Origin of the sequence: Paenibacillus sp. FSL H3-0469, assembly GCF_038051945.1 — a bacterium.
Lineage (GTDB): Bacteria > Bacillota > Bacilli > Paenibacillales > Paenibacillaceae > Paenibacillus_AQ.
In genome coordinates, this window is record NZ_CP150302.1 from 57,672 (window position 1) to 115,342 (window position 57,671).

The window sequence follows — 57,671 nt, forward strand, 5'->3', positions numbered from 1 at the left end:
CAGCCTGAACGCCTGCGCCGCCCTGAATCAGTGGCTGAGCTGGCTGCCTATGAGCCGGATCTGATTGTTACCGCCGCATATGGACAGATTCTTCCCAAGAGCGTTCTTGAGCTGCCGGCGAACGGGTGTGTGAATGTTCATGGCTCACTTCTGCCCAAATACCGGGGCGGTGCTCCGATACAGCGCTGTATCATGAACGGCGAGAAGGTGACTGGTGTGACGCTGATGTATATGGCGGAAGGACTGGACACTGGAGATATGATCTCACGGGTGGAGGTTGCGATAGAGGATGACGATACCTCAGGCACGCTGTTTGAGAAGCTAAGCGTTGCCGGACGGGAGCTCCTCAAGGCAGAGATGCCGCGGCTGGCAGCCGGCCGTGTAGAAGCTGCCGCGCAGGATGACAGTGAAGCAACCTATGCGCCGAATCTAAGCCGGGAAGATGAACGGATCGACTGGAGCCGGGGCTCGCTTGAGCTGTACAACCAGATCCGCGGTCTGGTGCCGTTCTCGGGTGCGTTCACCCTATGGAACGGAGAGACCTTCAAGGCATGGGCTGCGGTGAAGCCGCAGGATGAGGAGCAGCCGGGCGGCAGCGCGGCTCCGGGCACCGTGCTGTCCGTGAGCGAACGCGGCGTTGAGGTGAAGACCGGCGACGGGACGCTCCTTCTTACAACCGTTCAGCCTGCCGGCAAAAAAGCCATGAGCGCAGCCGACTTCAGCCGTGGTGCAACCCTTGCGCCCGGCACGGTGCTCGGTTGAGCGCGGGCGGCAAGGGAGATGGCGGACAGCGTCCGCGTACTTCCGGCAATCAGCCAGCGGCCTCCGGCAGGAAGCCTGCCGCAGGCAGAACCGGCGGAGCAGGCCGGAACCGGCAGGGCGGCAAGCCCGCTGCGCCGGCTTCTGCGCGTGAGGTTGCTCTTGATATTCTGGTACGCGTAGAGCAGCAGGGCGCGTACAGCAACCTGCTGCTGGGAAGCAGCCTCCAGAAAACGGACCTCAGCCGGGAGGATACGGGACTTGCTACAGAGCTCGTGTACGGAACTCTCTCAAGGATGATTACCCTTGATTATGTCCTCAGCAGCTTCGTCAGCAAAGGGATAGCCAAGCTGGAGCCTTGGGTACGGAGTCTGCTGCGGCTAAGCCTGTACCAGATCATGTATCTGGACCGGGTGCCTTCGCATGCAGCCGTTAACGAGGCTGTGAATATCTCCAAGAGACGCGGCCATCAGGGCATCTCAGGTATGGTCAATGGCGTGCTGCGCAGTGTGCTGCGGGCTGGAGATCTGCCGGTATTGCCTGAGGGGCTGAGCCGGGAAGAGCGGATCTCCATTCTGCATTCCCATCCCCTGTGGATGGTGAAGCGCTGGTCGGCGGAATACGGTCCGGACACGGCAGAAGCTATGTGTGCGGCGAATAATGAGCCGCCCGCAGTCAGTGTACGTGTTAATACAACGATGATTAGCCGGGAGGACATGCTGGCAGAACTGCTTGAAGCCGGTCTGGATGCCGCAGAATCGAAGGTGAGCCCTGCGGGGCTGGTCATCAGAGGCGGCGGCAATCTGGCGCTGACCTCCTGGTACCGGGACGGCTATCTGTCCGTTCAGGATGAGAGCTCGATGCTGGTCGCCGAGGTTGTCGCTCCCGAAGCCGGGATGAAGGTGCTGGACTGCTGCGCTGCTCCCGGCGGCAAAAGCGCCCATATGGGTGAACTGATGAAGGACGAAGGCTCCATACTGGCCAATGACCTGCATGAGCATAAGGCTAAGCTGATTGCCGAGCAGGCAGCACGCCTTGGCCTGGAGTGCATAACCACTGCAAGCGGGGATGCGCTGGAGCTGGGCGTAGCCCTCCAGCCGGAATCCTATGACCGGATTCTGCTGGACGCTCCTTGCTCGGGGCTTGGGGTTATCCGCCGCAAGCCTGATTTGAAATGGCGCAAGCAGCCGGAGGATATTGCAAGCGTAGCTGCGCTGCAGCTTGAACTGCTGCAATCGGTCTCCGGCCTGCTGAAGCCGGGAGGCGTGCTGGTCTACAGCACGTGTACTACCGAGCAGGCGGAGAATAGCCGGGTTGTTGCCGCTTTTCTGGAGCGCAATCCCGGCTTCGCCCCGGTCAGCTTCAAGTCAGCCGTCTGGGAACGGCTGGGAGGAACCGCGCTTGCTGCCGGTGACGGCATGCAGCTGCTCCCGCACCATTATGGCAGCGATGGCTTCTATATTGCCCGGCTGGAGCGACTCTTGTAATATAGCGATTGTGCTTCCGTACTACAGCTTCCCGCCCGCAGATTCCTCCGCGCGGCGGGCTTTTCTTTTACCGGTTCTGAGTTTTGTGTTAAAATAGGAAGAATGAGAAACAATACGCATATAATTTATGAAAGCACAGGTGCAAAAATACAATGAAACCTTTAATATATGATTTTTCTTTAGAAGAGTTACAGCAATGGGCTAAGGACAACGGAGAGCCGGCTTTTCGCGGCGGGCAGATCTTTGACTGGCTGTATGTAAAGCGGGTTAATGACTTCGAATCCATGAGCAACCTCTCCAAGGCACTCAGAGCCAAACTGGTTGACCAGTTCAGTATTTCGGCACTCACCGAGATTACGAAGCTGGAGTCCAAGGACGGCACAGTGAAATTCCTGTTCGGTCTACATGATGATCATGCGATTGAGACAGTTATTATGAAGCATAATTATGGAAACAGCGTGTGTGTGACCACCCAGGTAGGCTGCCGGATCGGATGTACCTTCTGTGCATCTACCCTTGGCGGTCTCAAGCGGGATCTGACTGCAGGGGAGATCGTTGCCCAGGTTGTCCGCTCCCAGCAGATTCTTGATGCGCGCGGCGAACGTGTCAGCAGCATTGTCATTATGGGGACAGGCGAGCCCTTCGAGAATTATGATGCAACCATGAGATTCCTCCGTCTGATGATCCATGAGAAGGGCCTGAATATTGGCCAGCGGCATATCACCGTATCCACCAGCGGAATTGTGCCGAACATCTACAAATTCGCCGATGAAGATACTCAGATTAATCTGGCGATCTCGATTCACGCTCCTAATGATACGCTCCGTTCCAAGCTGATGCCGGTGAACCGCCGTTATCCGTTCGACGATGTAATCGAGTCCCTGCGCTATTATCAGGCTAAGACAGGCCGCCGGATCAGCTTCGAGTACGCTTTGATCGGCGGCGTGAATGATCAGAAGGAGCATGCAGAGGAACTGGCCGGTGTGCTGAAGACCATGCTCTGCCATGTGAATCTGATCCCGGTCAATCATGTGCCTGAGCGCAAGTATGTCCGGACTTCCCGCAATGATATCTTTGAATTTCAGCGTATACTGGCCGATCATGGCGTGAATGTTACCATCCGCCGTGAGCAGGGCCATGATATTGCGGCCGCTTGCGGACAGCTGCGCGCCAAACATATGGAGTTGGGGTGAGGATATTTGATCAGAACAGTTCAAGCCAGCGACATTGGCCGGGTACGTACCGTCAATGAGGATTCAGTCTGGATCGGCGCCACGCGCCACGGTTATACCCTCGGCATTATTGCCGACGGAATGGGGGGACATCTGGCTGGCGATACCGCGAGCAGGCTTGCACTTGAGACCGTCAGGGGGATTCTGGACCAGCTGGAGCCTGATCTTCCGGAGGCAGAGCTGAAGGAAGCGCTGACTGCCGCCATCATGGAAGCCAATAACACAGTTCACAGAGAAGCTCAGAGCGATGAGAAGCTCCATAATATGGGGACCACCATCGTTGCTGCACTGCTGAAAGGGTCGGCAGGCTATATCGGCCATATCGGAGACAGCAGGGCTTATCTGATCCGGGACGGTGAAGCCAGGCAGCTAACCGAGGACCATACGCTGGTGAATGAGCTGTTCAGGAACGGCCAGATCAGTCTGGAGGAGCTGGATAACCATCCCCGCCGCAATGTGCTTACCAGGGCACTGGGGACGGATACAGTGGTATCCGCGGATCTGGCATATGTTACGCTTGCGATTGGTGAGCTGCTGCTGCTGTGCAGCGATGGGCTCAGCAATTATGTCAGTCTGGAGCATCTGGGCAAGGTAGCCGGAATAAATGAAATATCTCTGGAAGAAAGAGCAGAGCGATTACTTCAACTGGCATTGCTTGCGGGCGGCAGCGATAATATAAGCGTTGCTATGCTGGAACACCAAGGAGAGGCCGCAGTGCCCGAGACAAAGGAGTGGGAAAGATGATCGGTCACGAATTGGGCGGCCGTTACCAAGTCATCGAACGGATCGGCGGAGGAGGCATGGCGCTCGTCTATAGAGCCCATGATATTCTGCTTAACCGGAATGTTGCTATCAAAGTACTGCGCAATCAATTTGTGCATGATGAGGAATTCATCCGCCGGTTCCGGCGGGAGGCGCAATCAGCTGCTTCGTTATCTCATCCCAACGTAGTCAGCATATACGATGTCGGCCAGGAAGATGAAATTCATTATATTGTTATGGAGTATATTGAAGGCAAGAACCTGAATGAAATTATTAAAGAGCGGGCACCGATGCAGGTGGATGAATCCGTGCGGATTACCTCGCAGATTTGTGATGCGCTGGATCATGCGCATATGAACCAGATTATACACCGCGATATTAAACCACATAATATTCTGATTGGTCGTAACGGGCGGGTTAAGGTAACCGACTTCGGGATTGCCCGGGCGGTTACGTCCACTACGATTACTCAGACAGGGTCTGTGGTCGGTTCTGTGCATTATTTCTCGCCGGAGCATGCCAAGGGTGTAGCTACGGGTGAGAAGTCGGACCTCTACTCCCTGGGTATCGTACTATATCAGATGCTTACAGGTGTATTGCCTTTCTTAGGAGAGAGTCCGATTAGCGTGGCGCTGAAGCATCTGCAGGAGGAATTCGAGGAGCCGCGTCTGCTGAATCCGCTGATTCCGCAAAGCGTGGAGAATGTAATTCTCAAGTCGATGCGCAAGAACCCGGAGGAGCGCTACCAGTCTGCCAAGCAAATGCTGCAGGATCTGGAGACCTGTCTGCTGCCTGAACGGCGCAGCGAAGCCAAAATGCTGTTCCAGGATGATGATGATGAGGACAGAACACGTATCATTCCGGCGATCAAGCCGCTCCAGCGCGGGCTAAGCAGCCGTGGCGGCGGAGAGGAGCGAATCCGCAGTATGGAGGAAGCTCCGCCGCCTGCTGCTGTGAAGCGTAAGGGCCGCGCAGCACTGTGGATCAGCCTTACGCTGGTCGTTTTAATCGCCATGACCGGAATTGTGTGGTATGTCAATTCCAAGCTGTCGGTCGATGAAGTCTCGGTGCCTGCAGTGACAGGGAAGACCTTCCAGGAGGCCAAGGCTGAGCTTGAGGCTGTGGGACTGTTTGCCGAGGAGCCCGCACTGGTTGAGTATAATCCTAATTTCGAAGAGAATATTGTCTGGAAGCAGAACAAGACCAATACGATGGTCAAAGAAGGAACTCATATTATTCTGACGGTAAGTGCCGCCAAGGTTCTTCCTAAGCTTAAGGATGTCTCTAACCTGAGTTATGACGATGCCGTCAAGGAGTTAATTGCGCTTGGCATAGCCCAGAGCAGAATCACTCCTGATGAACGCTTCAGTGAGGAATTTGCCAAGGGGAAGGTCATTAGCTCTGAGCCTGCCGCAAACTCAGAATATGATCCTGAGACGGTGAGTATCAAGCTAATCGTGAGCAAAGGCAAAGAAAACACCCAGATGCCGGATCTCCTAGGGAAGACCGAGAAGGAAGCCAAGGCTGCGCTGGAAAGTGTAGGTCTGGTGCTGGATGCGGTCAAACAAGAGCCGAGCTTCACTTACGAGAAGGGTAAGGTTACGAAGCAGTGGGCCTATGAGGCAGGGGATCTGGTCCCTCCAGGCGAGAAGATTACGATCTACATCAGCACAGGTTACCCTCCGGAAGCTTTGGAATTTACGTTTAATGTTCCGGTAGCACCGGCTGCTGAAGGCAAGAAGAGTAAGATTCGTATCGTGTTTGCCGATGCGCGCAACGGCGGCGAGAACCAGGAGTGGGGCACACGCACGATTGGCAAAAGCCAGACCTTATCCGTGAACATGCTGCTTGCCCCTAATAAAGACGGCATGGTATCAGTATACCGGGACGGGGAGTTCCTGGAGACTTATCCGATCACTTATGTCGATGTCAAAAATAACACTGTGCAGCAGCCTGAACCGCCTCCGGTGGAGACACAGACGCCTGCACCGACGGTTGCTCCTACCGAGCCTGCTCAGCCTACTGAGACTCCAGTTCCCGACCCGACAGCAGAGCCGGCAATTATTCCGCCGGACACCGGAGAAGGAGAGGTGCCGGGCGAGACGGACCAGACGGGTTATGTTCCGGGTAACGGACAGAATAACACTGAACTGGCTTCCGCCCTCAGCAATGGCAACAGTAATGGTAAGGGGAAAAGTAACGGTAAGGGCCCTGACAACAAGCCGGGCAAAGATAAAGTCCATAAATAATAGAACAGATAAGCTTCAGCCGGGCTGCCGGGAATACGGGCAGGGTTGAAGCAGCGAAATGACCCGGGGGACTATACACTTGGGTCATTTGCGCAATATACAGGAGAGGAAGGCTCAGCATGTATGCCAGAAGGAATCATAATTAAAGCGTTAAGCGGATATTACTATGTTAAGCCGCTCAAGGATGAACAGATTGTAACTGAAGAAGAAGCGGTACAGTGCCGGGGGCGCGGCATCCTGAAGAAGAAAGGAATTGCGCCGTTGGTCGGTGACCGGGTAATCTATGTGCTGACTGAGAACGGAGAGGGCATGGTTGATGAACTGCTTCCCCGTGAATCGGAGCTGATCCGCCCTCAGGTGGCTAACGTGAAGCTGGCAGTGCTGCTGTTCTCCGTGCGGGAGCCGGATATGAATCTTAATCTGCTGGACAAGTTCCTGGTTCATATCGAGCATTCAGGCCTGGAGACGCTGATTGTGCTGACGAAGCAGGATCTGGCCGATGATGAAGGCCAGGCTACGGAAGCCGTCAAAGCTCTATATGAGCAGATTGGTTACGAGGTCATGGTCACAAGCTCACTGAACGGATCAGGTGCGGATGAGCTGCATCAGCGACTGGCCGGAATCATCAGCGTCTTCTCAGGACAGTCGGGCGTAGGGAAGTCGACATTGCTTAACCGGCTTGTACCCGGTCTGGCACTGGAGACAGGGGAGATTAGCCTCCGACTCGGACGCGGGCGTCATACTACACGCCATGTAGAGCTGATGGATATAGGTAATGGCGGGTTTGTGGCCGACACTCCGGGCTTCAGCCAGCTGGATTTTCTGGAGCTGGGCGTAGAAGAGCTGTCGGAGTGCTTCCGTGAGTTCGCTTCCTATGCGGAGAATTGCAAATTCCGCGGCTGCAGCCATCTCCACGAACCGGGCTGCAAGGTGATAGAGGCCTGGGAGTCCGGGGATATTGCAGATAGCCGTTACGAGCATTACAAGCTGTTTTATAATGAAATGAAAGATAAAAAGCGGAGGTACTAAACTCATGGTAAAAATTGCTCCTTCCATATTGTCAGCAGATTTCGCAGCGCTTGGCGCAGAGGTGGCCGAAGCGGAAGCCAGCGGTGCGGACTGGATTCATGTAGATGTGATGGACGGACATTTTGTGCCGAATATTACGCTGGGTCCCGCGATTGTGTCAGCGGTGAGAGCCCATACTTCTTTACCTCTGGATGTACATTTAATGATTGAGAACCCGGAACGCTATATTGCTGATTTTGCGGCTGCGGGTGCTTCTGTGATTACAGTTCACGCCGAAGCCTGCGTGCATCTGCACCGAGTAATCCATCAGATCAAGGAGCTCGGCCTGATGGCCGGGGTGGCCATTAATCCGGCTACCCCGGCTGCGGCGGTGCGTGAGGTTCTGGAGGATGTAGATATGGTGCTTGTGATGACAGTCAATCCGGGCTTCGGCGGGCAGGCCTTCATTCCGCGCACACTGCATAAGATTACACAGCTCCGGGAGTGGGCTGAGGAGATCCATCACAAGGGTCTGCATATCGAGGTAGACGGCGGAGTAGCCGAAGCTACGGCGCCGCTTGTAGCTGAAGCAGGGGCCGATGTGCTTGTGGCTGGTAATGCGGTGTTTGGCCGCACCGACCGCGCAGGCGCGATCAAGGCCATTCGTGAGGCGGCGGACAGCGCAGCCCGGATATAGGCGAGGATACCCATTTACTATTGAACGAATTGACCCTCAATCTGCTGCATTCGCATACGGAAGGTATAGGCCAAGTTGTGGTCGCATAAATATGGTTACATGAGCAGAAATCTCATGTAGCCTTTTTTGCGGAGGTCTGCAATCGATGGAATATTCTTCATCTAGACAGGATCGTCTCCTACTGCACGGCATGAATTGATGGGAGGGTTAATCATGAAATTTTACACGTTCAAGCTGCCAAGATTTTTGGGAGGTTTTGTTAAAGCGATTTTGAACACGTTTCAGAAGAGTTAGGTTAAAGAAGACAAGTAAATATGAAAAAAAGCACCTTACGAATGTAAAGGGTGCTTTTTGCTACAAATATAATATCTCTTCTATTCTCGCTGAAACGGATACCGTCTATGAAAGAACGGCATGTCCGTTTCTACTTGGTATGAGATATCGCCAGGCCCGGGAATGATCGGAAACTAGACGCGTTCAACTTTACCGGATTTCAAAGCACGGGTGCTGACGTACACGCGTTTCGGTTTGCCGTTCACCAAGATACGAACCTTCTGAACGTTAACTCCCCAAGAGCGACGGTTGCGGTTGTTAGCGTGAGACACGTGGTTACCGCTGCCCGGTTTCTTGCCTGTTACTGTACATGTGCGGGACATAGATTACACCTCCTTGTTACTTACACCTGCGTAAAACAATACTTGAATATCATATCACAGCAAAAATTGCTTCGTCAACCGATTCAAAAACATTTATTTCTGTAGACTCTTATAGTACAATATAAATTAGTGCATTATGTCCAGTTGATCATTGAATTGATTAGGCATGAAGTTAGGAAGGGGAATTCTCATTGAGTAAGCGTTCTATAAACGGGACAGATTTTACCGCAATGGTACTAGCCGGTGCGGAAATGCTGCAGCAGCATGCCGAGCATGTCAATTCATTGAATGTGTTTCCGGTGCCGGATGGCGATACGGGCACGAACATGAATCTGACTATGACCGCAGGCGCGAACGAATTGAAGAGAAACAACACGGCCTCTGTCGGTCAATGTGCAGGAGTGCTGTCGAAGGGACTATTGATGGGCGCGCGCGGGAACTCCGGCGTTATTTTGTCACAGCTGTTCAGAGGACTTGGACGTTACGCGGCCCAATATGATGAGCTTAACACACAGCAGTTCGCTGCAGCACTGCAGACCGGGGTGGATACCGCCTATAAGGCAGTGGTGAAGCCGGTTGAAGGCACCATTCTTACGGTCGCCAAGGAAGCTGCCAGACATGCAGTGTATTATGCACGCCGCACAACTGATATTATCGAGCTGATGACTGAAGTCCTGGCCAAAGCTAAGGAAGCCTTGGCACATACGCCTGAGCAGCTGCCTGTGCTGAAGCAGGTGGGCGTGGTGGATTCGGGGGGCCAGGGTCTGGTCTACATCTATGAAGGCTTCCATCAGCATCTGACCAGCGGAGCGGTCTCAGCACCTGTGCAGACTCCTGTGCAAGGACAAGCCGCAGCTCCGGTATCTGTACCGGCACCAGTGTTGGCCAAACCTGAGCATGCCATGTCCTCCGTACAGTCTTCCGCGCAATCACAGCTCCATACGGAAGACATTGAATTTTTATATGATATGGAATTTTTCATTAACCGTCAGCTTGGCGCATCCGTGAAAGCGGATTTTGATGAGGAAGCTTTTCGGAAAGCGTTATCAGTTAACGGGGATTCGATCATCGTCATCTCGGATGATGAGACAATCAAGGTGCATGTGCATTCCAAGACTCCCGGAGAGGTGCTTAATCTGGCGCTTGTCCACGGGGAGATTACCCAGATTCACATCCTTAACATGCGTGAGCAGCACCGCGATCTGTTGACTGCCGGTATGGACATCGCTCCGATGCCGGATGTCTTCGCCGATATTCCGGAAGAGAAGGCCAGTGTGCAGGCGCCTGCGGTTCCTCCTGCGGATGATCTGGCGCCATACGGCTTCATTGCGGTCTCCTCAGGAGATGGAATTTCGGATATTTTCCGCAGCCTGGGTGTCGATGCGATCCTGGCCGGCGGCCAGACGATGAATCCGAGTACAGAGGATTTCGTGAATGCGATCTCTTCCATTTCCGCAAAGCATATCTTCATTCTGCCGAATAACTCCAATATCGTCCTGGCTGCTCAGCAGGCCAAGGAGCTGCTGGAGGGCGAACGTGAGATTACAGTGATTCCGAGCAAGAGTATTCCCCAGGGAATCTCGGCAGCCTTTGCCTTCCAGGAGGAGGATGCGGTAGATACCAACACCAGCAACATGCTGGAGGCGATTGCCCAGGTCAAATCCGGGCAGATTACCAATGCTGTACGGGATACCGTGATGGAGAATCTGGAGATCAAATCCGGTCAGTATATCGGCATCGAGAGCTCCAAGATTGTTGCTGCTGCCGATGATTTGCTCACGGTCAGCAAGGAGCTGTTGTCCAGCATGCTGGTCAATGGTGATGAGATCGTTACTGTACTCACTGGTGCAGATACCGAGGCTGACATTACGGATGCCCTCGGCAGCTGGCTGGAAGAGACGTATCCGCAGGTTGAGGTTGAGATTCATGAAGGCGGCCAGCCGCTGTACTATTATCTTTTTTCAGTCGAGCCGTAGAATCTCTACGTGAGTGGCGCAGCCAAATCATAGTATGGGGAGGAACATTATGAATCGTACCGTAATCGTTACCGACAGCACCTCCGATATCCCGCCTGCTCTGGCGGAGCAGTACGGCATTGAAGTCGTTCCGCTGACGCTGATGTTCGGCGAAGAGGCATTTCGGGATAATGTAGATATGACTCCGGAACAATTCTACGAGCGTCTTCCCCGCTCGCCGCAATTGCCGACCACTTCACAGCCGTCTCCTGTAGAATACATGAATGTATACCGCAATATACAGGAGAAGCATCCAGGCAGTTCCATTTTGTCCTTCCATATCTCCTCCGGCTTAAGCGGTACTTATCAGTCTGCTGTCATGGCCAAATCCATGCTGGAAGAGGACGGAGAAGCTATCACCGTGGTGGATAGCCTCTCCGCCTCCTACGGCTTCGGGTTCATGGTTGTGGAAGCCGCCCGGCTGGCAGAACAGGGGCATGCTCCTGCGGAGATTCTGGCGAAGGTGGAGAGTCTGCGTCAATCCCGCAAGCTGTATTTCCTCGTGGATACACTGGAATATCTGCAAAAGGGCGGTAGAATCGGCAAGGCATCGGCCATCCTGGGCACACTGCTCAATATCAAGCCGATCCTGTCCATTGATGCGGAAGGCATTATTTATGCGGTAGAGAAGGTCAGAGGGCGCAAGAAGGCAGTCGCCCGCATGATCGAGCTGTTCAAGGCAGATCTGCCGGGTGTGAATACAATACATGTGGCCGTGGGTCATACGGCTGAACCGGCTTCCGGCGAAGAGTTCCTGCGGGAGTTAGCCGGACATTTCACCTTGAAAGAGAAGGTTCTGACCAATGTCGGCCCTGTCGTGGGCAGCCATGTCGGGAACGGAACCTTAGCCGTATTCATCTGGCCCGCTTAAGGTTAGGGGATGAACATGGTGCTTACTTTGGATTCAATTGAAGTGAAACAAATAACTGGCGTGAGCGCTCAAAAGCAAAGCGAGCTTCACGCCTTTGGCGTCTTTACGGTGAAGGATCTGCTGGAGTATTACCCCTTCCGGTATGAGGACTTCCGTCCGAAATCTCTTAGTGAGGTCAAGCACGGCGATAAGGCAACCGTGGTAGCCAAGGTCATCGGCATTCCGGTGCTCCAGCGCTTCGGGGGCAAATCCCGCATGAGCTGCAAGATGGTGGCGGAGCCGTGGATGTTCACCGCTACGTGGTTCAACCAGCATTATGCGCGTGAACAATTGACGGTCGGCCGTGAAGTGGTGCTGACGGGGAAGTGGGACCAGAAGCGCAATCAGATTACGGTGACCAACTATGAATTCCCGGACCGAGGCGAAGGGAAGACAGGAACGTTACAGCCGGTATACTCCGTCGGGGGCAAGATTACGCAGTCCTGGATTCGCCGGATTATTGGCCAGGCGTTGCAGCAGTACGGGGACCTGATCCCTGAGATTCTGCCGCACAGCATTATGCGCAAATATGACTTCATGTCACGCAAGCGGGCCATAGCCACGATCCATCAGCCGGAGGACACGCGCGAGGGCCAGCAGGGAAGACGCCGGATGGTATATGAGGAACTGTTCCTGTTCCAGCTGAAGGTACAAGCCTTCCGCGTGCTGAACCGTGGCCGGATGGATGGCGTGGTTCATACGGTGGACAATGCAACAGTGAGGCAATTCGTGCGCAGCCTGCCGTTTGAGCTGACCGATGCCCAGAAGCATGTGGAGCTGGAGATTCTGCAGGATATGCGTTCAGGGTATTGCATGAACAGGCTGCTTCAAGGCGATGTGGGCTCCGGCAAAACTGTACTCGCGGCCATAGCGCTCTACGCAACTGTAAGATCCGGATTTCAGGGTGCGCTGATGGTGCCGACTGAAATCCTGGCAGAGCAGCATATGCGCTCGCTCACGAAGATGTTCGAGCCCTTCGGTATTACCGTGGGCCTGCTGACCGGCAGCGTAACCGGCCGCAAACGGAAGGATCTGCTGGCCTCTCTACAGATGGGCATGCTGGATGTGGTCGTCGGGACCCATGCGCTGATCCAGGAGGATGTCTTCTTCCGCAGCCTGGGGCTTGTGGTTACGGATGAGCAGCACCGCTTCGGGGTGAACCAGCGCAGTGTCCTGCGGCGCAAGGGGTACAACCCGGATGTGCTGACGATGACTGCCACTCCGATCCCGCGGACGCTGGCGATCACCGTCTTTGGGGATATGGATGTGTCTACGTTATCCGAACGGCCGAAGGGGCGTGTGCCGATTACCACCTACTGGGTGAAGCCGGATCTGATGGAGCGGGTGATGAACCTGATTAGCCGCGAGATTGAACAGGGGCGGCAAGCCTACCTGATCTGTCCGCTGATTGAGGAGTCGGAGAAGCTGGATGTGCAGAATGCGATTGATCTGCATGTGCAGATGTCTCAGGCTTTTCCGGATTACAGGGTGGGCTTGCTTCACGGGAGAATGACGCCGTCCGAGAAGGACGAGGTAATGCGGAACTTCTACAGTAACGAATTGCAGCTTCTGGTGTCTACAACGGTCGTAGAGGTTGGTGTCGATGTCCCGAATGCCACGCTGATGATTATCATGGATGCTGACCGCTTTGGGCTGTCTCAGCTGCATCAGCTGCGCGGCCGGGTCGGCAGAGGGGAGCATGCTTCCTACTGTGTGCTGATGGCTGATCCGAAGTCGGAGATCGGGCGCGAGCGGATGACTGCAATGACAGATACGGATGACGGGTTCGAGGTATCACGGCGGGACCTGGAGCTGCGCGGACCGGGGGATTTCTTCGGGACGAAGCAGAGCGGCCTGCCTGAATTCCGGCTGGCGGATATGACCGCTGACTTCGAGACGCTGGAGCTGGCGCGCGATGATGCTGCGGAGCTGCTGCGGGAGGCTTCCTTCTGGACCTCGGCGGATGTTGCGCCGCTGCGCGGGTATTTGCAGCAGGAACAAATTTTCCAGGGGGATTTAATTGACTGAACAGGCACATCCGGGCACCTGCCTTCATATACTGTGAATGATTGGATATGACAGGAGGTGCTGTACTTGGGTTATCAGCAATATGGAATCAGTCCCCAGCTGGTGGATCGTATCAAGCTGAAGATGAAGAATCCGGCGGTCAAGGAACGCGTCAAGAATATGATTACCGGCATCTCCAAACAGGAGCTGCAGGATACAGCAGTCGTGCGCAAGCTGGTGCGTAATGCCTCGACGGTGATGCATGAGAAGCTGACGTCTGCGCAGGAAGAACAAATTGTGAAATTCGTCATTGCCCAAAAGATTGATCCGAACAATACGTTTCACCTGATCCGCTTATGGGGGATGTTCCGCTGACAAATAGCAGGATTCAGTAGGCTCCGATAGGCGTGTAATCCAAAAAGCGTTCCCGTATGTTACTTACGGGAACGCTTTTTACTTGCTTTGTGCCGCTATGGAAGGCCATAGGGCTTAGCCCGGCGGCTTATTACGGAAAAGCGCTGAGATCCGGTTGTTCCGCGCGGCATTAATCACAATCTTGCTGTCCTGATCACAGTCATGCACGATAGAGGCAAGCTGCTCTTCCTCCAGCCTGCTGGCCAGACAGAATACTGTCCCTGGCTCTCCCTGCGGTCCTGTGGATTTTACGAGCTTCACCTCGCGGTCCAGCGACTGCTGGAGCTTGCGCCGAATCTCCTCGCATTTGCTGCTGGTAATGAACACCGCCTGCGTAAGTGAAAGATCTCTTAAGGAGAACCTCAGCGCTTCAAAGGCGAGCAGGTACGCGATGATACTATACATCGCCTGATCCCAGCCGAATAATGATCCGCCGTAGAGCAGGATGAGCATGTTGAACAGCATAATCGGCATCTCAGCCGATTTGGGCGGTCCTCCGTTCAGCAGCCGTACGCTCTGCTTCTCGCTTCCTGCGGTCAGCCCGCCGAAGCGTACAGAGATGCCCAGGCCGAACCCGAGGCATAGACCCCCGGCAATGGCCGCAGGCAGCGGCTCGCTGATTGCCGCCGGGAAATGGTGCAGTGCCAGAGACCCTGCTGTCAGACAGATCAGGCCAAGCATCGTATACAAGGCAAAGCGGAGATTTATCTGCCTGCGCGACATCAGAATAAATGGAAGGTTGAACAGGAACAGGAATAATCCAAGCCGCATTTCAGTCACATGGGACAGCAGGGCGGATAGTCCGGCAATGCCGCCCGGAAGCAGCTTATGCGGCATCAGGAACAGCTCCAGACCAACGGCAGCAAGTAATCCTCCGCCTACAATGGACAGCAGACGCAAGGTCTTAGAATAACGTAAGGGTGCAGCGTTTCTATATCTGACTTTCATAAGATTTCCTCCTTTCAGCAGGAAACCGGTATTTGTGTTGCGGGTTACGGCGGTTGCTGCTCATTCAGCGTACAGCCGCACTCCTACGAAATGTGAATTATATTTGAGCGGAATCAGCAGCCGCCGCTTCAGCAGAATGTAAATGAAGGGGAGCAGGGATACACAGAGCAGCAGCCCGAAAGGTCCGGACTCCAGCGTCAGAGGGTTCTCACGGGGAGCAAGCCTGACGGCCTGCGCATCATAAATCTGCGTATGATGCACGCGCGCTGGCTGAGCCAGCTTATGCTCATAGCGGTCCGGCCTTACAGAATGCATCTCAGACTCTTGTTCGTGCAGCATCTGGAGGGCCATGATCAGGAAGGTCAGCAGCAGCAGTGGAAGGAACACGGCCTTCAGCACATCCAGCAGTGACAGATGCGTCCAATCTCTCCTCATGAGAACCCCCCTCTTTTGTATATTGTAGTTAAAGCATATCATAGGATCTTAGCAGGGCCAAATATAATAGGCTGTTTTTTCAATGCCTGCGACTGCGGAATAACGAAACCGGAGCTGCTACGCTGCGTATTCTTTAGTAAATTGAACTTTTTGTGAAAAAATTATCGGAAGGAGCGGTTAATTTGCATCATGCAGGCTTATTTAACGGTTTGTACCCGGCAGCGTCCAGCAGCCAGAGCGGATTTTTCACGGAGGGGCCATTCTTGTTAAAGCTCATTCTGCTGCTGATCGCAGGCTTTGTTGCATATACGATTTGGAGAGGGCTCAAGACTTGGATGACCAACCAGACCAGCCCTCTGCAATCAAAGGTAGTCACGGCAGTAGCCAAACGGACAGAGGTCTGGGGCGGAAGAGGCCATATGGGAACCCACACGAGTTATTATGTGACCTTTGAATTCTATAATGGCAGCCGCAGAGAGTTTGAAGTGAAGCCTAAGGCGTATGCCATGATTGTGGAGGGGGACCGGGGGGAGCTGTCATATCAGGGCAGCCGGTTCAAAGGATTCGTGCGTTCGGATTCAGCAATAAATGCAAGGAAGTGAACCGGTCGCTCAGTAAGTGAGCCGAGGCAGTCTTCCTTGCATTTATTGTGTCCGGGTCTAGAGCACGCGCTGCATGTGCAGAATTACATTGCTCCAGTATCCGCTGTCCAGCTCACTGATCTGTACGCCGGGGTCACCCCAGGTGTGAATGAAATTCCCTCCGCCGATGTAGATACCGACGTGACCGGGAACCGCGTCGCTCTCGAAACGTCCGGGTACGGTGAAGAAGATCAGATCGCCGGGCTCCAGCGAGCTGCGCGACACCCGTCTGCCGATGTTGTCCTGATCTTTGGCCAGACGAGGCAGATCCACCCCGAATTTCTGAAAGACATGGCGTGTAAAGGACGAGCAGTCGAAGCGCTTGGTCTCTTCATAGGGGCCAGCGCCGAAATCGTAAGGTACACCGAGAAACTTTTTGGCATAGGAGACCAGCTCTCCCGTGTCCACGCTCGATACACTCTGAATCCGCAGCGGCTTCGCAGCCTCCACCTTGCCGGAGCCCTCTGTACTCTCCCTGTCGGAAGGAGTCGCGATATTGATCTCGCCAGTAACAGGATTCCAGCCGACCTCGGTCTGCAGCAGCTTGGACAAGGCGGTGGGGGTGATATAGATTTGACCTTCACGGCGGACGGGGACATCGGGAAGGGTGATTTTCTGGCCCAATGAGAACACCTGGCTGGAATCCGGCCGCAGCATATACATGACATCACTATAGCCGAGCTTGGTATAGCCGCCGCTTGCCGTGTCATCCTTCATCCGGAAGCCGATGGAGGCGACAGCCGGTTTGAGCGGAATCCAGTACTTGCCTTCCTTGTCGGTAAAAGAATTCTTCTCATAATAGCTGCCCGCAAATGTTCCGGTTGGGGTCAGCGAGTTAACCTTGGGAGTGCTGTCCTTGCTGGTGTAGCTGCAGGCGGTTGTTCCCGTAATGGCGGTAACTAGGATAGCGGAGGACAATAAAATTTTGCTTGTACGCAGATTGATTATTGGCATAGGGCACGCTCCATCTTCAAACTTTAAGGTAAGTTTGTGCAGGACCGCTTTTTTTATGTGCTGCAGGCTTTAGCAAACAATGTCAAGATAAACCGCAGATTGTTGAAGCGAGGAGATACTCATTGTGCGTATTTTGTAAAATATGGACCCCACTTAAATGATTGACGGGAAATCAACCTACATATAATATATGTTTAATAGATTCGGGGAGCGGATGGGGACAGGGTGCGGGCGTTCGCTTTAATGCTTTTAAAGATGAAAGCGATAATGCTGGACCGCTAGCCCAGGTTCTCGCGCTGAACCCGTACAAGAAGAGGGGTTATCTGATGAAAACAAAGAAGATTTGGATGGGGCTAAGTATGGCCTTGATGCTCGTAGCTGCCGGTTGCGGAAACAATAATGCAGCAGTGAAGAATGACGCGGGCACCGGGAATGCCCCGGCCGCAGCGACGGAAGCTCCAGCCTCGAATGCAGGCTCAGGCGATGCCAAGTCCTATAAGATTGCCATCTCGCAATATGTGGAGCATCCGTCACTGGATGCCACCCGCGAAGGATTCCTTGCTGCGCTGAAGGATGCAGGGATTGTTGAAGGGGAGAATTTGAAGGTGGATCTTCAGAACGCTCAGGCCGATCAGGCCAACAACCTGTCCATTGCCCAGAAAATTGCCGGCGACAAGAATGATCTGGTGCTGGGAATTGCAACACCTTCAGCTCAGGCAGTGGTTCAAAAAGTCAAGGACACTCCGATTCTGTTCGCTGCGGTAACCGACCCTCTGGATGCCAAGATTGTCAGTGATCTGGAGCATCCCGGAGGTAATGTATCGGGCGCATCGGATACCAATCCGGAGTCGATTACCCGCCTGATGAACTTCATTGCGACGCAGTTCCCCAAGGTGAAGAAGCTGGGCCTGGTCATTAATGAAGGAGAGCCGAATGCTGTAGTTATGGCGGATATCGCCAAAGGTGAGCTGGACAAGCACGGGATCGAGCTGGTGAAGGCGGCGATTACCAATACTTCGGAAGTGAAGCAGGCTGCGGATTCCCTTGTAGGGCGCGTAGATGCGCTGTACATTACGCTCGATAACTCCGTTGTCAGCGGCGTAGATACGATTATCCAGACGGCTAACGACAATAAGCTTCCGTTCTTCTCGGCTGACCGTGATACGGTAGAGAAGGGGGCTTTTGCTACGGTAGGCTTCAAATACTATGATCATGGCTATCAGGTCGGCCAAATGGCGGTAGAAGTGCTTAAGAACGGAAAAAGTCCCGGTGATATGAAGGTGACGATGCAGGAGAAGCTGGACTTGGTCCTTAATCTCAAGGCGGCGGCAGCACAGGGAATTGAAGTAACGGATGCTATGAAGGCTGAAGTGGCTGATCCGGGCAATAATATTATTCAATAACCTATAGATTTCATAAACAGGGTGCGTCCGAGGGTGGGCGCCCTTTGCCGCTTGAGGGAGGAAGTCAGCAATGTATAATTCATTAATCGGGGCTCTGGAAATGGGCCTGCTCTACGCATTCATGGCGCTTGGGGTGTATATTACCTTCCGTATTCTGGATTTCCCCGATCTGACGGTGGACGGAAGCTTCACAACCGGCGGCGCGATTGCCGCAGTGATGATCAATAGTGGTTATTCTCCGTTATTGGCTACCCTGTGTGCGTTGCTCGGCGGAATGGCGGCAGGAATGTGTACCGGTCTGCTTCATACCAAAGGTAAAATCAACGGGCTGCTGTCCGGGATTCTGATGATGATTGCCTTGTATTCGATCAATCTGCGGATTCTGGATAAGCCGAATGTCTCCCTCATGGGGGAGGATACGTTATTCAGCTCCATGAATCCTCTGCTGGTCATGCCTTTTATCGTTGTGCTGGTCAAAATCCTGATGGATCTGTTCCTGCGCACCGATCTGGGACTGGCCCTGCGGGCCACCGGCGACAACTCGCGGATGATCCGCAGCTTCGGGGTCAACACGGATTCAACAACCATTCTAGGGATCAGCCTGTCGAACGGGCTGGTGGCGCTCTCGGGCGCACTGATCGCCCAGTATTCTTCCTTCGCCGATGCCTCAATGGGGATCGGGATGATTGTGATCGGACTCGCGTCGGTAATTATCGGTGAGGCAATCTTTGGTGCGAAGAACGTTTTCCGGGCGACACTGGCTGTGCTGCTCGGCTCAATCGTGTACCGGATCGTTGTCGCTCTGGCCCTCCGGGTATCTTGGCTCAAGGCTTCCGACCTCAAGCTGATCACTGCAATTATCGTCATTATTGCCCTAGTCTTCCCGTCGGTTCAGCGGTATGTGAAGCAGAAGAGCACGGCCCGCAGACGGACTGCAGAGCTTGCTGAGCTGGCTCAACGCAGCAAGCAGAGAGGAGGGGCCGCTAATGTTGAAGCTTGATAATGTGTGTAAGCTGTTCAATCCCGGTTCGCCGGATGAGAAGGTTGCACTGCTGGGAATCGATCTTGAACTGAAAGCCGGGGATTTCGTCACGATTATCGGCAGTAACGGTGCCGGCAAATCTACACTGATGAACATTATCTCAGGCGTGATGAAGCCCGATCTGGGGGAAGCGCGCATTGAGGGCAGCTCAATCAGCCATCTGGCGGAATACCAGCGCGCACGCTGGATCGGCCGGGTCTTCCAGGACCCGATGGCCGGGACTGCGCCGCATATGACGATTGAGGAGAACCTGGCTATGGCCTACAAGCGGGGCAAGTCCCGCGGGCTGTCCTTGGGTGTCAATGCGCACAAACGAACGCTATTCCGTGAACAGCTTAGCCGCCTGGGCATCGGCCTGGAGGACCGGCTGCCGGCCAAGGTGGGGCTGCTCTCAGGAGGCGAGCGGCAGGCGCTGAGCCTGCTGATGGCGACCTTCACCCAGCCGCAGATTCTGCTGCTGGATGAGCATACAGCTGCGCTTGACCCATCGCGCGCGGAGCTAATCACCACCCTTACGGAATCCATTGTCCGTGAGATGAAGCTGACTACGCTGATGGTTACCCATAATATGGATCAGGCGATCCGGCTGGGCAACCGGCTCATCATGATGGATAAAGGCTCGATCATCCTTGATTTCGATGAGATGCGCAAAAAGGATCTGACGGTAGAGCGTCTGCTTGGCGAATTCGAAGCGATCAGCGGCCATAAGCTGGCTGACGACCGGATGATGCTGGGCTGATTCGGGATCATCATTCTTTAGCATTACGGCTTGATCTGCTGCCGGTTTAACCGTCGCGGATCAAGCTTTTTTGCTATTTCAGGCGCTATGTTCCGATTCACTTCCAGGTATGAGAGGTAAAGTTAAGGGAAAGAACATAACTTGAACATCAAACACCAATGGAGGCGACTGCACATATGACTGCGAAGAAACTGGAAGGCAAGGTTGCGATTGTTACAGGAGGCGGCTCGGGTATCGGCCGGGCATCTGTGCTGGAGTTCGCCAGAAGCGGGGCCAAGGTGGCACTTCTGGACCGGACGGTGGAGAATGCGGAGAAGGTGGCCGCTAGAATCAAGCAGGAGGGCGGAGAAGCCGAAGTGTTTGAATGTGATATTGCTGATCCGCAGCAGGTGGAGCATGCCGTGAACCAGGTAGTGGAGAAGTGGGGACAGCTGGATGTGGTCTTCGCCAATGCCGGGATCAACGGCGCCATGACACCGATTGAGACGATGGACATCGAGTCCTGGGATCAGACGATTCAGATTAATCTGCGTGGCACCTTCGCCACCGTCAAATATGCGATTCCTCATCTCAAGGAGAAGGGCGGCAGCATTCTGATCAACAGCTCGATCAACGGCAACCGGGTATTCTCCAATGTCGGGTTCTCTGCTTATAGTACGACCAAGGCAGGTCAGGTAGCTTTTATGAAGATGGCTGCGCTTGAGCTGGCCCAGTACAAGATTCGTGTAAACGCTATCTGTCCGGGAGCTATTACCACGAATATAGATGATAATACCTATCCTTCGGACGATCTCAAGGAAGTGCAGATTGAAGTGGAGTTCCCCGATGGCGGACAGCCGCTGGAGAAAGGGCCTGGACGTCCGGATCAGGTGGCCAAGCTTGCGCTGTTCCTGGCTTCTGAGGATTCGGATCATATCACCGGTACGGAAATCTACTGTGACGGAGCAGAATCGCTTCTGCACGGCTAATCCTTCTATAAGTCACTCATCGCTCATATGATGGGATAAGTGAGGTCTTCTCTGAAGCGGACGATGTTCCTTGCCGGAGCCTCAGGCAGTATTGCCTGAAGCTCCCGGTTAGCGGGGATACGCGTCCGTTTCTTTTTTTGAACAGGGAGCAGAAAATTTCAGTAAAGATTGCAGCGCATTTCAGGTATACTGATTCTATGTGCCATGACGGGCGGGAAAGGAGGGAAATGAAATATGAATATGGACCTGCTGCATACGGAATCAATCATTAAGCTGCTGGTGGCCATGCTGTTCGGGCTGTTCATCGGCATTGACCGCCAATTGAAACAGAAACCGCTGGGAATCCGGACCAGTATGGTCATCAGTATCGCCAGCTGTCTGGTTACCCTGGTATCTATTCATGCGTATGACAAATTCGGCGGACCGGAGCATCCGAGCATGGACCCTATGCGTCTGGCGGCGCAGATCGTCAGCGGTATCGGTTTTTTGGGAGCGGGTGTTATTCTGCGCAGAGGCGGAGATGCCATCTCCGGGCTGACCTCGGCAGCGCTGATCTGGACGGCATCCGGTATCGGGATTGCGGTCGGCGCGGGCTTTTTTGTAGAGGCGGGTTATGCGGTTATACTGCTTATGTTCGCGGTTAACGCTGTGCCTCTGCTTATCAAAGCCATCGGACCTGAAGTGCTGAACAAGCACGAGATCTCCATCAAAATCATTATGGAACCGAACTATATCCTGACGGATGTGATCCAGAAGATTGAGCAGCGTAATGTTATTACCGACCAGCGCAAAACACGCAAAACCGGCCGGACCATCCGGCGGATGAAGATCAAGGATCTTGAGGATGGCAGGCAGATGATCGACATGGTCGTTTCTGCGCCAGACAAGGATTATGCTACAGAAATCTATTATGATGTCAAAAAAATCGAGCATGTCATGAGTGTCGAAGTAGAACAGCTGTAAAAATGGCATGTTGCCATTCCGGCAGATGTGGTACTCTATCTATGAGAGAGTCATTTTGAACATATGGAAGGGGATTAATGTAATGACATCGATTTCAGCATTTGAAGGACACTATGAGGGCGAAGCTGCTGTCTGGCTGAAGGCTGGCCGTTATGAAGCGGCTATACTGCCAGGCATCGGCGGGAATCTGATCTGCTTCCGTGATACTGAGAGCGGTTACCGTTTCTTGCATGAGCCTGGCGCGGAGGAGATGGAAGCATTCAAGGCGAACCCGGGCATTCACGGCATTCCTGTGCTATTTCCGCCGAACCGCTATGAGGATGGAGAGTTCCCTTGGAACGGACAGACCTACCATCTGCCAGTCAATGAAGCTAAGACCGGCAATCATCTGCACGGCTTCCTACATACAGATGCATGGGAGGTAGAGGAATTCGGCACCGGCACAAGCGAAAGCTTCGTCACTGTAGCTATTAAGGTGGATGAGAAGCATCCGTCCTATCAGTATCTGCCATTTAAATACACGGTGAAGCTACGCTACACGCTCGGTGAAGGCGGCCTGTCCCAGCAGCTGCTGGTTCACAATGACGGCGATGTGCTGATGCCTTGCCTGCTGGCGTTCCATACCGCTATCAATGCTCCGTTCGCACCAGGCAGCAGCGCGCAGGATTACCGTGTTAAGCTGACGATTGGCGAACGTTGGGAGCTTAATGAGCGGATGCTGCCAACCGGCAAATTCCAGGAGCTGACCGCCGATGAAGTGGCTCTGCGCGGCGAAGGATTGTATCCGTTCTACGCTTCGATGGACAACCACTACACCGCAGCTGCCCAGAATGGCCGCAACCGGATGGAGCTTACCGACCGCAAAGCCGGAGTTACGCTGGTGTATGATGTGGGAACCTCGTATAAGCAATGGATGATCTGGAACAATGGCGCGACTGAGGGCTTCTTCTGCCCTGAACCGCAGATCAACCTGGTCAATGCCCCGAAGGTGGATCTGCCTGCTGATGACATCGGCTTGTTCGGGCTTGCGCCTGGGGAGTATTGGGAGGAGAGCAGCCGGATATACGTGAAGTAGGGGGAGACAAACTGAACTTCAGTTCGTAACCTTAGGCAAAGGCGTCATTCCGGAGAATATTTGGAGTTCCGTCCGCTGTTGTCCCCAGATTTCTTAATTTATACCGCCTAGCGCGGTAGAATTCCGGTGACAAAGGCGGACGCTACCGCTCCTACAGTTCCAAAATTCCCCTCCAATCCTTGGCCTAATTATTAATTATCCTTTCAGTCTATCCTCTGGGATGAGAATAGAAAAGATAAGAGAGCAGCGTCTGAAATTTGGATGCTGCTCTCTTTTTGCTGGGAGTAACTGGCTGTAGGCTCATTGCCTTATTGAGTGCTTTCAGAAGCGGAGACAGTTGGAAAAATCCACTTGCTGATGGGCGGAAGAAGGCTGGTCGAGAAGCAGTTGGAAAAATAGCATTTGTTGAACCAGATTTCCTTCAAAAGAGCCCTAATCCGCTTGTATAGATGTAGTTATTCCAATTGCTTCAGCAAAATCGGTAGAATCCGGAGTATTAAACTACGTTTTTCAACTTGTTATCCTTCAGCTACTTCGCCGATAGCTTTTTTTTGAAGAGGGGGGTATCCAGCAAGCGCACGTTTCCTCCCAAAATCCTAGTGGAACAGGAGAAAAATAGAGGGTGTACCCAATTGGATGCTGAATTTTAAGGCGGTTTTAAGCTAAAAGGCGTATACTACTCCTTTAACAGTTAGGAGTGAATGAACTTGTCACGGTTATTGCCATCGAAGCGTTTATTGTATTTGTTGATTATTTTACTGGCTGTAGGGTTTGGGCTGAATTTATTTTTGCAGGCCGCTTCTTTTCGGATGGATGTGCTTCATGCGCTTAAGTGGGTTGGAGCTTATCCTTGGCTGTATTGTACAGGAAGTCTGTTAATTTTCTTCATCCTGCTCTTAAGCTCAGTGATTGTGCCTAACGCATATGCGGGACCGGCGGTGGTCTCGGCGCTGTTCGTGCTGCTCGGGATTGCCAGTGATCAAAAGCTGGCTACGAGAGGCGAACCGTTATTTCCATGGGATCTGATGCTGCTGAAGAACGCCGGAGAGATGAGTAAAATCACCAGCGGTATGATCTCTCCGCTTGCTATAGGGGCCGCTTTTCTGCTGGTTGCCGGTCTCGTCCTTGTGATTATTAAGCTGCCGAAGAACCGGATCAGATTGTCCCTGCGCGTGACGCTGGCGGGGATCTCTGTAGGGCTCAGCGCATGGTTTCTTGTGCTGGTCACCAGCCAATCTCCCGTGATTGCAGCAATGAGCTATCAGAACATCTTCTGGAATCAGAAGGTGAATTATACGCAGAACGGGTTCGTGTATGCCTTCGCCGGAAATCTGCGGCAGAGCCTGATGGACAAGCCGGAAGGCTACAGCCGTGAAGCCGTTGAAGCGGTGGCTGCCAAGTATTCGGCATTGCCGGATGTGCAGGTGCAGGCCGCGCCGGAGGAACAGCCGAATATTATGTTTATGATGAATGAGGCGTTCTTCGACCCTACGCGCCTGCCTGGGTATACATTAAGCGAAGATCCGCTGAAGTTCATCCATGGGGTGGCGGGCCAGACGCCGTCCGGTTATTTGCTGTCCCCGGAATTCGGCGGCAATACGGCTAATGTGGAGTTCGAGGCCCTGACCGGGCTGTCGATGTATTTTCTGGGGGATGGAACCATTCCTTATCAACAGCGCCTCGTCAAAATGTCCTCTCTGCCGTCGATTGTCAGTATTCTGAAGGACAGAGGGTATGAGGCTCTTGCGCTGCATCCGTTCGATGAGACCTTCTATAACCGGAACCGTGTCTATCCGGTGCTGGGGTTCGACAGCTTCACGAGTGAGAAGGATCTGCCGGATGCTGACCGCCTGACTCCCGAGGGGTATGTCTCGGATAAGGCGGCCGTTCAGGAGGCGGTCCGGCAGCTTCAAGCGGCTTCGGGCCCGGCATTCCTGCATCTGGTGACGATGCAGAATCATTTTCCCTTCACCAAAGGCCTGAACGGACCGAACACGATCACCGTAGAGGGCGGCCTCCCGGATCAGAAGGATGAGCTGGAGACTTATGTACAGGACACCAAGCTGACAGACGAGGCCATGGCTTATCTCCAGCAGGAGCTGCTGAAGATCAAGCGGCCCACTATTGCGGTGTTCTGGGGAGATCATCTGCCTGCGCTCAGCGCCGGGATCTATACCGCAGCCGGCTGGGATCAGGAGCCAAGGTTGAAGCATGAGACGAAGCTGTTGGTACTCGCAAACTTTGAGATCGGGAAGGAGCCGCTCGGGACGCTCAGCCCGGCTTTTCTCGGCCCTGCGGTCTTCCGGTTATCCGGACAGACTTTGCCGGCTTTTTACAAGCTGCTTGAGCGGGTACGGGCGGAAATTCCCGGACTCAGCAAGAAGGTGCTAATCGGTCCGGGCGATACGGGAATCCTGAAGGAGCTAACCCCGGAGCAACAGGCGCTGCTGGCTGACTACCGTCTAGTTGAATACGACCTGCTGGAAGGGGAGAAATACGCGGAGTCTCTGATGTTCTGAGCACTCCGCCAGGGGTTAACGCAGCCCCACATCATGGAAGCGGTTCTCGATCGGCTCCCGCAGCAGCAGACGGATGGACTGGATCGCTGCGGTCTCGATCCGCTGAGCTTCCCGAAGGAGCGGGAGCAGGCCTTCAGCATCAATGGAGCAAGGAGTCTCAGGAGCTTGTACAGGCTTTTGGATTAGAGTGCCGGTAATTTCGTTATATACAGCAGCCAGAGCTGCATAATGTTCTGCAACACCTTCAACTTCAGGCCAGTACAGGCTCGCTTCCCTGGCGTAGGCTGCCGTATCCTGTTTCATTCTTGCATAGAAAATCAACGTCTCATAGGCTCCGGCAGCATCATAGGTCTTGCCCGCCAAGGCTTCCAGCATGGCATCATAGGCCTTAAGGCCGCAGGCATATTGCGATTCCGGCAGCATCGGATCATGAACCTCTGCCTTGTACACCGCTTGGATGAAGGACTCTCTGATTACCTGAAGAGTATCTTTTTGGACCTGACCTTCATAGATCTGGCCGTACCAATATGGCGACTCATTTCTTCCAAGTTGATCATAAGGCAGCTCCAGCTCTGCGGCAGCATCGCTTTCCTTGTAATAGAAGAGCTGCCGCTCATCATCACAGCGGGTAATCACTACGAAACGGTCTTTCCAGCAGACCACGCCGGTGCCCTGCTCAAGGGATTGGCGGATTGCCGCAATAGCCTGCTTCTGATAGAGAGGGAAGGTGGGACTGAAGTTAAAGCCTGCACCCTGACTGGCGATAATGCCGATCAGATCAGCCGCTACGAAATGTTCAGCTGCCCAGTTATAAGCCGTAGCAGAATCCGGGTGAAGCTGCCTGTGCACGGACAGGCGGAAACATAAGGCCGTCATTCCGGCCAGCATGGGCTTCGAACGCGTGAACCAGCCTTTAGCCGACAGGACCTGATGCATGGCATCCGCAAAAGAAGATGCGAGCGGCACACGCGGCTGATCCGCAGTGGCTGAAACTTGCTTGTTATGATGGTCATTCATCGTGCGGTATGCGCCCCCCATCTTGGCAGAGTGGACCGCTTACGGTCCGGGTACTGTCCAGAGATTATTTTGACCCGCCCCATGGCCTGCTCCTCAAGCTCCAATGCCCTCTCCAAAGCAGCACAGAGGGACGGAAGCTGCTCCTCATTCAGCACCTTGCCGCTGTTATTCTCTGAGATTGCAGCCGCGAGCGGCCCCCTCAGCTCTTCCGCCAAGTCAGCATACAAGTGCTGAACCTCCTCCAGCCCGGGCAATGCGGACTGAACCTCCCGCAGATAAGCGGAGATTTCAATCCGTGATGTCTGGAAGGATTCCAGGATGTAGACAGCACCGTTACTGTCGAACCCGCCCTCCTGTAGCACCCGGATCAGGAAGCTGTAGGCCAGGCGGCCTGAAGCTATACTCAAGTCGGGTAGTGTTTTGTAAGGCGTATCCCAATCCTCCAGCGCAAGCCGCAGCGACTCCAGCACAGCATCTTTCAGCGGAATCTTCACTCCATCCCCCACATAGTGGCAAAACCAGAAGGGCGTGAAGTTAAGGCCGAAGTTGTCATACAGCACAACCTGTGTCTCGCCGGACCAGCCATCCTGCACATAGAACACCCGGTCATCCTCATCATAACCATGGATCACGCCGAATTCCGGTATCCAGTAGATGCAGGCCCGGCCACGGTCCAGACTCTGCTTGACACTGTCAATAGCGATCCGTTGATACTCCCCGAACGAAGCATGTCTGGTTCTCCCGCCGTCATATTGGAAGAAGATGCCGAGGTTATCGGCGGCCGCACTATGCTCTATGCCCCACTGCCCATAAGCCGTAACGGACAAGGGGAGGAGCTTCTTGTGCACGGTGAATTTGAAGGCCATGCCGCTTAGCCCGGAGAGCATGAATTTTGGACCCTCGAATAAACCGGCGGCAGTCGTTACAGCATAGAGCGCATCGGTAAAAGATTTCGATTCACGCTTCATCTGAACGTCAAGAATTACGCCTGATCGTTTGCTCACTGTTCATTCTCCTGTTCATCCAGCCGTCTCACTGCTGCTTCGCAGATGCTGCGGAGCTTGTCCTTCAGCCATTTGGGGGACAAGAGGGCATTCCACTCGGCCTGGAGCAACTGAGCAATAAACGCGCTGGTATCATAAAAATCAACCTCATAGACCTCATCAGCGGCGGCGCGGAGCTGATAACCACCCCATGAGCTATCCTGAGGCACTCCGTTCATACGGATTCTTGCCGTGAATGGTTTCAAGGGTCTGGTCTGCTCTGCCGTTGCCGCCGGACCGTCTTCTCCGGCTGCAAAAACCCTGCCAGTCAACGTTAGCTGGCGGATGCCGGACAGGCTGAAATACTCACTCCGTCCGTCGCCCTCCACAGCTGCCACCAGATAATCTTCCTCTACCCGCCGGCTTAGCTGCTGGGGGCAGAGATACAACTCCTGCGGAGTGTCCTGCCCGTTCCGGTAGAGAACATGGACCACCCTGCGGGCCCGGATCGCCTGCTCCAGCATCTCTATCATCTGTATATGGTGGGCATTCACTTCAAAGACGGGCAGCTTAAGCTCCCTATCCGTAAGAGGCTGTTCGGTGAACCGCTCCAGCAGACTCCCGACCTTGCGGATACTCTGGGCATTCTCATAATCATAATGGCTATACCGGTAAGCCAGATATTTAAGCACCCGCTGCTCCTCGTCCGTAATGTACAGATGAGGCAGCACGAAGCTGTTGTCCTCATATATATATCCGCGCTGCTTCGCCACATACCGGAGCGGAGCCCGGAGGGATTCTGTCAGGTATTCAATATCCCGCTGCGCCTGGCGCCCTGAAATTTCGAACTGCTCCGCCAGCTTCCTGCTGTTCGGATAAGCAAGCTGGCGAATCTGCTGGTCAAACCACTGGATCCGGTGGATATGGCTCATACTGCGGCTCCGCTCCTTTCTGTAAGCCTCCAGTATAGCTGGTGGTGACGCATTAGACCAGAGGTGAGCATTCCCCGTCAAGAAACAAGGATGCTGCCCGGCATCCATGCGCGAAGCATGAAGCAGGGGGCATCCTTGCGTCAGTTTACCGGTTTGCTGCGTCCACTCTAACCTGCGTGGCTTTGTCACAGCGCTTGCAGACCTTCAGGGCGGTGCCGTCGGATTTTATTTTGGTGTAGAGCAGCTTGATTCGGGTGGACCCGCAGACAGGACAGGTGCCGCGTCCACGGGATGGAAGGGTCCAGAGTACCCGTCCGCGTTTGGTTTTTGACATTCTTGTAATCCTCGTTTCATTGAATTGATGGTACCTGTCCAGTATAAATCAGCTGGTACGACATAAAATGTCGCAGCAGATAATGATCTTTTAACTATAGGCCCTGTAACGTAATTGACGGAACGGCTGCCAAGCCAGTAGACTAGATTGGACTTAGATGGAAGAACCTGGGGTTTGCGGACCTTCGGCATTCATGAAAGGGGTTACATATGTGAAAAAGCTTGGGCTCGTCTACGTGCTGTTAATCGGCATCTTCGTGCTCTACGTGCTGAATTACAAGCAGCAGGGGAATGCGGCAGATCCGTGGGAGACTACCGGACTGCGCGGTAATATTGAAGACAAATACGTGATGGTTACGTTCCAGATCGGCATTGATTACTGGAAAAGCGTACTGAAGGGCTTCGAGGATGCAGCAGAGGAGCTTAATGTATCCGTCGAGTATCACGGCTCCACCCAGCACAACGCGAGTGAACAGATGACGGTGCTGGAACAGACCATCGCCAAGAAGCCGGCGGGAATTGCCATCTCGGCCGTGAATTCCAAGCTGCTTACAGCGACGATCAACAAGGCTGTGGAGAGCGGTATTCCGGTAGTGCTGTTTGATTCGGGCGCTGAGGGCAGCAAGGCGTATTCCTTCCTGGGAACAGACAATTACAATGCCGGAACGAAGGCGGCGGATAAGATGGCCGAACTGACCGGGGGCAAGGGCGAGGTCGCCATTATCACCACACCGGAGCAGCATAATCATCAGCAGCGGACGGACGGCTTCACGAATACAATCCGCAGCAAATACCCGCAGATGAAGCTGGTGGCGGTCAAGGATGGGCGGGGAGATCAGGTGGCGTCCAGGGAGGCTGCCGAGCAGCTGCTGGTGCGGTATCCGCAGCTGGCCGGGATTTTTGCCACAGAAAGTAATGGCGGTATCGGGGTTGCGGAAGCCGTGGAAGCCGCCCCAGGCAGCGGACCGGTCCCGCAGATTATCAGCTTCGATACGGATAAGGGCACGCTCGATCTGGTGAAGGAGGGCAAGATTGCTGCAACCATGGCCCAAGGCACCTGGAATATGGGGTATTGGTCACTGACCGAGCTGTTCCATCTGCACCGTGATTTGGAGGCTGATCCTGAAGCCTATGCCAATAACAAGCCCCTGCCTGTCCCCGATTCTGTAGATACCGGAATTGATGTGGTCACGCGGCAGAATGTGGATAATTATTATGCCAAATAGGCTACAGAGGGGGAGCCAGAGATGCGCAAGACCGGCGTGACAATGGAGAAGCTGAAGCTGAATAATATGCCGATCCGCTATAAGCTGATTATTCACTTCCTGCTGATTAGCATCCTGCCTTCCATTGGACTTGGGCTGTTGATTGGCTGGACGGTGGACCGGATCGTGGAGGAGCAGAGCACCGAGAACACGATGCAGCTTATCCGCAAGGTGAATACGGCCATTGAGAGCGACGTAGAGAATCTGCAAAAAATTACATACCTGATCTCGTTCGATCCGGGCGTCCAGAAGTTCCTGAAGGGAGAGCCGCCGGTTCCGGACCAGCCGATCCCTGCAGCAGGTAATGGGGAATCAGCGGAATACAATATCCGCAAATTCCTGCAGGGCTTCACCACGCTGAGCTCGGAGATTGCCGGCATTATGCTGGTAAACCGTGAAGGCGATTTCATCAGCAATGAGATGTATACCCGTTCCGGCACCAGGCTGACGGAGGAGACCTGGTACAAGCAGGCGGCAGAGAATAAGGGGATCTTCCTGATCGTGGGGCATCCGTATGGCCGTGCAGTCAGGTCCCATGTGGACTATAAGGAGAGCGAGGTGGTCTCGGCCGTTCGGGCCATTGTGAATCCTGAGACACAGGTGGTCCAGGGCGTGGTGCTGGTGGATCTGAAGCTGCGGGTAATTGCGGAGACGGCCAGAGATGTCACGCTCGGCAAAACCGGATATCTGACGGTGGTGGATAATCGCGGAGAGATGATTTACGCGCCGCAGCACCCTTTGATGCGTACCATCCCGGCAGGTCTGTTCACCGAGTCCTCGGGCATTACCTCAGAGACCGTAGACGGCCGTGAGCTTCAGCTGATCTACCGGACCTCGCCGTTTACCGGCTGGACCACGATGGGCGTGTTCCCGATGGATGAGTCGGCTTATGGTATCCGCGAGATTACGTTCAATGTTGTTACCTTTGTATTTGTAGTCTGTATGCTGGGCATGACCGCATCGTTCTATCTGGCCTATTCGATCTCCCGTCCCATCGGCCAGCTGGCCTCCTTCATGAGCAAGGCGCAGTCCGGCGATCTGACGATCCGCTACTGGGGCAGCCGTTCCGATGAGATCGGGCTGCTCGGCCGCAGCTTCAATACGATGCTGGCCCAGATTGGCCGGCTGCTATCCCTGACCGAGCTTCAGGCGCGGCAAAAGCGTGAGGCGGAGCTGCGCAGTCTTCAGGCGCATATCAAGCCGCATTTTCTGTACAATACGCTGGATACGATTCACTGGATGGCCCGCAGCAAGGGGGCGGAGGATATCGCCGAGGTGGTGCAGTCCCTCTCCAGGCTGTTCCGGCTGGGCCTCAGCAAAGGGAGCGATATCATACCGCTCTCCGATGAGCTGGAGCATATCGTCAGTTATCTGAAAATTCAGCATGTCCGTTACAGCACCAAGCTGACTTATTCCATTGAAGTGGAGCCGCACTTACAGGAGCTCTATGTGCTTAAGCTGCTGCTGCAGCCGATGGTAGAAAACGCGATCTATCACGGCATCAAGGAGCGGCGCGGCCCCGGACACCTCTATATTGCAGTCGTGGAACGGGACAACGACCTGTATCTTACTGTGCGCGATGATGGTGCAGGGATGTCTGCAGATAAGCTGAAGGAGCTCAGGCGGCGGCTCGAAGCGGTAGGTACAGAAGAATTGGAGCGTACGGACACTGAAATGGCGGGAACAGGCAGCGCAGGCAGCGGCTACGGCATATTGAATGTGCAGGCGCGGATCAGGCTGACCTACGGAGTGCCGTACGGCATCCAGATTGAGAGCGGGCAAGGGCAGGGGACACTTGTAACCGTAAGTCACCCGGTTGTTCGTGAGAATTACCCGGAGAAGCATTAGGATAGAGGAGGATGATCTGTACATGATGGACAAATGGAAAGTAATCATTGCCGATGATGAGCGCATTATCCGGGAGGGCATCCGGCAATGCGTGGACTGGAATAGCCTCGGTATGGAGGTAGCCGCAGAGGCAGAAGACGGGGAGGAGGCGCTGGAGCTGGCCGTTGAGCTTGCCATTCATATCGCCCTGGTCGATCTGAACATGCCGATTATGCATGGCATGGAGCTGATGAAGCGGCTGCGGGAAGCGCTTCCGGGCTGCAAGATTATTGTAATCACCGGCCACGATGAATTCGCTTATGCGCAGGAGTCGATCCGGCTGCAGGTGAATGATTATATTCTCAAGCCAGCAGAGCCCAAGCAGTTGATGCAGGTACTGCGGGGCGTTCGCGATGAGCTGGAGTCCGAGCGGCAGCAGAACCTGCATCTGGAGCAGGCCTCCCGGCAGCTGATGAAGAACTTCCCGCTGCTGCGTGAGCGCTTCTGCCAGGAATGGCTGGACGGTAATCTGAGCCAGGCAGAGATCAGGGAGCAGCTGCAATTCCTTAAGCTTCCTTCGCAGCGGCCGGAGCTGATCGGCATCATCCGCTGGAGGTGGGAGGGCCAGCATCCGGCGATGAAGGAGAAGGAGCGCCAGCTCTTCCTGTTCGCCATCGAGAATATCGCCGCAGAGCTGCTGGACCCGTATCCCAAGGTGATGTTCCGGGACGCCGCCGGACTGATCGTTATCCTGCTGTGGGATGCTGCCGCTGAGCGCATCCTGGCCGGAGTGGAGGCGGCTGTACGCAGCCATCTCAAAATCGCCGTTGAAGTCGGCACCCGGCTGATCCAGGGAGAGATTACAGAGCTGGCTGCCGCTTACCGGAGCTGCCGGATGGCGCTGGTCAAGGAGCAGCCGCTGTCGCCGCTCGTCCGGCGGGCCAAGCAGCATATCCAGGAGCACTACAGCGAATACGGGCTTACCCTGGAGGCGACAGCAGGGCTGCTTCAAGCCTCGCCGGTCTATCTGAGCCGCTTGTTCAAGCAGGAGCTGGGCGAATCCTTCGGCACGTATCTGACCCAGACTCGTATCCGCCGGGCTGCGCAGCTTCTGCATTCTACCGACCTTAGCATTAACGAGGTTGCGGAGCAGTCGGGCTATGAGACCCAGCATTATTTCAGCACCGCCTTCAAGAAGCAGACCGGTGTGGCTCCGCTGCAGTTCCGTAAAGGGGTGCAGGCTGAGGTACGCAAGTAATAGAAGATCAGATTAATAGTGGGGAATGCTTCCGCAGCTATCTATAAGCGAGGGGCATTCCTTTTTGCATATATAAAGTTATATTTTCACAAAAACAGTAGACTCAGTGTAAATACGGCACCTGCTCCCGGTTGCTATACTCGATTTGTCACACGGGATCACCTGTGGAAGACATCAGAATAGTTCAGGGGGTAGTGCAGGAATGAAAAGATATTCAATGATCACGCTTCTGCTAACAATGGTACTCATCTTATCTGCATGCGGCAACAGCGGTAATTCATCCAGCAGTGCCGGCAGCTCTTCCGGCGGTGGGGATACATCCAAGGGCAAGGTGGGCATTGCGATGCCGACCAAATCCTCGGAGCGCTGGGTGAATGACGGCAACAACATGGTCAAGGAGTTCGAGAAGCTGGGCTACGGCACGGATCTGCAATATGCGGAGGATGTTGTCGAGAATCAGGTGTCGCAGATTGAGAACATGATCACCAAAGGCGTGAACGCCATTGTAATCGCTTCAATTGACGGCGAGGCGCTGACGGATGTGCTGCAGAAGGCGCATGACGCCAACGTTAAGGTCATCGCTTATGACCGTCTGATCAAAAAAAGTGAATTCGTAGACTATTACGCAACCTTCGATAATTTCAAGGTGGGCGTGCTGCAAGGCTCCTACATTGAGGAGAAGCTTGGCCTGAAGGACGGCAAGGGCCCGTTCAACATCGAGCTGTTCGGCGGATCGCCGGATGACAACAATGCCTACTTCTTCTTCGATGGCGCCATGTCGATTCTGAAGCCGTACATCGATTCCGGCAAGCTGGTGGTCCGCAGCAAGCAGCTTACGATGGATAAGGTAGCTACGCTGCGCTGGGACGGCGCCGCCGCCCAGTCACGGATGGATAACCTGCTGAGCGCGAACTATGCGAGCGATAATCTGGACGCCGTCTTGTCTCCTTACGATGGCATCAGCATCGGTATCCTGTCTTCACTCAAGGGTGTAGGCTACGGCTCCGGTGACAAGAAGCTGCCGGTGGTCACCGGACAGGACGCCGAGCTGGCTTCGGTGAAGTCGATTCTGGCCGGAGAGCAGACCCAGACGGTATTCAAGGATACCCGCGAGCTGGCTAAGAAGGCGGTGGAGATGACCGAGAGTGTGCTGAAGGGGACCGAAGCCGAAGTCAACGATACCACTACCTACGACAATGGTGTCAAAATCGTCCCGTCCTACCTGCTGGAGCCGGTCTCTGTGGATGCGGACAACGTGGATAAAGTGCTGGTAGACGGCGGGTACTATACCAAGGAACAGCTGGGACAATAGCCGTCATAGCGCAGGTCTAGCGGGCACCGGCGGCAGCCGAGAAGCAAGGAGCGCCGCTGGTGAACCGCTGCACAGTCACAAGGAAAGCTGGGTGAGAGGCACTTGAGTGAGATTATTTTGGAGATGAAAGGCATTACCAAGACATTCCCCGGCGTCAAAGCGCTCTCGGGCGTCAATCTGCAGGTGAAGGCAGGCGAGATCCACGCCCTCTGCGGAGAGAACGGGGCAGGCAAGTCCACACTGATGAAGGTGCTTAGCGGAGTGTATCCGCACGGGACGTATGAAGGGGATATTTTATATCAGGGGCAGGTATGCCAGTTCAAGGATATCAAGGACAGCGAGGGCCTGGGGATCGTTATTATCCATCAGGAGCTGGCGCTGATTCCGTATTTGTCGATTTCGGAGAACATCTTCCTCGGCAATGAGCAGGCCAGACGCGGGGTGATCAACTGGAACGAAACGACGGTCAAGACCAAGGCGCTGCTAACCACCGTCGGCCTCAAGGAATCGCCGTTTACAGGAGTCTCAACGATAGGTGTCGGCAAGCAGCAGCTTGTAGAGATCGCGAAGGCGCTCTCCAAGGAAGTGAAGCTGCTCATTCTCGATGAACCGACAGCGGCGCTGAATGAGGATGATAGCGAGAACCTGCTGCTGCTCATTCTGGAGCTGAAGAAGCAGGGGATATCCTCGATTATCATTTCCCACAAATTGAACGAAATCGAGAAGATAGCGGATTCCGTCACGATTCTGCGGGATGGACAGACCATCAAGACCTTGGATATGAAGCAGGATGCCGTTACAGAGGATGTCATTATCAAAGGCATGGTCGGGCGCGACCTGACGAACCGTTACCCTGAGCGCACACCTAACCCAGGCGAGACGATCTTCGAGATCCGCGACTGGAATGTCTATCACGAGACTCAGGCGGACCGCAAAATGCTGGATAGAATCAATCTCGACATCCGGCGCGGCGAGGTGGTCGGCATTGCCGGGCTGATGGGCGCAGGGCGTACGGAGCTGGCGATGAGCGTGTTTGGGAAGTCCTACGGCAAGCGGATCAGCGGCCAGACTTTTATGCACGGCAAGGAAGTGCACCTGAATAATATCAGCCAGGCGATAGAGCATGGATTAGCCTACGTGACCGAGGACCGCAAGCATTACGGCCTGATCCTGATTGACGATATCAAACGGAATATCTCGCTTAGCAGTCTGAAGAAGCTCTCCCGCCATGGCGTCATTAATGAGAACGAGGAAGTGCTGGTCGCAGAGGAGTACCGCAAGAAGCTGAACATCAAGACCCCCAGCATCCTGCAAAAAACCGTGAATCTCAGCGGCGGCAACCAGCAGAAGGTGGTGCTCAGCAAATGGATCTACGCCCAGCCGGATGTTCTGATCCTCGATGAGCCTACCCGGGGCATTGATGTCGGGGCGAAATATGAGATTTATTCCATTATCAACAGCCTAGCCGCAGAGGGGAAGGGCGTGCTGGTCATCTCTTCCGAGCTGCCGGAAATTATCGGGATGTGCGACCGGATCTACACCATGTGTGAGGGGCGGATCAGCGGGGAAGTGGAGCGGAAGGACGCCACGCAGGAGCTTTTGATGAAATTTATGACACGAAGCAGGGGGTAACACCGCATGGGAGCCATTAGTGAACTGTTCAAAAAAAATATCCGCCAATACGGCATGATTATTGCCTTGATTTTTATTTCGGTGTTCTTTCAAATTATGACGGACGGCATTCTGCTGAAGCCGCTGAACGTGACCAATCTGATTCTGCAGAACAGCTACATACTGGTGCTGGCGATCGGGATGGTTCTGGTGATTATCACCGGTCATATCGACCTCTCCGTCGGCTCGGTAGCTGCCTTCATCGGCGCCCTGTCGGCCATTATGATGGTGGATATGGAGCTGAATCCGGTACTGGCGGTAGTCCTCTCGCTGCTGATGGGTGCGCTGGTCGGGGCCTGGCAGGGCTTCTGGGTCGCTTATGTCAAAATCCCGGCGTTCATAGTGACCCTGGCGGGCATGCTGCTATTCCGCGGCCTGACGATGATCGTGCTGAACGGGCAGTCGATTGCGCCGTTTCCGAAGACATTTCAAAAGATTAGCTCCGGGTTCATTCCTGATGTGGCCAGCGGCGGCTCGCTGAACATACTGACGTTAATGATCGGAATTGTCCTGTCGCTGCTGGTAATTTATCAGGAAATCCGCAGCCGCCGGATCACGGTGAAGTACGGCTTCGAGCAATCTCCGGTCTGGATGTCCGTTGCCAAGGCCGCTGCGCTGGTGATCGTCATCAACCTGTTCACTTATGTTCTGGCGCAATATAACGGGATTCCTAACATCCTTGTGATTCTGATGGTGCTGATCGTGATTTACTCCTTCGTCATGAACCACATGACCATGGGGCGGCATATCTATGCCCTGGGCGGCAATGAGAAGGCAGCAAGCCTCTCCGGCGTCAAAACCAAACGGGTGACCTTCTGGGTCTTCGTCAACATGGGTGTACTCGCTGCCCTGTCCGGTCTGGTCTTCGCGGCCCGCCTGAACTCTGCCACCCCCAAGGCTGGTACCAACTTCGAGCTGGATGCCATCGCCGCCTGCTTTATCGGCGGAGCCTCCGCGTCCGGGGGAATCGGAACCGTGGTCGGAGCCATTATCGGCGGTCTGGTCATGGGCGTCATGAACAACGGCATGTCGCTCGTCGGCCTCGGCGTAGACTGGCAGCAGGGGATCAAGGGACTGGTGCTGCTGCTTGCCGTAGGCTTCGATATCTATAACAAGTCGAAGACAGCTTGATAATAGGATAGAGACTCAGGCCGGGACTGCTCCAGATGGGGCGGCTCCGGCTTGTTGGCCAGAATTTATATGTTTTGGGGTCCCCGCAAAGTACCTGAGTCATCACCTACGCTAAAGCCTCACTTTGTGGGGTTATTTGGCGTACAAGTCTTCCCGCGCAGCTTGCAGCATCTGCCTCTGGCATGGATAATAGCACCTAAGGTACTTTAAATTTCATGCAAGTAACAGGAGGCTACAGATGCAGATTATTGCCATGCTGACCATGCTGATTGACCATGTTGGGCTGATCTTTTTCCCGGGTGAGCTTGCCTGGAGATATGTGGGGAGAATTGCCTTCCCGATCTACTGCTACGCGCTGGCGCAAGGCTATATCCATACCTCCTCCAGACCCCGCTATCTGCGGCGGCTGCTTGTCATCGCTGTGCTGGCGCAAATTCCGTACAATCTGGCGATTCATCCGGGAGGCTGGAACGTCGTATTCACCCTGCTGATCTCAGCGCTGGTCCTTGCCCTGCTTGATAAGCTGCCCAATCTGTGGACGGGTATTCCGGTAGTGGTAGTCGCTGTGCTGCTGATGGATGCGCTGCCGCTTGACTACAACGCCTACGGCCTGCTGCTGGTGCTGATCTTCCGTTATACCCGTTCTTATGTGCTCGTGCTGGCGCATTTGGCGCTGAATGTATTCTATCTGTTCTATTATAATTGGCTGGTGCAGATGGCCAGCATTATTCCGACCGTTCTGATTGCGCTGACCCCGGGTTTTTGGGTGCTGCTGGAGAAGAGACGTCTGCCGCGCTGGGTCTGGTGGAGCTTTTATCCGGCCCATTTAGCAATACTTGCCTTGGTAAAGTTTCTCTTTTTCAAAGAATGGGTATTTATAGAATGGCGGAGTTTATTTAGCGTATGAGGGTTCATCATTTCCAGGTGCTGTATTTACAAATTGATGCTCCTCTGAGATGATGGGTACGTTGCCAAATTATGAGCTAGAGGAGACATGCTATGAAGAAAATGAAAGCAAGAACCAAATGGCTGGTGCCGATTCTCGCCCTGCTGCTGATTCTGTCAGGCTGCCAAGCGGTTGGCGGCTTCGATGTCAATAAGGCACTGCTGGGGGATCTGGATGTTAAATCCTCTGAATCAAGCACTACGATGACCCTGAGCGCTGTTCCTGCCGCAGGCATCACCGCAGAGGACCGGGAAGTTGTTGATCTTATTAATTCCTTATCACTTACGCTCGGCCATGTGAAGGTTCAGGATAACGGCAATGTCTCGGCCACAGGAGTTGTGGGTTACAAGGAGTTCAAGATTCCTTTCTCCCTCTTCACCGACCAGAAGAACCTGGTCTTCACCGCTGAAGGTGCGAAGCAGCCGTTCTACATGCCGCTTCAGAGCAATGAAATGCTGCTTGGCCTGGAAGTAACTGATCCAGCCAAGACTTTGGAATTCACCAAGCTGGCCTCCCAGTTTGTGATCAAGAATCTTCCGAATCCGGGTGCGATCACAGTGACATCAGTAAATGAATCCGTATACGGCCAGCCAACCAGCTTGACGAAGCTACATACGGAAATTACAGGAGAAGAGCTTCCAGTATTGCTTAAGAGTTTCCTGAGATCTGTGTCTAAGGATACCGAAGGCTTCACTGCCCTGATCAGCGGTCTATATGATTATATGTATCCGCTCATCAAAGACAGAGCTGAAGATCTGAACAGCATTGGTCTGGGCGATATTCCGCTGGAGGACAAAGAAGGGGTAGTTACCGTAGTGCATGATGCAGCCAAGCTGGCTGTGGATGCTCTCCTGCTGGTCTATGACAAGCAATTGGAGAACCTCTATGAGAGCACTCCTGAACTTAAGACTGTTCTAGGCAAGGATACCAAGCTGAGCGCGGATATCTTCGTGGACAGCGGCTTCCATGTCCGCAAACAGAACATCGACTTCAATGTCGCTCTTCCGGCCGATGAATATCTGCCGCTGCAGAGCATCAACATGAAGCTGGTATCCGAAACTTGGAATGTGAACGGTCCTGTTACCGCTGATGCGATCAGCACAACAGGTGCAATTGATTACTCCATGGGAGATCTTACTCCAGGGGAGACCCTGAGAAGCTTCGAACCTAATTCACAGGTATATAAGCTGCTCAAAGAAGAGATGGGAATCACCGCTAAGAGCCTGATGATCGCACCGGACGACGATTATTATTATCCGGTTGTGAAGAATGGCACTACCTATGTTCCGCTGCGCTATGTCGCAGAGGATCTGGATGCTAAGGTAGAGTGGGATGGACCTAACAAGTCGATCAAGGTTACCGATGATGTATACGGCGATCAGCTCGTATTCAAAATCGGTTCCGCGCAGGCACTAATTGCCGGCAAGACCGTGAAGCTTCCGTTAGCGGTATTCGTAGATGAGTACGGAGATGCTAATGTGCCGCTGCGTGTATTGGCCGAAGGCCTGCATGCTACGGTTGAAGTAGATGATGACGGCTATATCTGGATCGAACGTCCGTAAGAAGTAAGGCAATAATCAAGAAGCCGGGACCCCTGAGCAATCAGGCGGTTCCGGCTTCTTTTGATAGATAAGAATTTATGTGTTTTGGGGTCCCCGCAAAGTACCTGATTTATCATCGAAGCTAAATCCCCGCTTTGTGGGGTTATTTTGTGCTGGAGGTAACGGGTGTATCCTTGACAATATAGGTTTACTGCAATAGACTTAACATCAGTAGGTCTACTGCAATAAACTTATAAGGAGTGAACAGGATGGAACCCTACAAATTATATGATGCCGAATATAAATTTGCTTGCCTGATCTGGGACCATGAACCGATTAATTCCACTGAGCTGGTGAAGCTGAGTCTAGCGGTACTGGGCTGGAAGAAGTCCACGACCTATACCGTGTTAAGAAAGCTATGTGAGCGGGGAATTCTCAGGAACGAAGGGGCTGTGGTCACCGCCATCATCCCGAAGTCGGAAGCACAGCGGCATGAGAGCCGGACGGTCGTGGACAAAGCCTTTGGCGGCTCGTTGCCGCAGTTTTTGACTGCTTTTCTCGGGGATAAGAAATTATCGGCCAAGGAAGCTGCGGAGCTGAAGAGGATTATCGAGGAGGCCTCTCAATGACGGACCTGTGGATCAGTATTCTGAACATGAGCATTACCGCCAGTTATGTGGCCGTCGCCGTGATGCTGGCGAGAGTCCTGCTGCGGCGCGCTCCCAAAATCTTCTCCTATATGCTGTGGTCAGCAGTAATGATCAGGCTGATCCTTCCGGTTAGCTTCACTTCAAGCTTCAGTATCCTGAAGCTGGCAGGGCCTGCGGGCCCGTCCGGCACAGGGCAGCTGCAATTCGTTCCGAAGAACATCGGGATGCAAGCACAGCCTGCGGTGGAGACCGGAACAGCTTCTCATGGAAGTCTGTTGAACAGCCTGCTTCCGCCGGCTTCACCTGCAGCAAGCGTGAATCCGGTGCAGATCATCCTGTGGGCCGGCAGTATGATCTGGCTGACAGGCGCTATAACACTGCTGCTGTACAGCGTGTTCTCTTATGTAAGAATCATGCGCAGAGTCCGTACGGCAACCCTGGTGAATGGGCATGTTTTTGAGACCGACCAGATTATGACTCCTTTCGTCTTCGGCTTCTTGAAGCCAAGGATCTACATTCCGGCCGGAGTGAGCGAACAGGAGCTGTCCCATATTCTGCTGCATGAGCAGACTCATATTGACCGGCGGGATTATCTGGTCAAGCCGCTGATGTTCCTGCTGGTCATTCTCCACTGGTTCAATCCGCTGATGTGGCTGTCTTTTGTGCTCATGAGCAAGGATATGGAGATGTCCTGCGATGAAGTGGTGATCCGGAAGCTGGGTCCGCAGGTTAAAAGCAGCTACTCAGGCTCCCTGCTTGGCTTCTCAGCCCGCCGGAGCGGTCTTATGACCGGCAGCCCGCTGGCTTTTGGCGAGAGCAGTGTGAAGGCCCGGATCAAGCATATTCTGGCGTACCGTAAACCGACTTCAAGGAGTATGGCCGCTTGTACCCTGCTTATTGTGATCTTGCTTATTGGATGTACAGCCAATCCGAAGACTGTGGAGCCCCCGGCGCAGGTGTTAGATTCCGGTTATGCGGTGGATCAGCTGCTGGAGAGCAAAACAAAGTATATTGGGGACGCCAGCAAAGTCACAGCGCTGCTTGGTGCAATGCCGCTGCCGGAAGGACTGGAGAGGGCAGGCATTGAGCTGACAACCGGCTCCCGCCCGTATGCATTAACCGTCAATTATACAGTGAATGATATTAAGGGAATGTGGAACGATGAGCTTCAGGCAGTAAGCCGTGACCCTCTCCTGAAGAATTCGGTCCTGCTGTTCACCCTCATCGATAATGCAGATATCATTCATTATTCGCTTGCGGATGAAGGGATAAGTTACAGCTTCACATTTACCAGAGAAGAGGTGGATAAGCTGCTGGGCGAGGATGTCCGTCCGTCTGGAGCGGATGAAGCTGGCCTTCGTAGGCTGATCGACCGGCTGGAGAGTGTCAAGCTTACACCTTAGCAGCCGCTTTTTACAGAACATTTACAGAACACTGCTCTACCTTTTATCTAATGCTTGAACTCGGATGATAGTCTGGAATGAGGTATACATTCTAGGGTCAAGGGAGCAATAGATATGCAAGCAGAGAAGCAGGCGGTGCCGGGAGACCATCGGAGGGGGAAGGCTGGGGTGTTACTTGAGATCCTGCTTGTATCCGCCAAACTGGGTCTTACCTCCTTCGGCGGACCGGTCGCCCATCTGGGTTATTTCCACAATGAGTATATCCGCCGCCGGAAATGGATGGATGAACGAAGCTATGCGGATCTGGTAGCGCTCTGTCAGTTCCTTCCCGGTCCGGCGAGCAGTCAGGTGGGGATTGGCATCGGGATGGTGCGGGCAGGCTGGCTGGGCGGGTTGGTCGCTTGGCTGGGCTTCACTTTGCCCTCTGTCCTGGTACTGGCCGCGTTTGCCTTCCTGCTTCAGGGCTATGATATTGCCGGTGCTGGCTGGATTCACGGACTGAAAATCGTAGCTGTCGCGATTGTTGCCCAAGCCATCCTTGGCATGGGGCAGAAGCTGACCCCGGACCGGGAAAGAGTGACCATCGCGGCTATTGCGGCAGCTGTTACATTATCGTGGCAGACCGGCTACAGTCAGATTCTATCGATTGCTGCAGCGGGCATAGCCGGGTTATGGCTGTACCGCCACAGTTCTGCGGAGAGTTTGACGAATGTTCCGGTCCCCATTCGCCGGTCCTCCGGCATCATTTGTTTAGCGTTGTTCGGCTTACTCCTGATTGTCCTCCCATTCCTAAGAGGGACGGCGGAGACTGGAGGAATAGCGATATTTGACAGCTTTTATCGTTCCGGTGCTTTGGTATTCGGCGGCGGACATGTCGTGCTTCCGCTGCTGGAACAAGAAGTAGTTCCTACAGGCTGGGTGAGCCCAGCCGATTTCTTGGCGGGATACGGGGCCACGCAGGCTGTACCGGGTCCGTTGTTCACTTTTGCAGCCTATCTTGGAGCAATGACCGACGGTGTTCCCGGGGCCACCCTGGCCACGCTCGCAATTTTCCTGCCAGCCTTTCTGCTGGTTGCAGGCGCACTGCCTTTTTGGAACAGCTTAAGAAGGAGCCCCCGGATTCAAGGAGCCTTAACCGGAATCAATGCCGCTGTGGTCGGTATCCTGCTTGCCGCCTGGTACGATCCCCTGTGGACGACAGCCATCCTCGCCCCGCTGGACTTTGCCTTGGCTATCATTCTGTTCATAATGCTGGTCTTCTGGAAGCTGCCGCCTTGGTTGGTTGTGTTAGCCGGTGCGGCGGGTGGAATGGTGATCGGGGGAATGTGATCGCTCTATATAGAACTGGCCGTTGCAACTTTGCAGGGTCAGTTTTTTGTTGTGGGTTTCTTTTTGCCACCAGAATCATCCAATCCTAACATTGTAAGCCCATTGATCGTATGATAAAATAGTAATATAGATATTGAAATAGGTAACCTAATTCAAAAAAAGAGGAGACAAGTCAAATTGAGTCAAAATGATTTGAAAATAGGTCTTTCCAATAAAGAAGGTCAATTAGGATTCATGTCTGCAAGAGGAGGTCCCCGGGAGGGAGCAGGCCGCAAGAACATAGGTGTAACGAAAAAAGTCTCGGTAACCTTAACTAATGAGCTTTGGGAGAAGGTCGAACAGCATTGCGCAGAGCATAAATTGTCCCGGTCGGAGCTGATCCGATCTCTGATTGAATCTACCGATTTGTAATGTAGTTTATGGAAGCGGGTGAAGCCAGTGCGGGTCAACGTCAGCAAGGATATTCTTCTCAAAGCTCTTCAGCAAGTGTTAAGGGCTGTGCCGGCAAACCATGTGATTTCCATACTGACAGGCGTTCATATACAAGCTCGAATGAATGAACTTATAGTTACCGCAAGCAATAGCAGTATGACTATCCAATATCGCATTCCTCAAGAGAATACAACCTTGATGTGGAACATGAAGCTGAGATGGAGAGGCATATTATTATTCCTGGCAGAAATTTAATTGAAGCGGTTAAAATTATGGACGGCGAGGCCAGAACAACAGAAGTTGAAGTAACCAATCGTCATGTTAGATTCACTGCTAACCATATTATGGTTCAATCTGCTTTAATTGAAGGGGAGTACCCGTCCCTGCACCATGTGATTCCGCACACTTTTATATCAGAGATTACAATTAGAATAGATCCTCTGTTAAAAGCGGTAGAACGGACGACGGTATTGGCCAGTGAAAGTATTGTAAGGTTAGAGACCACTGCCGACAGACTACGATTGTTATCCCAAACCGCAGAAATTGGAGATATTGAGGACGAGGTATCTATACTCGAGAAGAACGGGGAGGATTTCACGATCTCGCTAAATGGAAAGTATGTTGCAGACATCCTTCATGGTACGAGTAGCGAGTTCATACGGTTGAGATTCACCGGTAAAATGAGCCCGATAGTCATACATCCGTTGAATGATCTTTCTTCAACTTTTTTTCTAATTACTCCAGTGCGAACCGCAAAGTAAGCGTAAGGCATAGCCCTGTTATCCGTAAATATAAAGCAAAAATATGCATTCCTATTTTTTCCAAGACCTAATTCAACATAATAACAGAGCGCAAAGAAACAGTCTATATTTTTTTCCTGGAATGGAATAGAGTGAAGTAGCCGGCAATACAAGAAGAAGCGGAGTGTGGTTACTTGAAATTTCAATGTCATCTGGGGACTGCTGAGTTGCAGGAGTATGTGGAGAAGGTCTTAGGCACGAGTTATACAGTCGTAAAGGTCAGCAGGATGGAGGGCGGTGCCCAGAAGGTGGTCTATAAGCTCGACTGCAGCAATGGGTTCTCCTGTATTCTGTACGTGTGGGACCTGATCATGAATTATTTTCAGGAAGAAATCGTTAATCATAACCTGCATGCAGAGTCCTATGGGAGTGAATTATTTGAGAGTAATAACAGGTTCTTGATAGAGCATGCGATCCGCACACCAATACTCTATGATTTGAATAAGGACAGAGACCGGTACGATTTCGATTATGCGCTGGTTGAGTATGTAGCCGGACAAGAGGCCGGGGGATATTTCAAGCATCCGGACCGTAAGGTTCAGGATAAGGTCTTCCAGCAGGTGGGAGAGATGATTCATGCCATGCATAGGATTCAGAGCAGAACCTACGGTAAACCGGATCAGACTGCGCCTAACAACACACAATGTCATTTGCATCAATTATACAATGGGATCGAACAGCTAACTTACGCCGCAGAGCATGTGGAAGCCATCCGTAAGAATCAAGGGAAACTGCTCGACAAACTATATAGTCTGGAGTCCAAAATAGTACCCCGAAACAGCTACGGATTCATTCACGGAGAGCTTGGACCCAATCATGTGATCGTAACGGATCAGCTGGAGCCTTACCTGATTGATATTGAAGGAGCCGAATTCTATGATATTGAACACGAACACAGCTTCCTGGAGATGCGTTTTGGGAAGCACTACCGCTATCTGAAAGATGTTCAGCTCGATGAGAACCGGAAGCTGTTCTATAAGTTCCATCATCATCTCTCATTAATCTCAGGCGGGTTGAAGCTAGTTCACCGAGGCTTCCCTGACCAGCAGCTCGCACAAGGAATTGCCGATCATCATACAGAGTGTGCGCTCCAGTTCATAGAAGCATAAGCCTGGAACAAGCCTCGCTTTCGTACACCGGAAGGGAGGCTTTGCTGTCAGCTATTGTGTAGTCAGAACCATCTCCAGCGAGGTATTGCTCTCTTCTGCGTGCTCCGCCATACTGCGGATATATCCGGACATGAAGCCGCCCTCCATACTCTCCCACAGCTTGAATCCCGGCATCGCCCGAATCTCCTCCAGCGAATCAGCAGCATTCCCGGCAAAATACTTCACGTTCAGCTTCGACATCACCTCAGCCATCAACTGCTTCTGCGCTTCTGTGAAGCTGCTCTCCTTAAGCCGGCTCATCGCTTTGTCATACGAGTTCTCTGCGAAGATCTGCTCCGCATACGCTTTGAAGTTCAGCAGGTGCGGATCGGTCTTGTGGTTGGCCTTGGCCCAGCCGTCAACATCTACTTGAGTGGTATGGTAGGTCACGGCCCGTGATGCGGGATCGAAGGTCATTCTGCCGTACTGGTGCGGATTCACCGCCATGGCGCTTGTAGCAATATCATAGACAGGTAAGGCCGGATCTATAGAGGCTTCTGGAGGATCGCGGCGGATATCCTGCATATGAATATGCCCGGACAACACCAGATTTAGCCCGTTCCGGCGAAAAGCCTTCATCGTCTCCTGACTGTTATTAAGCTTGAACCCGGATACGGCCATGGAGGTGTGGCTCAGCAGATTATGATGCATCACGGTAATCACAGCTGCATGCTCCTGAGCGGCCAGCTTCACATTATCGTCAATCCAGGCAAGGGTGGAGGGCAGAAGGCGGCCGTCGGTCTGCGGAAAATTATATTCTTCGTTATGAGCATACTGCGCACTGTCAAGCATCAGCAGCCACAGGCCGGGTGCGGCCTTCACCGCATAGCTTAAGCTGTCCGCATCCCGCGAGACCGCCTCGTTATATCCGAAATCGTCATAGATGCGCAGGAAATCCTCTACGTTAATATGCTTGGCCACGACCTGCTTGTCACCGTCGAACGATCTGGCCCAGGGGTTGTTGATATCATGGTTGCCCGGAATGACGTAGACGCGGGTTCCCGCAGCTTCCATCCGGTGCAGCTTCGCAGCCAGCTCCTCATGACTACCTGCTTCCCCGTTATTCGTAAGGTCGCCGCTCAGAATGAGGAAGGCCGGCTTGTTCTGTTCCACATCCCGGACCAGGGCTTCGGTCAGCTCATCGCTGTAAGGAAGCATTTTGCCATCGCCGCCTGTGACATAAGTCTGGAAGGCCTGCCCACCGTCCTCCAGGGCTTTGTCCAGATAATGTGTATCGGTGGCGACCCAGAAGGATACTGGTTCTCCGGGTTCTGTAGCAGGGGTCACGGCCCCGGCGGCGGCTGGAACAGCGTTCAAGGCAGAAGAAGCGGAGTCTTCACACCCGCTGAGGATGAGGAGGGAAGAGAGGAGCATCATTAAGGTGAGCTTCACCATATGAGTTGTGCGGTTATGAAGCGGGACGCGCATAGCTTAACCTTCTTTCTGTATTTTAGCTGAATCATTGTAGCGTATTTATGACAGGGTTGTATATACGATATGTTAGCCGTTGTTTCTAAACCTCCAGAATAGCTTATAGAAAATAGTGGAAGGTGCATAATTGAACTCAATTCAGCGACACTAAGAGCGGATATACAAACAAAGAGCTGGTACAGGAAAAAGTTGTGAATGATGTGTTGTATTCAGACCGGAAAAGTGTTACAATTAAAAAAAGTAAGTTACTTAATTTAATGGAGGTAGTTATTTTATGTCTAAGACTTTTTTTGAAGCGGTAAAAGGCAGACGTTCCATATACGCCATCAGTAAAGAATCCCCAATCTCTGATGAACAAATTCAGAAGATTGTTGAAGAGGCCGTTCTACATAGCCCAACTTCCTTCAACTCGCAAAGCTCAAGAGCTGTCGTATTGCTGGGCGAACAACATGATAAGCTGTGGGATATTACAGCTGAGACCCTGCGCAAGATCGTTCCTACTGAACAATTCGAAGGCACGGCTCAGAAGCTGTCCTCCTTCAAAGCCGGCTACGGCTCCGTGCTATTCTTCGAAGATCAGGCAGTGGTGAAGCACCTGCAGGAGAATTTTGCCCTGTATGCTGAGAACTTCCCGATCTGGTCCAACCAGTCCTCCGGGATTCTGCAATTCGTAGTATGGACTGCCTTCGCAGAAGCAGGTCTGGGTGCATCCCTACAGCACTATAACCCGCTGATCGACGATGAAGTGAAGGAGACCTTCGGTATTGCTGCGGACTGGAAGCTGATTGCCCAGATGCCATTCGGCAACATCCTGACGCCTCCTGGCGAGAAGGAATTCCAACCGATTGAAGAACGCGTGAAGGTCATTAAGTAAGAAAACCCTGCGATAAGCAGTTTAGAACCTCCCTGATCCGGCTAAGTATGAATATAGCCAGATCAAGGAGGTTTTTGTCATGCCATGGAATAAGGAGAACTACCCGGATTCACTGAAGAACTTCACTGCGCCTGTTCGCAACAAAGCGGTGGAGATTGCCAATGCGCTGCTGGACGACGGATATGAGGAGGGGCGGGCCATCGCCATCGCCACTGCACAGGCCAAAGAGTGGGGCGAGAATCACGATAAGCAGATCCGAAAAAAAGGGCAATAGCAGCTCACTCTGCACGAACAATAATTGAGGCAGACATCTGAACACAAATAAAAAGGACAAGCGGATGAACGCTTGTCCTTTTTATTGTAGCCTTCTATATTGTTATAGCTTGTACCAATATCGCAATCTTTATTTCGCAGCAGGAGCTTCCGTTGCCGCAGCAGGAGCTTCACTGGCTGCCGGAGTAGCGGATGCATCCGGTTTGTCGGTCAACGTATTGGTGATCTTGGCATTCTTGTTCAGATCAGCCAGCCACGTAGCAGACATCTCGGATACCTTCTGCGACATCAGAGTTTTCTTGATTTCTTCCTTCTTCTCGGCAAGTGTATATTCTTTGGCTTCCTTGCGGTCAGTAACCTTGATGATGTGGTAGCCGTAATCGGATTTCACAGCGCCGCTGGTTTCGCCAACCTTCAGCTTGAAGGCTGCATCGGAGAATTCAGCAACCATGTCTCCGCGTTTGAAGAAGTCTAGATCGCCGCCCTTGTCCTTGGAGCCGGTGTCAGCGGATTTTTCTTTAGCCAATGCTGCGAAATCCCCGCCGTCTTTGAGCTGCTTCAGAATAGCGTCAGCTTCTTCCTTGGTCTTCACCAGGATGTGGGAAGCGCGAACTTCTTCCTCCTGGTTGTATTTCGCTTTGTTTTCTTCGAAGTATTTGGAGATCTCATCATCGGTAACGGTTACCTTCGGTTCTACCAGCTTGCGGATTTCAACCTGGAGCGGCATTTGCTTCTTCAGGTCTTCAATGGTCATTGAGCTCTGCTGCAGAGCGTTATTCAGAGCTTCCTCGCCGCCGAACTGGGTTTTGAGGTTCTCGATCTCTTCGTTGATGTCGGCATCGGTAACCTTAATGTTGGCTTTTTTGGCTTCCTGGCCCACCAGCGTGGTGGTAATCAGGTTTTGCAGGGTGGATTCCCCGCCGGCTTCAACCAATTTATCATACAGCTGCGCCTTGGTGATGTCTGTTCCGTTCACGGAAGCAACGGCAACTTTGCTGTCATCCTTCTTGAAAGGCTGTACAATCAGCACTACAATCAGTGCTGCTGCCAGTACGAGCGATGCAATCATCCAGCCTTTGCCGCCGCCGGATGGAGCAGGTGAGGATGGGGGAGTACCTCCGCCGCCGACTTTGTTCATTACGGGAACGCTTTCTTCAACTCTTGGAGCTGCTTGTACAGGTTCCTGCGGCACAGGGGCTGTTCCGGCAGGCTCAATTCCTTCTTCCGGAGTAATCACAGAAGTATCATTCTCTTCCGGCGTAATGCCGTTTTCTAGCTTTTCATTTTCATTGAAATCTTTTTTGTCCATTATAATTAATGACTCCCTTCAATATAGGTGGTGCCTGTCTTTCTACAACTTTACCAGAAAACAGAATTCCAAACCTTAAGAAAGTATAAAAAAGCACAATTACTTTTTAAGATTCCATTAAGAAACAGGTAAAACACAGGAAAAACCGGAGCAGCACGGGTGTCCCCATATGCGCTCCGGCCTGATGAGAGAGACTGTAATCATTCGAATAGAAGAGTACCGTACTGCAAGATGTGTGCGGATAACGTGTCCGGCTTAGGAACTCAGACCCTTAAGTAAATGGCGGATGTTCTCCTGCTTACGTCTTGGAACCCGTACAGACTTGGCATAGAGGCCCATCTCACCGAAGTAGATGCAGTCGTCCTCTATGGAGCTGATCTTGTTCAGGTTCACGTAGCAGCCTCCGTACACATGATAATAGCTGTTGCTCGACAATAAGCGGTTCAGTTGCTCGGCAGTCATTCTCTTTTTAATATTGTAGTTTCTGCCGTGAAAAATGACCAGGTCATGGTCCCCGACCTTAAAGAACAGAATGTCTGTCTCCACCTCGAAGTCCTCATATACATTTCTGGCTTCCAGCAGGCTGCTCATTCGTGTTCCCCCTTTATCTTGATTAATAACATTAATGTTAGCGCTTTCATTATATCATACTCTGAACGGCTTGAGAAGTCTTATTTTTGAAATGTTTTTTGTCACTTTTTCCGTTGCATTTGTCAACCCTCACGAAAAATTGTAAATTATATAGATGGCTGTTTAACTTGAGGAGGAATTCTAGATGAACGAAAAGACGAAGCTGCTGTTATTTACCGGTTCCTACGCCACCGCAGAAGAGAGCGGAATCCAGGTGTTTGCCTTTGACGGTGAAGCCGGAGGCACGCTGGAGCGGCTGGATACCGCAGGAGGCCTGACGAATCCTACGTTCGTCAATGTGGACCCTTCCGGTCGCAAGCTGTATGCCATAGGGGAGAAGCCGAACGGTACGGGCGGTAAGGAAGGGGAGGTTATAACCTTCGCTATCGATCCTGAGACAGGCAAGCTGACCGAATTGCAGCGGATTCAGACTATGCCTTCCGAAGGCAAAGGCCAGAGCACGACCTGTAACATTAACCGGGACGCCAAAAATCAACATCTGGTCGTGTGCAGCTATCACGGGGGATCGGTCGGACTCCTCACGCTGGACAAGGGCGGATTGCCTGTGGCATTGACGGATATCGCTCAGCACACAGGACATGGTGGGACTCCGGGCCAGGACCGTCCCCATCCGCATTCTGCCATCTTCAGCCCTGATGGACGTTACCTGTTTGTCTCGGATCTGGGACTGGATCTGATCCGCAGCTACCGGATAGATGCAGAGGCGGGAACGCTGGAAGCGATTGGAGACACTGCGCTGCATGCCGGTGCAGGACCGCGGCATTTCGTGTTCCATCCAGACGGGAAGTCCGCTTATGTCATTAATGAGCTGGACAGCACGGTGACATCATTCCTATATGATGCTGCGGCAGGAACCCTGAAGACGGCTGCTACTGTATCCACACTGCCTGAAGGCTATGAAGCCGGCCAGAACAGCTGTGCAGAGATCACCTTCTCCAAGGATGGCAAATATCTGTACGGCTCGAACCGCGGACATGACAGCATCGTACAGTATGCTGTGAATCCGCAGACGGCAGGGCTGACCCTAGTAGAGCATGTATCCACCAGAGGCGGACATCCCCGTCACTTCACAGTTACACCGGACGGTGCGTATCTGATTGTTGCCAACCGGGACGGCAATAATCTGGTTGTCTTCTCCCTGGACGAAGGCAGCGGCCGCCTGAGCTTCACCGGCAACACAGCTGAGCTGTCGAAGCCGGTGTGCGTGATGCCGGCGGTTTTCCCCGTGTAGGACAAGCTGGCTGACTCAAAGGAGACAACGGCAAAAGGAACACCGGGATGCTGCTCCGGTGTTCCTTTTGAGTTCCTGGAAGGTTCATTTGTAGTAGCTTAGGTTAAAATGTGCGCCGATCAGACAGCTTATTTGAGTGAGACGGGCTTCAGCGGCACCACGGTGGAGACTGCCGATTTGAAGAGTACGTTCTGTCTTCCGTCACCCTGACCCTGCAAGGTGATCGTATAAGCGTCATAAGAGGTTACCAGTCCCTGCATTTTGACTCCGTTAGTTGTAAAGATCGTCACAGGCATCTTTGTTGAGATGCACTGGTTCAACAAACGTTCCTGCAATTTTAGACTTTCCACTTGGCAGCACTCCATCTTTAATTAAAATAATTTCTCCAGGCCATTATAACACGGGAAAGACCTTCCCAGGAAATGTGTTCTTAAGGCCTGAGAAATAGACAAGGGGGTAGTTATGCTATATTATCATTACTGGTCCCGTGGATTCCGGCGGTTTATATGGTTTTTACTGGCTTTTATCCTGATCGCATTACTGGTTAAGCTGGGCGGAGCCCAGGGCTTCGACCATGCGGTGATCCGGTTCGTGCAATCGATGGAATCTCCGCCGCTTACCGCACTGGCCAAAGGCTTATCATTAGTCGGCTCCTCGAAGCTGGCAATAGGGATCTCCGTGCTGACCATGCTCATTTTGTTCTTCGCGCTAAAGCACCGGCTGGAGCTTGCCCTGTTTCTGTGGGTGGGCCTCGGCTCCCAATTGCTGAACACGCTCCTCAAGCTGTGGTTCCACCGGGAGCGTCCCACCATTCACAGGCTGATTGAGCAGGCAGGCTACAGCTTCCCCAGCGGACATTCAATGGCGGCTTTCTCGTTATACGGGGTCATTGCCTACCTGCTCTGGCGGCATATGCACAGCCGTAGCGAGCGGTTCTTGCTGATTCTGTTCACTGTGCTGATGACCGGAGGAATCGGCTGGAGCCGGATTTATCTGGGGGTGCATTATCCGAGTGATGTGATCGGCGGCTATGCCGCGAGCGGAGCCTGGCTGATGCTGTCGGCGGCCTGCTTCGAAGCTTACCGGAATTACAAAGCGAATCCGCATCACACAAAGAATGCCCGGAAGAAGTAACTCCGGGCATTTCAGTGCCTGTTCTCTTACATACGGTATCCATCCGTAAGGAGGACGGTCTCGCTAGCTTGTCTCCCCCGGGACGGTGCCGTACAGTTCAGGGGGCCTTCGTAGCAGCAGGCGGCGGTGACGGCTTGCCTTGGTGAAGCTGGGCTACGCGGCTGAGGCTGCGCTTGATCAGCGTCGGCAAGCCCGGTTTCAGCTTCGCCGCGTCTTCCTGCGTCAGCTTCCCTTCCTTGACGAATCCATCCAGCTTCAGGCTGGCGGCATCGCTCAGCTTCTGGACATACTGGTCTTCGCTCCAGCCCTTCTTCTCCTGGGCCAGACCTGTCAGGGTCTTACCCGATTTCAGGCTGGCAATCAGCTCCTCACGGCCCATTCCCAGGAGCTCAGCCGTTTCGCTGATAATGAAATGGCCTCCGGCCCTGAGATTCCGGTCCCCGCTGCGGTGAGGGGGATGTTCTCTGCCGGTATGCTCTCTGCCGGCATGCGGTGAGGCCGGAGGAGGGGTGGCTGTGCCTTTGGGAAGCTGCTCGCCGAAGGCGGCTGCTGGAGACAGGGCAAGCATCATGGCTGCTGCCCATGCGGATAGGGTTCGGGTCGTTTTTTTCATGAATACACCTCTTCTGATGGTTATAGTGACTACCCGGTATAACAGTATTCCCTGAAAGCTGAAAGAATCCTGAAGCCCGGCTTAAGACATACTAAAATTCGCCAGCGCAGTTCATGGGTAATAACAAGATATACATAAAGGATGAACATCCACAGTAATTATGATAAGCTTCAAGCTCTTGGGAGGGATGGATTTGGCTTTCGGTGCCCGCATACTCAAAACAGGAATGGCCGTAACGCTTGCGCTTTATCTGTCCGTTCTATTCAATTTCGCTTCTCCTGTCGGTGCGGCTATTGCGGCAATCTTTGCCATGCAGCCGTCCATATACAGATCATGGCGGTATTTCCTCGATCAGATCCAGACCAGCACGATGGGGGCCGTGATTGCGCTGCTTGGCGGAATGCTGCTCTCCAATGAGCCGATTGCGGTTGGACTGGTATGTATCCTGGTGATTATGATCAGCATGAAAATGAACCGTGCCGACACCATCGGCCTGACGCTGGTCACAGTCATCTCTGTCATGGAGGCTTCCGGCCAGTGGCAGTTTGCCTTAACCCGGTTCCTGCTGACCCTGACCGGGATTTTGTCGGCTTTTATTATCAATATCTCTGTATTTCCGCCCCAGCCGCGCAAGCAGTACATCCGGCAGATCGAGAATGTGTTCACCAGCTTATCGCTGCTGCTGCGGACAGCGGTGTCGCATGAGATGAAGGAAAGTGTATTCCGGGATGAGAAGAACGGGCTGGAAGGCGCGATTAAAGCGCTGGCTGACAAATACGCGTTGTTCGAGGAGGAGCAGAAGCAGCTCCGCAAGGCTAAATACAGTCAGACGAGGCAGATGGTGGTCTACAAAAACCTGCTGGGTTCCCTGCAAAAGGGCTATCAGGTGCTTGAGGCGATTGACCGGCATTACTTCCAGGCTGACCGGACAGAGCAAACGGATGAGCTGTTCGACCGCCATCTGGAGCAGCTGATCAAGTACCATGAGTACATTTTGCTGAAATTCGAGGATAAGCTGAAGCCGGGAGCCAATGATTCCGAGCCGCTGGCGGAGGACAATGACCGCTTCCTGAAATCCGCCATCAACGGGTATGATCCGCAGAAATCCGGGCAGCTCCGGCTGTCGGTGGTGGCTGCGGCCATCTATGACTACGGCTATCAGCTGGAGCGTCTGGATAAAGTGGCTGACCAAATCCACCGGATGAACGCAGATGACAAGGACAGTACAGTGCTGAGTGAGAAAATTTAGAGCGCGAGATCTATATAGCAAAAACTTGTAAAACGACTAAAGAGTTGGTAACATTGTTAGTCAACCTTCCAAAGGGGATGAAATGAATTGGATAAACATGATCACGAGTGGCAAAAGGAGCAGGAGCGGGTAAACGGCATCACCAAGCTGCTGTCTGCCCATATCCGGCTGCTGTCAGAGGAGCTGGGACTCCACCGCACGGATGTCGTGGATATGCGCAAAGACTTCTGGGAAGAGGTCACAGTGAACTTCAGCAGCCCCGACGACCTGGGGGAGACTTCAACCAGTCTGCGGCAGCAGGCACAGATTCTGAACGAACGCGAACGCCATCATCTGCAATCCAGCAAGGCGCTTAAAAAATATAAAAAGCTGGTAGTATCGCCCTATTTTGGCCGGATTGATTTCTCGGAGGCGGGGGATGCTGCGGCTGATACCATCTATCTGGGCATCGGTTCGCTGATGGAGGATAACGGGACCTTCCTGATCTACGATTGGCGCGCGCCTATCTCCAGCTTGTATTATGACGGGGCGCCGGGACCTGCATCTTATGAGACACCTGGAGGACAGATTACAGGCACCATGGAGCTGAAGCGCCAATTCGTGATTGATAACGGTGAGATTGAAGTCATGTTCGACACGGGCGTCACCATCGGCGATGAACTGCTTCAGCAGGTACTGAGCCATAGTGCCGATGACCGGATGAAGTCGATCGTAGCCACCATCCAGAAGGAGCAGAATGCGGTCATCCGTAATGACCGAAGCCGGATGCTGGTTGTGCAGGGAGCCGCCGGGAGCGGCAAGACATCAGCAGCGCTACAGCGGGTAGCCTATCTGCTCTACAAGTACCGCGAGGTGCTTCAGGCAGATCAGATGCTGCTCTTCTCGCCGAACCCCCTGTTCAACAGCTATGTATCCACTGTGCTGCCTGAGCTGGGGGAAGAGAATATGCAGCAGACCACCTTCCAGATGTACCTGGAGCACCGGCTGGGCCAGGAATTTCAGCTGGAGGATGTGTTCAGCCAGACGGAGAGTCTGCTGAATGCCCCGGACGGGGAGGAAGCCTATATCCGCCGGGAAGGCATTGCTTATAAATCATCAGTAGCCTTCCTTAGCGCCATCCGGCAATATGTGAATCTGCTGGAGCATGAAGGCATGCTGTTCAAGCCATTGATGTTCCAGGGGAAGGCCGTTGCCTCTAAGGAAGAGATGGAGCGCCAGTTCTACAGCTATGACCCGGGCATCAAGCTGGCGAACCGGATTGAACTGATGACGGGCTGGCTGCTCAAAAAAATTGCGGCCTTCGGCGCAGAAGAGCGGAGTGCGGCATGGGTAGACGAGCAGATTGAGCTGATGGACAACAGCGATTATCAGCGGGCCTATAACCAGATGCGCCGCAAGGGCGGAGGGCATAATGACAGCTTCGATGATTATGATGCGGAGCGAATCCTGCTGGCCCGCTACGTAGTCAGCCAGCGTCTCAAGCCGCTGCGCGGCTGGACCAAGCGCGGGCGCTTCGTGGATGTGAAGGCGCTGTACAGCCGTTTATTCGAGGGCCGTGAGCTGATAGAACGCCTGGATACCCGCCAGCCGCTGCCTGAAGCGTGGGATGAGATCTGCGCGCAGACGCTTACTGCAATCAGGGGCAATGAGCTGGCCTATGAAGATGCGACACCGTTCCTGTACTTGAAGGAGCTTAGCCAGGGCTTCCGGACGAACACGCTGATCCGTCATGTCATTGTCGATGAGGTGCAGGATTACTCGCCGTTCCAGCTGGAATTCATGCGCCGCCTGTTTCCCCGGGCCAAAATGACCGTGCTGGGCGACCTGAATCAGGCGATCTATGCCCAAGGCGAGGTGCTGGGAGATCTGGCCGGGCTGGTGAGCATCTACGGCGAAGAGAACACCGAGGTGATCTCTTTGACCCGCAGCTACCGGTCTACGTATGAGATTGTTGAATTCACACGGGCGATGATTCCCGGCGGCGAGAAGATAGTACCCTTTAACCGGCGGGGGGAGGAGCCGCTTCTGACGCTGGTGGACAGTGAAGACGATCTGCTCTCCTCTGTGGAGCAGGATGTGCTTAAGCTTCATGCGGAGGGTTATCATTATGTGGCTGTGATCTGCAAGACCGCAGAAGAGAGCGCACAGGTGCACGGTGAACTGGAGAAACGGCTGCCGGTGCGGCTGGTCACGAAGGAAACGCCTAATTTTCAAAAAGGGACGCTGGTGCTTCCAGCCTACCTCGCCAAGGGCGTCGAGTTCGATGCTGTAATCATCTATGACGGTTCCGCTGAGAAATACGGGCGTGAACATGAACGTAAGCTGTTCTATACCGCCTGTACCCGGGCGATGCATCTGCTTCATATCTACAGTCTGGGACAGCCAAGCCCGTTCATGCCTGCTGCTGTGCGTGAAACGGTAACGGCTGGTACGCAAGAGAAGTGAGCAAATATAAAACCGCCTGCGCGTGTGACGCGAGGCGGTTTTGTTCTTATATTAGGAGACTATAGCTTCCTGCTGCTGTGTAGAAGGTGTGTGTTGGACCAAATGTATGTCAAAAACAACATACATTGTGCTCGCAAGCAGGCGCACGGCCTGGATGTATGCCAAAAACAGCATACATTGTGCTCACAAGCAGGCGCACGGCCTGGATGTATGCCAAAAACAGCATACGTTTGCTGGCGTGCAGGCGTGTGGCCTGGATGTATGCCAAAAACAGCATACATTGTGTTCGCGCGAAGGTAATCTTATTTTTCCGTTAGGGTGGTTTTCTCCATTTCACGTTAGCGTAAAGCTATCCCTCTAAGGCAGCTTTGCGCTTACTGTTCTGCCGGGTCATGAGTACCAGAAGATAGATAACGAGCAGCAGCACAGGTGCCAATATCGAGTACCGGTACATCACGGCATAGCTGGTGAACATGGCGACAGCGCCAAGCAGCATGGAGCCGATGGCGACACCGAGATCCAGGGAGTTCAGGAACATTCCGTTGGCTAATCCGCGCTGGCGCGGTTCGACAGACTGGATCATCCACGTCTGGAGCGCAG

The 57,671-nt window shown here is 53.3% G+C and carries 54 protein-coding genes (2 of these 54 cut by a window edge); 40 read left to right on the forward strand and 14 right to left on the reverse strand.

The annotated features are described in order from the left end of the window. The 8 genes from fmt to spoVM all read left to right on the forward strand — a co-directional run. Nucleotides 1–762: the 3' portion of a methionyl-tRNA formyltransferase gene (gene fmt, locus NSS83_RS00250; protein ID WP_341347468.1), read on the forward strand. 180 nt of this gene lie to the left of the window's left edge; only the last 762 of its 942 coding nucleotides appear in the window; the start codon falls outside the window, past its left edge; the stop codon is at nucleotides 760–762. Further along, on the forward strand, nucleotides 759–2,246 hold the full coding sequence (gene rsmB, locus NSS83_RS00255) for a 16S rRNA (cytosine(967)-C(5))-methyltransferase RsmB (RefSeq protein ID WP_341347469.1): 1,488 nt from the start codon (nucleotides 759–761) through the stop codon (nucleotides 2,244–2,246). Before fmt ends, rsmB begins: the two co-directional genes overlap by 4 nt. A gap of 152 nt (nucleotides 2,247–2,398) precedes the next feature. Further along, entirely contained in the window at nucleotides 2,399–3,439 is a 1,041-nt protein-coding gene (gene rlmN / locus NSS83_RS00260; protein WP_036729399.1) for a 23S rRNA (adenine(2503)-C(2))-methyltransferase RlmN, read from the forward strand. A 6-nt stretch (nucleotides 3,440–3,445) separates the two neighbouring features. Continuing rightward, entirely contained in the window at nucleotides 3,446–4,222 is a 777-nt protein-coding gene (locus NSS83_RS00265; RefSeq protein WP_341186260.1) for a Stp1/IreP family PP2C-type Ser/Thr phosphatase, read from the forward strand. Next, nucleotides 4,219–6,489, forward strand: a complete 2,271-nt coding sequence (gene pknB, locus NSS83_RS00270) for a Stk1 family PASTA domain-containing Ser/Thr kinase (RefSeq protein WP_341186259.1) — start codon at nucleotides 4,219–4,221, stop codon at nucleotides 6,487–6,489. The genes NSS83_RS00265 and pknB overlap by 4 nt, the downstream gene beginning before the upstream one ends. A 123-nt stretch (nucleotides 6,490–6,612) precedes the next feature. Further along, nucleotides 6,613–7,518, forward strand: a complete 906-nt coding sequence (gene rsgA, locus NSS83_RS00275) for a ribosome small subunit-dependent GTPase A (protein WP_341186258.1) — start codon at nucleotides 6,613–6,615, stop codon at nucleotides 7,516–7,518. Nucleotides 7,519–7,522: 4 nt separating this feature from the next. After that, nucleotides 7,523–8,194, forward strand: a complete 672-nt coding sequence (gene rpe / locus NSS83_RS00280; protein ID WP_341186257.1) for a ribulose-phosphate 3-epimerase — start codon at nucleotides 7,523–7,525, stop codon at nucleotides 8,192–8,194. A 213-nt stretch (nucleotides 8,195–8,407) separates the two neighbouring features. Continuing rightward, nucleotides 8,408–8,488 carry a stage V sporulation protein SpoVM gene (spoVM, locus tag NSS83_RS00285; RefSeq protein WP_020431362.1) on the forward strand — a complete coding sequence of 27 codons (81 nt, stop codon included), beginning with the start codon at nucleotides 8,408–8,410 and terminating at the stop codon, nucleotides 8,486–8,488. Nucleotides 8,489–8,661: 173 nt separating this feature from the next. Here spoVM and rpmB read toward each other — a convergent pair whose 3' ends face one another. Next, nucleotides 8,662–8,850: a 50S ribosomal protein L28 gene (rpmB, locus tag NSS83_RS00290; protein WP_076074411.1), complete on the reverse strand. Its 189-nt coding sequence runs from the start codon at nucleotides 8,848–8,850 to the stop codon at nucleotides 8,662–8,664. 191 nt (nucleotides 8,851–9,041) lie between these two features. On the opposite strand from rpmB, the gene NSS83_RS00295 reads away from it, so the two are divergent. From NSS83_RS00295 to NSS83_RS00310, 4 genes are all read left to right on the forward strand, one after another. Next, nucleotides 9,042–10,826, forward strand: coding sequence for a DAK2 domain-containing protein (locus NSS83_RS00295; protein WP_341347470.1), 1,785 nt, complete (start codon nucleotides 9,042–9,044; stop codon nucleotides 10,824–10,826). A 49-nt stretch (nucleotides 10,827–10,875) separates the two neighbouring features. Continuing rightward, nucleotides 10,876–11,736 carry a DegV family protein gene (locus NSS83_RS00300; protein ID WP_341186255.1) on the forward strand — a complete coding sequence of 287 codons (861 nt, stop codon included), beginning with the start codon at nucleotides 10,876–10,878 and terminating at the stop codon, nucleotides 11,734–11,736. A 15-nt stretch (nucleotides 11,737–11,751) separates the two neighbouring features. After that, nucleotides 11,752–13,803, forward strand: a complete 2,052-nt coding sequence (recG, locus tag NSS83_RS00305; protein ID WP_341186254.1) for an ATP-dependent DNA helicase RecG — start codon at nucleotides 11,752–11,754, stop codon at nucleotides 13,801–13,803. Nucleotides 13,804–13,869: 66 nt separating this feature from the next. Next, nucleotides 13,870–14,157, forward strand: a complete 288-nt coding sequence (locus NSS83_RS00310) for a stage VI sporulation protein F (RefSeq protein WP_341186253.1) — start codon at nucleotides 13,870–13,872, stop codon at nucleotides 14,155–14,157. Nucleotides 14,158–14,271: 114 nt separating this feature from the next. Here NSS83_RS00310 and NSS83_RS00315 read toward each other — a convergent pair whose 3' ends face one another. Both NSS83_RS00315 and NSS83_RS00320 read right to left on the reverse strand, forming a co-directional pair. Then, a complete protein-coding gene (locus tag NSS83_RS00315) occupies nucleotides 14,272–15,144 on the reverse strand; it encodes a YitT family protein (RefSeq protein ID WP_341186252.1) in 873 nt (290 codons plus the stop codon). Between the two features lie 60 nt (nucleotides 15,145–15,204). After that, the gene (locus NSS83_RS00320; protein WP_341347471.1) at nucleotides 15,205–15,579 is read right to left on the reverse strand and encodes a hypothetical protein; all 375 of its coding nucleotides are present in this window, start codon (nucleotides 15,577–15,579) and stop codon (nucleotides 15,205–15,207) included. 263 nt (nucleotides 15,580–15,842) lie between these two features. Between NSS83_RS00320 and NSS83_RS00325 the strand changes: the two genes are divergently transcribed. After that, entirely contained in the window at nucleotides 15,843–16,181 is a 339-nt protein-coding gene (locus NSS83_RS00325; protein WP_341186250.1) for a DUF2500 domain-containing protein, read from the forward strand. A gap of 57 nt (nucleotides 16,182–16,238) precedes the next feature. Here NSS83_RS00325 and NSS83_RS00330 read toward each other — a convergent pair whose 3' ends face one another. After that, nucleotides 16,239–17,174 carry an NlpC/P60 family protein gene (locus NSS83_RS00330; protein WP_341186249.1) on the reverse strand — a complete coding sequence of 312 codons (936 nt, stop codon included), beginning with the start codon at nucleotides 17,172–17,174 and terminating at the stop codon, nucleotides 16,239–16,241. 326 nt (nucleotides 17,175–17,500) lie between these two features. Between NSS83_RS00330 and NSS83_RS00335 the strand changes: the two genes are divergently transcribed. The 7 genes from NSS83_RS00335 (at nucleotide 17,501) to NSS83_RS00365 (ending at nucleotide 25,883) form a co-directional block, all read left to right on the forward strand. Next, nucleotides 17,501–18,577 (forward strand): ABC transporter substrate-binding protein, encoded by a 1,077-nt coding sequence (locus tag NSS83_RS00335; protein WP_341186248.1) that lies wholly within the window; start codon nucleotides 17,501–17,503, stop codon nucleotides 18,575–18,577. Nucleotides 18,578–18,647: 70 nt separating this feature from the next. Further along, nucleotides 18,648–19,577: an ABC transporter permease gene (locus NSS83_RS00340; RefSeq protein WP_341186247.1), complete on the forward strand. Its 930-nt coding sequence runs from the start codon at nucleotides 18,648–18,650 to the stop codon at nucleotides 19,575–19,577. Then, nucleotides 19,564–20,358, forward strand: a complete 795-nt coding sequence (locus NSS83_RS00345; protein ID WP_341347472.1) for an ABC transporter ATP-binding protein — start codon at nucleotides 19,564–19,566, stop codon at nucleotides 20,356–20,358. The genes NSS83_RS00340 and NSS83_RS00345 overlap by 14 nt, the downstream gene beginning before the upstream one ends. 176 nt (nucleotides 20,359–20,534) lie before the next feature. Further along, nucleotides 20,535–21,326 carry an SDR family NAD(P)-dependent oxidoreductase gene (locus NSS83_RS00350; RefSeq protein WP_341021224.1) on the forward strand — a complete coding sequence of 264 codons (792 nt, stop codon included), beginning with the start codon at nucleotides 20,535–20,537 and terminating at the stop codon, nucleotides 21,324–21,326. A gap of 240 nt (nucleotides 21,327–21,566) precedes the next feature. Beyond that, nucleotides 21,567–22,289 (forward strand): MgtC/SapB family protein, encoded by a 723-nt coding sequence (locus NSS83_RS00355; RefSeq protein WP_341023281.1) that lies wholly within the window; start codon nucleotides 21,567–21,569, stop codon nucleotides 22,287–22,289. A gap of 82 nt (nucleotides 22,290–22,371) precedes the next feature. Continuing rightward, on the forward strand, nucleotides 22,372–23,364 hold the full coding sequence (locus NSS83_RS00360; RefSeq protein WP_341347473.1) for an aldose 1-epimerase: 993 nt from the start codon (nucleotides 22,372–22,374) through the stop codon (nucleotides 23,362–23,364). Nucleotides 23,365–24,071: 707 nt separating this feature from the next. Further along, entirely contained in the window at nucleotides 24,072–25,883 is a 1,812-nt protein-coding gene (locus NSS83_RS00365) for an LTA synthase family protein (RefSeq protein ID WP_341347474.1), read from the forward strand. Nucleotides 25,884–25,898: 15 nt separating this feature from the next. Here the strand turns inward: NSS83_RS00365 and NSS83_RS00370 are convergent, their stop codons facing one another. The 4 genes from NSS83_RS00370 to NSS83_RS00385 form a co-directional block, all read right to left on the reverse strand. Beyond that, on the reverse strand, nucleotides 25,899–26,900 hold the full coding sequence (locus NSS83_RS00370; protein WP_341021230.1) for a hypothetical protein: 1,002 nt from the start codon (nucleotides 26,898–26,900) through the stop codon (nucleotides 25,899–25,901). Further along, a complete protein-coding gene (locus NSS83_RS00375) occupies nucleotides 26,897–27,904 on the reverse strand; it encodes a hypothetical protein (RefSeq protein ID WP_341347475.1) in 1,008 nt (335 codons plus the stop codon). Before NSS83_RS00375 ends, NSS83_RS00370 begins: the two co-directional genes overlap by 4 nt. Beyond that, nucleotides 27,901–28,815: a WYL domain-containing protein gene (locus NSS83_RS00380; protein WP_341347476.1), complete on the reverse strand. Its 915-nt coding sequence runs from the start codon at nucleotides 28,813–28,815 to the stop codon at nucleotides 27,901–27,903. The genes NSS83_RS00375 and NSS83_RS00380 overlap by 4 nt, the downstream gene beginning before the upstream one ends. A 145-nt stretch (nucleotides 28,816–28,960) precedes the next feature. Further along, entirely contained in the window at nucleotides 28,961–29,149 is a 189-nt protein-coding gene (locus NSS83_RS00385; protein ID WP_341021236.1) for a hypothetical protein, read from the reverse strand. Between the two features lie 211 nt (nucleotides 29,150–29,360). On the opposite strand from NSS83_RS00385, the gene NSS83_RS00390 reads away from it, so the two are divergent. The 14 genes from NSS83_RS00390 to NSS83_RS00455 all read left to right on the forward strand — a co-directional run bounded on the left by NSS83_RS00390 (nucleotide 29,361) and on the right by NSS83_RS00455 (nucleotide 45,822). Next, the gene (locus tag NSS83_RS00390) at nucleotides 29,361–30,374 is read left to right on the forward strand and encodes a substrate-binding domain-containing protein (protein ID WP_341186823.1); all 1,014 of its coding nucleotides are present in this window, start codon (nucleotides 29,361–29,363) and stop codon (nucleotides 30,372–30,374) included. Nucleotides 30,375–30,395: 21 nt separating this feature from the next. Next, the gene (locus NSS83_RS00395; protein WP_341186242.1) at nucleotides 30,396–32,261 is read left to right on the forward strand and encodes a sensor histidine kinase; all 1,866 of its coding nucleotides are present in this window, start codon (nucleotides 30,396–30,398) and stop codon (nucleotides 32,259–32,261) included. A 22-nt stretch (nucleotides 32,262–32,283) separates the two neighbouring features. Further along, the gene (locus tag NSS83_RS00400; protein WP_341186241.1) at nucleotides 32,284–33,498 is read left to right on the forward strand and encodes a response regulator; all 1,215 of its coding nucleotides are present in this window, start codon (nucleotides 32,284–32,286) and stop codon (nucleotides 33,496–33,498) included. 202 nt (nucleotides 33,499–33,700) lie between these two features. Then, nucleotides 33,701–34,810: a multiple monosaccharide ABC transporter substrate-binding protein gene (gene chvE / locus NSS83_RS00405; RefSeq protein ID WP_341186240.1), complete on the forward strand. Its 1,110-nt coding sequence runs from the start codon at nucleotides 33,701–33,703 to the stop codon at nucleotides 34,808–34,810. Nucleotides 34,811–34,912: 102 nt separating this feature from the next. Beyond that, on the forward strand, nucleotides 34,913–36,442 hold the full coding sequence (mmsA, locus tag NSS83_RS00410) for a multiple monosaccharide ABC transporter ATP-binding protein (RefSeq protein WP_341347477.1): 1,530 nt from the start codon (nucleotides 34,913–34,915) through the stop codon (nucleotides 36,440–36,442). Nucleotides 36,443–36,448: 6 nt separating this feature from the next. After that, the gene (mmsB, locus tag NSS83_RS00415) at nucleotides 36,449–37,612 is read left to right on the forward strand and encodes a multiple monosaccharide ABC transporter permease (protein ID WP_341186238.1); all 1,164 of its coding nucleotides are present in this window, start codon (nucleotides 36,449–36,451) and stop codon (nucleotides 37,610–37,612) included. Nucleotides 37,613–37,850: 238 nt separating this feature from the next. Then, entirely contained in the window at nucleotides 37,851–38,519 is a 669-nt protein-coding gene (locus tag NSS83_RS00420; RefSeq protein WP_341186237.1) for a TraX family protein, read from the forward strand. Nucleotides 38,520–38,611: 92 nt separating this feature from the next. Further along, complete coding sequence (locus NSS83_RS00425) at nucleotides 38,612–40,120, forward strand: copper amine oxidase N-terminal domain-containing protein (RefSeq protein WP_341186236.1); 1,509 nt, start codon at nucleotides 38,612–38,614, stop codon at nucleotides 40,118–40,120. Between the two features lie 248 nt (nucleotides 40,121–40,368). Continuing rightward, complete coding sequence (locus tag NSS83_RS00430; RefSeq protein ID WP_341021254.1) at nucleotides 40,369–40,728, forward strand: BlaI/MecI/CopY family transcriptional regulator; 360 nt, start codon at nucleotides 40,369–40,371, stop codon at nucleotides 40,726–40,728. Beyond that, a complete protein-coding gene (locus NSS83_RS00435) occupies nucleotides 40,725–42,152 on the forward strand; it encodes a M56 family metallopeptidase (RefSeq protein ID WP_341021256.1) in 1,428 nt (475 codons plus the stop codon). The genes NSS83_RS00430 and NSS83_RS00435 overlap by 4 nt, the downstream gene beginning before the upstream one ends. 114 nt (nucleotides 42,153–42,266) lie before the next feature. Next, a complete protein-coding gene (locus NSS83_RS00440; protein ID WP_341021257.1) occupies nucleotides 42,267–43,481 on the forward strand; it encodes a chromate transporter in 1,215 nt (404 codons plus the stop codon). A 177-nt stretch (nucleotides 43,482–43,658) separates the two neighbouring features. Next, nucleotides 43,659–43,892, forward strand: a complete 234-nt coding sequence (locus NSS83_RS00445; protein ID WP_341021259.1) for a ribbon-helix-helix domain-containing protein — start codon at nucleotides 43,659–43,661, stop codon at nucleotides 43,890–43,892. Between the two features lie 221 nt (nucleotides 43,893–44,113). After that, a complete protein-coding gene (locus NSS83_RS00450) occupies nucleotides 44,114–44,674 on the forward strand; it encodes a DNA polymerase III subunit beta (protein WP_341186234.1) in 561 nt (186 codons plus the stop codon). Nucleotides 44,675–44,892: 218 nt separating this feature from the next. After that, nucleotides 44,893–45,822: a phosphotransferase gene (locus tag NSS83_RS00455; protein WP_341023284.1), complete on the forward strand. Its 930-nt coding sequence runs from the start codon at nucleotides 44,893–44,895 to the stop codon at nucleotides 45,820–45,822. Between the two features lie 51 nt (nucleotides 45,823–45,873). Here NSS83_RS00455 and NSS83_RS00460 read toward each other — a convergent pair whose 3' ends face one another. After that, the gene (locus tag NSS83_RS00460; protein WP_341021260.1) at nucleotides 45,874–47,289 is read right to left on the reverse strand and encodes a metallophosphoesterase; all 1,416 of its coding nucleotides are present in this window, start codon (nucleotides 47,287–47,289) and stop codon (nucleotides 45,874–45,876) included. A gap of 277 nt (nucleotides 47,290–47,566) precedes the next feature. Between NSS83_RS00460 and NSS83_RS00465 the strand changes: the two genes are divergently transcribed. Together NSS83_RS00465 and NSS83_RS00470 are read left to right on the forward strand one after the other, a co-directional pair. Next, nucleotides 47,567–48,166 (forward strand): nitroreductase family protein, encoded by a 600-nt coding sequence (locus tag NSS83_RS00465; protein WP_341021262.1) that lies wholly within the window; start codon nucleotides 47,567–47,569, stop codon nucleotides 48,164–48,166. 79 nt (nucleotides 48,167–48,245) lie between these two features. After that, the gene (locus NSS83_RS00470) at nucleotides 48,246–48,440 is read left to right on the forward strand and encodes a DUF2188 domain-containing protein (protein WP_341021264.1); all 195 of its coding nucleotides are present in this window, start codon (nucleotides 48,246–48,248) and stop codon (nucleotides 48,438–48,440) included. Nucleotides 48,441–48,569: 129 nt separating this feature from the next. Here NSS83_RS00470 and NSS83_RS00475 read toward each other — a convergent pair whose 3' ends face one another. Together NSS83_RS00475 and NSS83_RS00480 are read right to left on the reverse strand one after the other, a co-directional pair. After that, complete coding sequence (locus NSS83_RS00475) at nucleotides 48,570–49,748, reverse strand: peptidylprolyl isomerase (protein WP_341021266.1); 1,179 nt, start codon at nucleotides 49,746–49,748, stop codon at nucleotides 48,570–48,572. Between the two features lie 255 nt (nucleotides 49,749–50,003). Continuing rightward, nucleotides 50,004–50,339 (reverse strand): LytTR family transcriptional regulator DNA-binding domain-containing protein, encoded by a 336-nt coding sequence (locus NSS83_RS00480; RefSeq protein WP_173126417.1) that lies wholly within the window; start codon nucleotides 50,337–50,339, stop codon nucleotides 50,004–50,006. Nucleotides 50,340–50,523: 184 nt separating this feature from the next. On the opposite strand from NSS83_RS00480, the gene NSS83_RS00485 reads away from it, so the two are divergent. Next, nucleotides 50,524–51,630: a lactonase family protein gene (locus tag NSS83_RS00485; RefSeq protein ID WP_341021267.1), complete on the forward strand. Its 1,107-nt coding sequence runs from the start codon at nucleotides 50,524–50,526 to the stop codon at nucleotides 51,628–51,630. 128 nt (nucleotides 51,631–51,758) lie between these two features. On the opposite strand, the gene hfq is transcribed toward NSS83_RS00485, so the two are convergent. Next, a complete protein-coding gene (gene hfq / locus NSS83_RS00490) occupies nucleotides 51,759–51,980 on the reverse strand; it encodes an RNA chaperone Hfq (protein ID WP_051478328.1) in 222 nt (73 codons plus the stop codon). A 112-nt stretch (nucleotides 51,981–52,092) separates the two neighbouring features. Between hfq and NSS83_RS00495 the strand changes: the two genes are divergently transcribed. Continuing rightward, a complete protein-coding gene (locus NSS83_RS00495) occupies nucleotides 52,093–52,764 on the forward strand; it encodes a phosphatase PAP2 family protein (protein ID WP_341021270.1) in 672 nt (223 codons plus the stop codon). 97 nt (nucleotides 52,765–52,861) lie between these two features. Here NSS83_RS00495 and NSS83_RS00500 read toward each other — a convergent pair whose 3' ends face one another. After that, entirely contained in the window at nucleotides 52,862–53,377 is a 516-nt protein-coding gene (locus NSS83_RS00500) for a hypothetical protein (RefSeq protein ID WP_341021271.1), read from the reverse strand. 193 nt (nucleotides 53,378–53,570) lie between these two features. Between NSS83_RS00500 and NSS83_RS00505 the strand changes: the two genes are divergently transcribed. Together NSS83_RS00505 and helD are read left to right on the forward strand one after the other, a co-directional pair. Beyond that, the gene (locus NSS83_RS00505; protein ID WP_341021272.1) at nucleotides 53,571–54,626 is read left to right on the forward strand and encodes an aromatic acid exporter family protein; all 1,056 of its coding nucleotides are present in this window, start codon (nucleotides 53,571–53,573) and stop codon (nucleotides 54,624–54,626) included. 87 nt (nucleotides 54,627–54,713) lie between these two features. Then, the gene (helD, locus tag NSS83_RS00510) at nucleotides 54,714–57,071 is read left to right on the forward strand and encodes an RNA polymerase recycling motor HelD (protein WP_341021273.1); all 2,358 of its coding nucleotides are present in this window, start codon (nucleotides 54,714–54,716) and stop codon (nucleotides 57,069–57,071) included. A 349-nt stretch (nucleotides 57,072–57,420) separates the two neighbouring features. Here helD and NSS83_RS00515 read toward each other — a convergent pair whose 3' ends face one another. Then, nucleotides 57,421–57,671: the end of an MFS transporter gene (locus tag NSS83_RS00515; RefSeq protein WP_341021274.1), read on the reverse strand. Its footprint extends 946 nt past the window's final position; only the last 251 of its 1,197 coding nucleotides appear in the window; its start codon lies beyond the right edge, outside the window; its stop codon occupies nucleotides 57,421–57,423.

What these genes read in the sequence shown, in the direction of transcription:
- rlmN (WP_036729399.1), top strand. Translation starts at nt 2,399, where the DNA reads ATGAAACCTTTAATATATGATTTTTCTTTAGAAGAGTTACAGCAATGG.
- pknB (WP_341186259.1), top strand. Translation starts at nt 4,219, where the DNA reads ATGATCGGTCACGAATTGGGCGGCCGTTACCAAGTCATCGAACGGATC.
- rsgA (WP_341186258.1), top strand. Translation starts at nt 6,613, where the DNA reads ATGCCAGAAGGAATCATAATTAAAGCGTTAAGCGGATATTACTATGTT.
- rpe (WP_341186257.1), top strand. Translation starts at nt 7,523, where the DNA reads ATGGTAAAAATTGCTCCTTCCATATTGTCAGCAGATTTCGCAGCGCTT.
- spoVM (WP_020431362.1), top strand. Translation starts at nt 8,408, where the DNA reads ATGAAATTTTACACGTTCAAGCTGCCAAGATTTTTGGGAGGTTTTGTT.
- rpmB (WP_076074411.1), bottom strand. Translation starts at nt 8,850, where the DNA reads ATGTCCCGCACATGTACAGTAACAGGCAAGAAACCGGGCAGCGGTAAC.
- NSS83_RS00300 (WP_341186255.1), top strand. Translation starts at nt 10,876, where the DNA reads ATGAATCGTACCGTAATCGTTACCGACAGCACCTCCGATATCCCGCCT.
- recG (WP_341186254.1), top strand. Translation starts at nt 11,752, where the DNA reads ATGGTGCTTACTTTGGATTCAATTGAAGTGAAACAAATAACTGGCGTG.
- NSS83_RS00315 (WP_341186252.1), bottom strand. Translation starts at nt 15,144, where the DNA reads ATGAAAGTCAGATATAGAAACGCTGCACCCTTACGTTATTCTAAGACC.
- NSS83_RS00320 (WP_341347471.1), bottom strand. Translation starts at nt 15,579, where the DNA reads ATGAGGAGAGATTGGACGCATCTGTCACTGCTGGATGTGCTGAAGGCC.
- NSS83_RS00330 (WP_341186249.1), bottom strand. Translation starts at nt 17,174, where the DNA reads ATGCCAATAATCAATCTGCGTACAAGCAAAATTTTATTGTCCTCCGCT.
- NSS83_RS00335 (WP_341186248.1), top strand. Translation starts at nt 17,501, where the DNA reads ATGAAAACAAAGAAGATTTGGATGGGGCTAAGTATGGCCTTGATGCTC.
- NSS83_RS00340 (WP_341186247.1), top strand. Translation starts at nt 18,648, where the DNA reads ATGTATAATTCATTAATCGGGGCTCTGGAAATGGGCCTGCTCTACGCA.
- NSS83_RS00345 (WP_341347472.1), top strand. Translation starts at nt 19,564, where the DNA reads ATGTTGAAGCTTGATAATGTGTGTAAGCTGTTCAATCCCGGTTCGCCG.
- NSS83_RS00350 (WP_341021224.1), top strand. Translation starts at nt 20,535, where the DNA reads ATGACTGCGAAGAAACTGGAAGGCAAGGTTGCGATTGTTACAGGAGGC.
- NSS83_RS00355 (WP_341023281.1), top strand. Translation starts at nt 21,567, where the DNA reads ATGGACCTGCTGCATACGGAATCAATCATTAAGCTGCTGGTGGCCATG.
- NSS83_RS00360 (WP_341347473.1), top strand. Translation starts at nt 22,372, where the DNA reads ATGACATCGATTTCAGCATTTGAAGGACACTATGAGGGCGAAGCTGCT.
- NSS83_RS00370 (WP_341021230.1), bottom strand. Translation starts at nt 26,900, where the DNA reads ATGAATGACCATCATAACAAGCAAGTTTCAGCCACTGCGGATCAGCCG.
- NSS83_RS00380 (WP_341347476.1), bottom strand. Translation starts at nt 28,815, where the DNA reads ATGAGCCATATCCACCGGATCCAGTGGTTTGACCAGCAGATTCGCCAG.
- NSS83_RS00385 (WP_341021236.1), bottom strand. Translation starts at nt 29,149, where the DNA reads ATGTCAAAAACCAAACGCGGACGGGTACTCTGGACCCTTCCATCCCGT.
- NSS83_RS00395 (WP_341186242.1), top strand. Translation starts at nt 30,396, where the DNA reads ATGCGCAAGACCGGCGTGACAATGGAGAAGCTGAAGCTGAATAATATG.
- NSS83_RS00400 (WP_341186241.1), top strand. Translation starts at nt 32,284, where the DNA reads ATGATGGACAAATGGAAAGTAATCATTGCCGATGATGAGCGCATTATC.
- chvE (WP_341186240.1), top strand. Translation starts at nt 33,701, where the DNA reads ATGAAAAGATATTCAATGATCACGCTTCTGCTAACAATGGTACTCATC.
- mmsB (WP_341186238.1), top strand. Translation starts at nt 36,449, where the DNA reads ATGGGAGCCATTAGTGAACTGTTCAAAAAAAATATCCGCCAATACGGC.
- NSS83_RS00420 (WP_341186237.1), top strand. Translation starts at nt 37,851, where the DNA reads ATGCAGATTATTGCCATGCTGACCATGCTGATTGACCATGTTGGGCTG.
- NSS83_RS00425 (WP_341186236.1), top strand. Translation starts at nt 38,612, where the DNA reads ATGAAGAAAATGAAAGCAAGAACCAAATGGCTGGTGCCGATTCTCGCC.
- NSS83_RS00430 (WP_341021254.1), top strand. Translation starts at nt 40,369, where the DNA reads ATGGAACCCTACAAATTATATGATGCCGAATATAAATTTGCTTGCCTG.
- NSS83_RS00435 (WP_341021256.1), top strand. Translation starts at nt 40,725, where the DNA reads ATGACGGACCTGTGGATCAGTATTCTGAACATGAGCATTACCGCCAGT.
- NSS83_RS00440 (WP_341021257.1), top strand. Translation starts at nt 42,267, where the DNA reads ATGCAAGCAGAGAAGCAGGCGGTGCCGGGAGACCATCGGAGGGGGAAG.
- NSS83_RS00460 (WP_341021260.1), bottom strand. Translation starts at nt 47,289, where the DNA reads ATGCGCGTCCCGCTTCATAACCGCACAACTCATATGGTGAAGCTCACC.
- NSS83_RS00465 (WP_341021262.1), top strand. Translation starts at nt 47,567, where the DNA reads ATGTCTAAGACTTTTTTTGAAGCGGTAAAAGGCAGACGTTCCATATAC.
- NSS83_RS00470 (WP_341021264.1), top strand. Translation starts at nt 48,246, where the DNA reads ATGCCATGGAATAAGGAGAACTACCCGGATTCACTGAAGAACTTCACT.
- NSS83_RS00475 (WP_341021266.1), bottom strand. Translation starts at nt 49,748, where the DNA reads ATGGACAAAAAAGATTTCAATGAAAATGAAAAGCTAGAAAACGGCATT.
- NSS83_RS00480 (WP_173126417.1), bottom strand. Translation starts at nt 50,339, where the DNA reads ATGAGCAGCCTGCTGGAAGCCAGAAATGTATATGAGGACTTCGAGGTG.
- NSS83_RS00485 (WP_341021267.1), top strand. Translation starts at nt 50,524, where the DNA reads ATGAACGAAAAGACGAAGCTGCTGTTATTTACCGGTTCCTACGCCACC.
- NSS83_RS00495 (WP_341021270.1), top strand. Translation starts at nt 52,093, where the DNA reads ATGCTATATTATCATTACTGGTCCCGTGGATTCCGGCGGTTTATATGG.
- NSS83_RS00500 (WP_341021271.1), bottom strand. Translation starts at nt 53,377, where the DNA reads ATGAAAAAAACGACCCGAACCCTATCCGCATGGGCAGCAGCCATGATG.